The sequence below is a fragment of the Pseudomonas sp. C32 genome (assembly GCF_030417915.1).
GTDB lineage: Bacteria > Pseudomonadota > Gammaproteobacteria > Pseudomonadales > Pseudomonadaceae > Aquipseudomonas.
In genome coordinates, this window is the sequence record NZ_JAUHUK010000024.1 from 1 (window position 1) to 57671 (window position 57671).

General features: G+C 59.8%; 51 protein-coding genes (1 of these 51 running past the window's edge). 24 read left to right on the top strand and 27 right to left on the bottom strand.

What is annotated here, in order from left to right; all coding sequences use genetic code 11:
* Window positions 1–170: 170 nt before the first annotated feature.
* Genes QYH43_RS23120 through QYH43_RS23130 form a run of 3 tightly spaced genes read right to left on the bottom strand, consistent with a single transcriptional unit; the run spans window position 171 to window position 2984 of the window.
* Entirely contained in the window at window positions 171–920 is a 750-nt protein-coding gene (locus QYH43_RS23120) for an enoyl-CoA hydratase-related protein (RefSeq protein WP_095057106.1), read from the bottom strand.
* Window positions 921–949: 29 nt separating this feature from the next.
* On the bottom strand, window positions 950–1885 hold the full coding sequence (locus QYH43_RS23125) for an iron-sulfur-binding ferredoxin reductase (protein WP_095057105.1): 936 nt from the start codon (window positions 1883–1885) through the stop codon (window positions 950–952).
* On the bottom strand, window positions 1878–2984 hold the full coding sequence (locus tag QYH43_RS23130) for a GGDEF domain-containing protein (protein ID WP_095057104.1): 1107 nt from the start codon (window positions 2982–2984) through the stop codon (window positions 1878–1880). Before QYH43_RS23130 ends, QYH43_RS23125 begins: the two co-directional genes overlap by 8 nt.
* Window positions 2985–3391: 407 nt before the next feature.
* Here QYH43_RS23130 and QYH43_RS23135 point away from each other — a divergent pair, with 407 nt between their 5' ends.
* The 5 genes from QYH43_RS23135 to QYH43_RS23155 all read left to right on the top strand — a co-directional run bounded on the left by QYH43_RS23135 (window position 3392) and on the right by QYH43_RS23155 (window position 10611).
* Window positions 3392–4915 (top strand): fumarate hydratase, encoded by a 1524-nt coding sequence (locus QYH43_RS23135; protein ID WP_095057103.1) that lies wholly within the window; start codon window positions 3392–3394, stop codon window positions 4913–4915.
* Window positions 4916–5059: 144 nt separating this feature from the next.
* On the top strand, window positions 5060–6826 hold the full coding sequence (locus QYH43_RS23140; protein ID WP_095057102.1) for an ATP-binding protein: 1767 nt from the start codon (window positions 5060–5062) through the stop codon (window positions 6824–6826).
* A complete protein-coding gene (locus tag QYH43_RS23145; RefSeq protein ID WP_095057101.1) occupies window positions 6820–8145 on the top strand; it encodes a sigma-54 dependent transcriptional regulator in 1326 nt (441 codons plus the stop codon). The genes QYH43_RS23140 and QYH43_RS23145 overlap by 7 nt, the downstream gene beginning before the upstream one ends.
* 286 nt (window positions 8146–8431) lie before the next feature.
* The gene (locus QYH43_RS23150; RefSeq protein WP_095057100.1) at window positions 8432–9751 is read left to right on the top strand and encodes an MFS transporter; all 1320 of its coding nucleotides are present in this window, start codon (window positions 8432–8434) and stop codon (window positions 9749–9751) included.
* Window positions 9752–9981: 230 nt separating this feature from the next.
* A complete protein-coding gene (locus QYH43_RS23155) occupies window positions 9982–10611 on the top strand; it encodes a flavin reductase family protein (RefSeq protein WP_095057099.1) in 630 nt (209 codons plus the stop codon).
* Here the strand turns inward: QYH43_RS23155 and QYH43_RS23160 are convergent, their stop codons facing one another.
* Entirely contained in the window at window positions 10612–10842 is a 231-nt protein-coding gene (locus QYH43_RS23160) for a hypothetical protein (RefSeq protein WP_095057098.1), read from the bottom strand.
* Between the two features lie 39 nt (window positions 10843–10881).
* On the bottom strand, window positions 10882–11235 hold the full coding sequence (locus QYH43_RS23165) for an antibiotic biosynthesis monooxygenase family protein (protein ID WP_095057097.1): 354 nt from the start codon (window positions 11233–11235) through the stop codon (window positions 10882–10884).
* A gap of 418 nt (window positions 11236–11653) precedes the next feature.
* Here QYH43_RS23165 and QYH43_RS23170 point away from each other — a divergent pair, with 418 nt between their 5' ends.
* Complete coding sequence (locus tag QYH43_RS23170) at window positions 11654–12583, top strand: AraC family transcriptional regulator (protein ID WP_301158196.1); 930 nt, start codon at window positions 11654–11656, stop codon at window positions 12581–12583.
* Between the two features lie 329 nt (window positions 12584–12912).
* Here QYH43_RS23170 and QYH43_RS23175 read toward each other — a convergent pair whose 3' ends face one another.
* The 6 genes from QYH43_RS23175 to QYH43_RS23200 form a co-directional block, all read right to left on the bottom strand.
* Window positions 12913–13968 (bottom strand): ABC transporter ATP-binding protein, encoded by a 1056-nt coding sequence (locus QYH43_RS23175; protein ID WP_095057095.1) that lies wholly within the window; start codon window positions 13966–13968, stop codon window positions 12913–12915.
* Between the two features lie 16 nt (window positions 13969–13984).
* On the bottom strand, window positions 13985–14833 hold the full coding sequence (locus QYH43_RS23180) for an ABC transporter permease (RefSeq protein ID WP_095057094.1): 849 nt from the start codon (window positions 14831–14833) through the stop codon (window positions 13985–13987).
* Complete coding sequence (locus QYH43_RS23185; RefSeq protein WP_095057093.1) at window positions 14830–15738, bottom strand: ABC transporter permease; 909 nt, start codon at window positions 15736–15738, stop codon at window positions 14830–14832. The genes QYH43_RS23180 and QYH43_RS23185 overlap by 4 nt, the downstream gene beginning before the upstream one ends.
* A gap of 147 nt (window positions 15739–15885) precedes the next feature.
* Entirely contained in the window at window positions 15886–16989 is a 1104-nt protein-coding gene (locus QYH43_RS23190; protein ID WP_301158197.1) for an extracellular solute-binding protein, read from the bottom strand.
* A 297-nt stretch (window positions 16990–17286) separates the two neighbouring features.
* Window positions 17287–18735: an aldehyde dehydrogenase family protein gene (locus QYH43_RS23195; RefSeq protein WP_301158198.1), complete on the bottom strand. Its 1449-nt coding sequence runs from the start codon at window positions 18733–18735 to the stop codon at window positions 17287–17289.
* Complete coding sequence (locus QYH43_RS23200; protein ID WP_301158199.1) at window positions 18732–20369, bottom strand: 5-guanidino-2-oxopentanoate decarboxylase; 1638 nt, start codon at window positions 20367–20369, stop codon at window positions 18732–18734. Before QYH43_RS23200 ends, QYH43_RS23195 begins: the two co-directional genes overlap by 4 nt.
* 161 nt (window positions 20370–20530) lie before the next feature.
* Here QYH43_RS23200 and QYH43_RS23205 point away from each other — a divergent pair, with 161 nt between their 5' ends.
* The gene (locus QYH43_RS23205; protein WP_095057090.1) at window positions 20531–21412 is read left to right on the top strand and encodes a LysR substrate-binding domain-containing protein; all 882 of its coding nucleotides are present in this window, start codon (window positions 20531–20533) and stop codon (window positions 21410–21412) included.
* 200 nt (window positions 21413–21612) lie between these two features.
* Here QYH43_RS23205 and QYH43_RS23210 read toward each other — a convergent pair whose 3' ends face one another.
* A complete protein-coding gene (locus QYH43_RS23210; protein WP_095057089.1) occupies window positions 21613–22497 on the bottom strand; it encodes an MBL fold metallo-hydrolase in 885 nt (294 codons plus the stop codon).
* A gap of 211 nt (window positions 22498–22708) precedes the next feature.
* Between QYH43_RS23210 and QYH43_RS23215 the strand changes: the two genes are divergently transcribed.
* Together QYH43_RS23215 and QYH43_RS23220 are read left to right on the top strand one after the other, a co-directional pair.
* Complete coding sequence (locus QYH43_RS23215) at window positions 22709–23614, top strand: LysR family transcriptional regulator (RefSeq protein WP_218232050.1); 906 nt, start codon at window positions 22709–22711, stop codon at window positions 23612–23614.
* Between the two features lie 202 nt (window positions 23615–23816).
* Complete coding sequence (locus QYH43_RS23220; protein WP_177408776.1) at window positions 23817–23993, top strand: hypothetical protein; 177 nt, start codon at window positions 23817–23819, stop codon at window positions 23991–23993.
* A gap of 9 nt (window positions 23994–24002) precedes the next feature.
* On the opposite strand, the gene QYH43_RS23225 is transcribed toward QYH43_RS23220, so the two are convergent.
* Window positions 24003–24899, bottom strand: a complete 897-nt coding sequence (locus QYH43_RS23225) for a helix-turn-helix domain-containing protein (RefSeq protein ID WP_095057086.1) — start codon at window positions 24897–24899, stop codon at window positions 24003–24005.
* A gap of 190 nt (window positions 24900–25089) precedes the next feature.
* Here QYH43_RS23225 and pobA point away from each other — a divergent pair, with 190 nt between their 5' ends.
* Entirely contained in the window at window positions 25090–26274 is a 1185-nt protein-coding gene (pobA, locus tag QYH43_RS23230) for a 4-hydroxybenzoate 3-monooxygenase (RefSeq protein ID WP_177408782.1), read from the top strand.
* Between the two features lie 78 nt (window positions 26275–26352).
* A complete protein-coding gene (locus QYH43_RS23235; RefSeq protein ID WP_301158200.1) occupies window positions 26353–27870 on the top strand; it encodes an MDR family MFS transporter in 1518 nt (505 codons plus the stop codon).
* Window positions 27871–27983: 113 nt separating this feature from the next.
* Here QYH43_RS23235 and QYH43_RS23240 read toward each other — a convergent pair whose 3' ends face one another.
* The 4 genes from QYH43_RS23240 to QYH43_RS23255 form a co-directional block, all read right to left on the bottom strand.
* Window positions 27984–28832: a cache domain-containing protein gene (locus tag QYH43_RS23240; RefSeq protein WP_095057083.1), complete on the bottom strand. Its 849-nt coding sequence runs from the start codon at window positions 28830–28832 to the stop codon at window positions 27984–27986.
* A 137-nt stretch (window positions 28833–28969) separates the two neighbouring features.
* Window positions 28970–29848, bottom strand: a complete 879-nt coding sequence (locus tag QYH43_RS23245) for an ATPase (protein WP_301158201.1) — start codon at window positions 29846–29848, stop codon at window positions 28970–28972.
* 117 nt (window positions 29849–29965) lie between these two features.
* A complete protein-coding gene (locus tag QYH43_RS23250; RefSeq protein ID WP_095057081.1) occupies window positions 29966–30958 on the bottom strand; it encodes an NAD(P)-dependent oxidoreductase in 993 nt (330 codons plus the stop codon).
* Between the two features lie 54 nt (window positions 30959–31012).
* The gene (locus QYH43_RS23255; protein ID WP_095057080.1) at window positions 31013–31906 is read right to left on the bottom strand and encodes a LysR family transcriptional regulator ArgP; all 894 of its coding nucleotides are present in this window, start codon (window positions 31904–31906) and stop codon (window positions 31013–31015) included.
* A 95-nt stretch (window positions 31907–32001) separates the two neighbouring features.
* Between QYH43_RS23255 and QYH43_RS23260 the strand changes: the two genes are divergently transcribed.
* From QYH43_RS23260 to QYH43_RS23305, 10 genes are all read left to right on the top strand, one after another.
* Complete coding sequence (locus QYH43_RS23260) at window positions 32002–32403, top strand: ACT domain-containing protein (protein ID WP_301158202.1); 402 nt, start codon at window positions 32002–32004, stop codon at window positions 32401–32403.
* Window positions 32404–32409: 6 nt separating this feature from the next.
* Window positions 32410–33012, top strand: coding sequence for a LysE/ArgO family amino acid transporter (locus QYH43_RS23265; protein ID WP_095057078.1), 603 nt, complete (start codon window positions 32410–32412; stop codon window positions 33010–33012).
* Between the two features lie 176 nt (window positions 33013–33188).
* Complete coding sequence (locus tag QYH43_RS23270) at window positions 33189–33785, top strand: superoxide dismutase (protein ID WP_027619760.1); 597 nt, start codon at window positions 33189–33191, stop codon at window positions 33783–33785.
* Window positions 33786–34116: 331 nt separating this feature from the next.
* Window positions 34117–36168, top strand: coding sequence for a bifunctional diguanylate cyclase/phosphodiesterase (locus QYH43_RS23275; protein ID WP_095057076.1), 2052 nt, complete (start codon window positions 34117–34119; stop codon window positions 36166–36168).
* 242 nt (window positions 36169–36410) lie between these two features.
* Window positions 36411–37751 carry an imelysin family protein gene (locus tag QYH43_RS23280; RefSeq protein ID WP_095057135.1) on the top strand — a complete coding sequence of 447 codons (1341 nt, stop codon included), beginning with the start codon at window positions 36411–36413 and terminating at the stop codon, window positions 37749–37751.
* 237 nt (window positions 37752–37988) lie between these two features.
* On the top strand, window positions 37989–39416 hold the full coding sequence (locus tag QYH43_RS23285; RefSeq protein ID WP_095057075.1) for a di-heme oxidoredictase family protein: 1428 nt from the start codon (window positions 37989–37991) through the stop codon (window positions 39414–39416).
* Between the two features lie 27 nt (window positions 39417–39443).
* Window positions 39444–40508: an imelysin family protein gene (locus QYH43_RS23290; RefSeq protein WP_095057074.1), complete on the top strand. Its 1065-nt coding sequence runs from the start codon at window positions 39444–39446 to the stop codon at window positions 40506–40508.
* Window positions 40509–40522: 14 nt separating this feature from the next.
* On the top strand, window positions 40523–41623 hold the full coding sequence (locus QYH43_RS23295; protein WP_095057073.1) for a DUF1513 domain-containing protein: 1101 nt from the start codon (window positions 40523–40525) through the stop codon (window positions 41621–41623).
* 213 nt (window positions 41624–41836) lie between these two features.
* A complete protein-coding gene (locus tag QYH43_RS23300; protein ID WP_301158203.1) occupies window positions 41837–42985 on the top strand; it encodes an efflux RND transporter periplasmic adaptor subunit in 1149 nt (382 codons plus the stop codon).
* A 13-nt stretch (window positions 42986–42998) separates the two neighbouring features.
* Window positions 42999–46037, top strand: coding sequence for a multidrug efflux RND transporter permease subunit (locus tag QYH43_RS23305; RefSeq protein ID WP_095057071.1), 3039 nt, complete (start codon window positions 42999–43001; stop codon window positions 46035–46037).
* Between the two features lie 173 nt (window positions 46038–46210).
* On the opposite strand, the gene QYH43_RS23310 is transcribed toward QYH43_RS23305, so the two are convergent.
* From QYH43_RS23310 to colR, 5 genes are all read right to left on the bottom strand, one after another.
* Complete coding sequence (locus tag QYH43_RS23310) at window positions 46211–46435, bottom strand: hypothetical protein (protein WP_095057070.1); 225 nt, start codon at window positions 46433–46435, stop codon at window positions 46211–46213.
* Window positions 46436–46437: 2 nt separating this feature from the next.
* Window positions 46438–47151 (bottom strand): lipopolysaccharide kinase InaA family protein, encoded by a 714-nt coding sequence (locus QYH43_RS23315; protein ID WP_095057069.1) that lies wholly within the window; start codon window positions 47149–47151, stop codon window positions 46438–46440.
* A 4-nt stretch (window positions 47152–47155) separates the two neighbouring features.
* Entirely contained in the window at window positions 47156–47824 is a 669-nt protein-coding gene (locus QYH43_RS23320) for a class I SAM-dependent methyltransferase (protein WP_095057068.1), read from the bottom strand.
* A 152-nt stretch (window positions 47825–47976) separates the two neighbouring features.
* A complete protein-coding gene (locus QYH43_RS23325) occupies window positions 47977–49257 on the bottom strand; it encodes a HAMP domain-containing sensor histidine kinase (protein WP_095057067.1) in 1281 nt (426 codons plus the stop codon).
* Window positions 49247–49930 (bottom strand): two-component system response regulator ColR, encoded by a 684-nt coding sequence (gene colR / locus QYH43_RS23330; RefSeq protein ID WP_095057066.1) that lies wholly within the window; start codon window positions 49928–49930, stop codon window positions 49247–49249. Before colR ends, QYH43_RS23325 begins: the two co-directional genes overlap by 11 nt.
* A 218-nt stretch (window positions 49931–50148) precedes the next feature.
* Here colR and QYH43_RS23335 point away from each other — a divergent pair, with 218 nt between their 5' ends.
* A complete protein-coding gene (locus QYH43_RS23335; protein ID WP_301158204.1) occupies window positions 50149–50883 on the top strand; it encodes a phosphatase PAP2 family protein in 735 nt (244 codons plus the stop codon).
* An 86-nt stretch (window positions 50884–50969) separates the two neighbouring features.
* On the opposite strand, the gene groL is transcribed toward QYH43_RS23335, so the two are convergent.
* The 4 genes from groL to QYH43_RS23355 all read right to left on the bottom strand — a co-directional run bounded on the left by groL (window position 50970) and on the right by QYH43_RS23355 (window position 54481).
* On the bottom strand, window positions 50970–52616 hold the full coding sequence (gene groL, locus QYH43_RS23340; protein WP_008053540.1) for a chaperonin GroEL: 1647 nt from the start codon (window positions 52614–52616) through the stop codon (window positions 50970–50972).
* Window positions 52617–52665: 49 nt separating this feature from the next.
* Window positions 52666–52959: a co-chaperone GroES gene (locus tag QYH43_RS23345; RefSeq protein ID WP_095057064.1), complete on the bottom strand. Its 294-nt coding sequence runs from the start codon at window positions 52957–52959 to the stop codon at window positions 52666–52668.
* A 247-nt stretch (window positions 52960–53206) separates the two neighbouring features.
* Complete coding sequence (locus QYH43_RS23350) at window positions 53207–53683, bottom strand: FxsA family protein (protein WP_095057063.1); 477 nt, start codon at window positions 53681–53683, stop codon at window positions 53207–53209.
* 66 nt (window positions 53684–53749) lie between these two features.
* A complete protein-coding gene (locus QYH43_RS23355; RefSeq protein ID WP_095057062.1) occupies window positions 53750–54481 on the bottom strand; it encodes a HugZ family protein in 732 nt (243 codons plus the stop codon).
* 152 nt (window positions 54482–54633) lie between these two features.
* Here QYH43_RS23355 and QYH43_RS23360 point away from each other — a divergent pair, with 152 nt between their 5' ends.
* Window positions 54634–55392: an SDR family oxidoreductase gene (locus QYH43_RS23360; RefSeq protein ID WP_095057134.1), complete on the top strand. Its 759-nt coding sequence runs from the start codon at window positions 54634–54636 to the stop codon at window positions 55390–55392.
* Between the two features lie 117 nt (window positions 55393–55509).
* On the opposite strand, the gene apbC is transcribed toward QYH43_RS23360, so the two are convergent.
* Window positions 55510–56604 (bottom strand): iron-sulfur cluster carrier protein ApbC, encoded by a 1095-nt coding sequence (apbC, locus tag QYH43_RS23365; RefSeq protein WP_095057061.1) that lies wholly within the window; start codon window positions 56602–56604, stop codon window positions 55510–55512.
* Window positions 56605–56854: 250 nt separating this feature from the next.
* On the opposite strand from apbC, the gene metG reads away from it, so the two are divergent.
* Window positions 56855–57671, top strand: the start of a protein-coding gene (gene metG / locus QYH43_RS23370; protein ID WP_301158205.1) for a methionine--tRNA ligase. It continues 1235 nt past the right edge of the window; the window shows 817 of its 2052 coding nt (coding positions 1–817); the start codon lies at window positions 56855–56857; its stop codon lies off the right edge, out of view.

Consider the following 57671-nt stretch of genomic DNA (forward strand, 5'->3'; position numbering starts at 1 on the left):
GCTGAAAAACAAAAGCCCCGCCATGTGAATGGCGGGGCTTTTTGCATTCTGATCCTGAAGGTGAGTCTTCTGATCTGGCCTCATCGCTGGCAAGCCAGCTCCTACAGGGATCGTATGAACACCGCAAATCAACTGTAGGAGCTGGCTTGCCAGCGATGAAGGCTACCAACTCAATGCCGCTTGATAAACCCGGTCAGCGCCGCCAATGCTTCCGGCGATCGCAGCCGCTGGGTAAACAACGCGCCCTCCTCCTCGATCACTCTGCGCAGCAGTTCCCGATCCGGCGCTTTCATCAATTGCTTGCTGATGCGTACCGCTTCCGGTGGCAGCGATTCGAATCGCAAGGCCATCTCCCGCGCCCTGGCCAAGGCTTCTTCGCCACTGCCCAGCGCTTCGGACGCAATGCCCCACGCCGCAGCTTGTTCACCATTAAAGCCTTCTCCCAGCAACAACAGTTCCGCCGCTTTGGCCTGCCCAAGCAGCCGCGGCAGGATCAGGCTGGAACCGAACTCCGGGCATAAACCGAGATTGACGAACGGCATGCGCAAGCGTGCATCGCGGCTGACGTAAACCAGATCGCAGTGCAGCAACATCGTCGTACCAATGCCCACTGCCGCACCGGCCACGGCGGCGATCACCGGTTTGCGGCATTCGAGCAGGTTGAGCATGAAGTGGAACACCGGGCTGTCGAGGTTGCTCGGCGGTTGCTGAATAAAGTCAGCGATGTCGTTGCCGGCAGTGAAGCACTCGGCGGAACCGGTGATCAGCACCGCGTTGATGGCAGGATCGCTGTCGGCCTGTTTCAGCGCTTCGGCCAATTGGCTGTACATGGCGCGGGTCAGGGCGTTTTTCTTGTCGGGGCGATTCAGGCGCAGGGTCAGCAGGCCGCGTTCGCGTTCAACTTGGATGGCATCGGTCATGGCAGGTCTCGCGTCTGAGAAGTCAGCGCTCAACCACGGGGCAGGAAGACATCGGCCAGCAGTTGATTGCGCGGCAATCCCGCCAGGTAAAGGCGCCGGGCAAAGGCGTCGACGCTGTCGGGGCCTCCGCAGAGTAAGGCCAGGGTTTGCCGTGAAACAAGCCGCAGTTGCGCCAAAGCCGCTGGCAACTCGGCCGGCGTCCACAGCTCGACACTCAGGTTCGGGCGGCTGGCCGCCATGGCTTGCAGGGGTTTGGCCAGGTAATGCTCAGCAGCATCATGGGCCAGGTGAATAACGCGGATTGGCCCTTCGTGATTGTGGCGCAGGGCTTCGCGCAAAACACCGAACAACGGCCCCAACCCCGTGCCTGCCGCCATCAGCCACAGCGGCCGAGTGTGCCAGTCAGGGTCATAATGCAAGGCGCCACCGCGCAGCTCGCCGAGGCGGATCGGATCGCCGATTTTGAATTGGCGGGCCGCATCACTGAATTGCCCCGGAAGACGGCAATCGAGATGAAACTCCAGAAAACGTTCGTCTTGCGGCAAGCTCGCCAGCGAGTACGGGCGCGCAACATGACCGGCCCACAACACCAGATGCTGTCCAGCGCTGTAGCGCAACGGCCGTTGCGGGATCACACGCAAGCGCAGCACCGTGGCGCTCAACCAGTCGACGGCTGAAATCTCGGCCGGGCGACCATCAACCACCGGATCAAAGGCATGCACCTGCAAGTCTTCGCTCACCTGGCACTGGCACGCCAGGCGCCAGCCTTGCTCACGCTGCTGCGCACTCAAGGCATCAGGGCGACTGTCGCTCGGCAACCCTTGCACGCACTGCACCAGGCACGCATGGCAACTGCCGGCGCGACAGCTATAAGGTACCGCCACACCGTTCTGATTCAGCGCATCGAGCAGATTGCTGCCCGCCGCCACCGACCATTGGCGATCACCGACCCGTAGCTCAGGCATCGGCATTCTCCCACGCCGCCGCGCAACGATTGCGACCGTCACGCTTGGCGCGATAGAGCGCCTGATCGGCCCGTTGCAAGGCATCGTCGAGGTCATCGCCGAGTTCCAGCAGGGTCATGCCGGCCGACAGGCTGAGATTGCGCACATTCAGGCCCACCATCTCGACATCGGTGAAGGCGATACGCAGCCGTTCGCAACAAGCCGTCAACCGCTCGGCATCACAATCGGGCAGCAGCACCACGAACTCTTCACCGCCGTAGCGGGCCAGCACGTCGCCGTCGCGCAGGCAGGCCGTGGCCACGCTGGCAAAAGCCTGCAACACCTGATCGCCGGCCGCATGGCCGTGTACATCATTGATGCGTTTGAAGTGATCGAGATCGATCAGCGCCAGGCCATGCACGACACCGGCGTCCATGGCGTTCAACTCGCGGGACGCCAGGCGCAGGAAATGTCGACGATTGAACAGACCGGTCAGTTCGTCGGTGGCCACCAGATCCTCGAGCTGACGCATCATGCCGCGCAGGGTGTCCTGGTGCGCCTGCAAGGCAAATCGCCGTTGGCGCATCAGTTGTCGCGAGGCCTGAACATAGCGGGCGTACAGCACCAGCCACAACAGCACGATCAACAACACGCACACCTGCAACACCGCCATGGCCGGATCCTGCAACTGGAAGTGATACCCCTCCCAGAGCGTAATCGCGCAAAAGCTGAAGAACACCAGCAACGCACAACGCACAAACGCGCGCCGCGACAGATGGAACAGACCGAAGAGCAGGATCAGGACATAAAACACCAGGAACGCGCCCCGGGCTTCATCCAGATGGGCGATCAGCCAGGTTTGCCAGCCCAGCCCCAGCAACACTTGTGCTTCGGTGAGGCTCGGATCGCTGAAACGCTGGTTCCATCCGCAATAAAACATCGCGAACAGCGTGGCCTGGCTGATGACCACCAGCGAGCTGCCGACGGCCACAGCGAGCAGTGACTCCTCATAATGACCGGTGAAATACGCCAGCCACAGCAACAGCAATGCCAAGGCATAAGTGCCGGCCGCGAGGGCAAAACGTTTGAGTAACAGTCGCTGGATGGCGTTATGGGTCAATCGTTGACTCACCAAATAAATGGAGGCTGACGGAGCGTCCTACTCTACAGACCAAGTGTCACTTTAGTGTCGTAGCCGTTAAATGACCATTCATTTCAGGGGCGAAAAAATGGCGTCAAAAGCATGACTGACATCCAACCGTTGGAGCTGCCGAAGGCTGCGATCCTTTGACTTTACTTAGGCGCGCAAGATCGCAGCCTGCGCCAACGCCTGCGAGTCTGTGCGATATGCGACCAACGATTGACTGGCGGCGCGTGTGCCGGCCTTTGATGCGCGGTATACTGCCGCGCCTTTTTAGCGTCGCGCCAGCAGCCCCGGCGTGCCTTGAAAGGTGCTTGCAACCGACCGATGCACCCAAGCTGCAAGCACCTTATTGAATGTTCCCGTCTTTTAGAGGAGCGCGACTCATGACCGTGATCAAGCAAGACGACCTGATTCAGAGCGTTGCCGACGCCCTGCAGTTCATTTCCTATTACCACCCCGTGGATTTCATCCAGGCGATGCACGAGGCCTACCTGCGCGAAGAATCGCCAGCGGCCCGCGACTCGATGGCACAGATCCTGATCAACTCGCGCATGTGCGCCACCGGCCACCGTCCTATCTGCCAGGACACCGGCATCGTGACCGTGTTTGTCCGCGTGGGCATGGACGTGCGTTGGGATGGCGCCACCATGAGCCTGGACGACATGATCAACGAGGGCGTACGTCGCGCCTACAACCTGCCGGAAAACGTCCTGCGCGCTTCGATCCTCGCCGACCCGGCGGGCGCTCGCAAGAACACCAAGGACAACACTCCGGCCGTTATCCACTACTCCATCGTTCCGGGTAACACCGTGGAAGTGGACGTGGCAGCCAAGGGCGGCGGTTCCGAGAACAAGTCGAAAATGGCCATGCTCAACCCGTCCGACTCGATCGTCGACTGGGTTCTGAAGACCGTTCCGGAAATGGGCGCCGGCTGGTGCCCACCGGGCATGCTCGGCATCGGCATCGGCGGCACCGCCGAGAAAGCCGCTGTCATGGCTAAAGAAGTGTTGATGGAATCCATCGACATTCACGAGCTGAAGGCCCGCGGCCCACAGAACCGCATTGAAGAAATGCGTCTGGAGCTGTTCGAGAAGGTCAACCAGTTGGGCATCGGCGCCCAGGGCCTCGGTGGCCTGACCACCGTGCTCGACGTGAAGATCATGGACTACCCGACTCACGCGGCTTCGCTGCCGGTGTGCATGATCCCGAACTGCGCCGCCACCCGTCACACGCACTTCGTGCTCGACGGCTCCGGCCCGGTTGCCCAGGAAGCGCCACCGTTGGACGCCTACCCGGAAATCGTCTGGGAAGCAGGCCCGTCGGCCCGCCGTGTCAACCTCGACACCCTGACCCCGGAAGACGTGCAGAGCTGGAAGCCGGGCGAAACCGTCCTGCTCAACGGCAAGATGCTCACCGGTCGCGACGCCGCGCACAAGCGCATGGTCGAGATGCTGAACAAGGGCGAAACCCTGCCGGTCGACCTCAAGGGTCGCTTCATCTACTACGTCGGCCCGGTTGATCCGGTGCGCGAAGAAGTGGTTGGCCCGGCTGGCCCGACCACCGCAACGCGGATGGACAAGTTCACCCGTCAGATCCTCGAGCAGACTGGCTTGCTGGGCATGATCGGCAAATCCGAGCGCGGCCCTACCGCGATCGAAGCGATCAAGGACCACAAAGCCGTCTACCTGATGGCTGTCGGCGGTGCGGCTTACCTGGTGGCGCAAGCGATCAAGAAATCCCGCGTTGTCGCTTTCGCCGAACTGGGCATGGAAGCGATCTACGAGTTCGACGTCAAGGACATGCCTGTGACCGTTGCGGTCGACAGCAATGGCGAGTCGGTCCACATCACCGGTCCTGCCATCTGGCAGAAAAAGATCAGTGAAAGCCTGGCGGTAGAAGTGCAGTAAACGGCACTCAGGTCCGTTGAAAAAACCGGTTTGTCGGCAACGACAGACCGGTTTTTTTTCGCCTCGACAATGGCTCCCTCAGGAGAGAAGAACGCGATTCGCATGCTATGGTGCTCGCCCTTATTTTCGCCTGTTGCCGACCGCATGCTTCTGACTTCCCGCCCCTTGCGCCTGGCGCTCTACACCCTGCTGATCATCGCCGGCGCTGCCCTTGCCGCGACCCTGGCCATGCGTCAGACCGTGCGCCAGTCAATGGTCGAAGACGCATCCCGCGCCAATCAGCAATTGGCGCTGTATGCCAACTCCCTGCACACCCTGATCGAACGTTATCGCGCCCTGCCCGCCGTGTTGGCCCTGGACCCGGAACTGCGTTCGGCCCTCAAGGGAGCGGTGAGTGCCGAGCAGCAAGATGCGCTGAACCGCAAATTGGAGAAGATCAACGGCGCCGCCGAGTCCTCGACCCTGGAGCTGCTCGACCGCACCGGTCTGGCCGTGGCGGCGAGCAACTGGCGACTGCCCAGCAGTTACGTCGGCCACAATTACGGCTTCCGTCCTTATTTCAATCAGACCCGCACCCAGGGCACCGGGCGCTTTTACGCCGTGGGCGTGACCAGCGGGATTCCCGGCTATTTCCTGTCCAGCGCCGTCACGGATGACGAAGAGCGGTTCCTCGGCGCCATGGTGGTGAAACTCGAGTTTCCGGAGCTGGAGCGGGAGTGGAGCCAGGGCAACGACACGCTGTTGGTCAGCGACGCACGCGGGATCATCTTCATCGCCAATCAGCCAGGCTGGCGCTATCGCTTCCTGAAACCGTTGAGCGACAACGATCACGCCGAACTCAAGACCACCCGCCAATACGACAAACAAACCCTGACCCCGTTGGCGTTTGAGTCGCTGCGACGCTTCGACGACAACAGTGATCTGGCGCGGGTCGATGGCCCCGACGGCAAGGCGGACTACCTGTGGGAATCCCTGCCGCTAAGTACCGACGGCTGGACGCTGCACCTGCTGCGTCGCCCGCAGGTCGCCTTCGAAGACCGTCGCAACGCCGCCCTCGCCGCCGCCGGTCTGTGGCTGACGGTGGTGTTCCTGTTGCTGTTTCTCAACCAGCGCTGGCGCCTGGCCAAACTGCGCCAGCGCAGTCGCGAAGAACTCGAACAGCTGGTGGAAGAACGCACCCGCGACCTGCGCACAGCTCAGGAAGGCCTGGTGCAATCGGCCAAACTCGCGGCCCTCGGGCAGATGTCGGCGGCGCTGGCCCACGAAATCAATCAACCGCTGACCGCCCAGCGCATGCAGCTGGCGACCTTGCGCCTGCTGCTCGACCATGGCCGGGTTGATGACGCCTACAAGGCGCTCAAGCCTGTGGATGAAATGCTCACGCGCATGGCGGCCCTCACCGGCCACCTGAAAACTTTCGCCCGCAAAAGCCCCAGCGGATTGCGTGAACGCCTGGACCTGGCCAGCGTGGTGGATCAGTCTCTGCAATTGCTCGATACACGGTTGCGCGACGAACAGGTCAGTACCGTGTTGCACCTGACCCGCCCGGCGTGGGTGCGCGGCGATGCGATTCGTCTGGAACAAGTGCTGATCAACCTGCTGCGTAATGCGCTGGATGCGATGCAGGACAAACCCTGCAAACGCCTGGAAATCCGCCTCGAAGCTGACGAACAACTGTGGCGTCTGAGCGTCATCGACAACGGCGGCGGCATTACCGAAGAGAACCTGCCAAAGGTGTTCGATCCGTTCTTCACCACCAAACCGGTGGGCGATGGCCTGGGTATCGGGCTGGCGGTGTCCTTCGCTATCGTTCACGAATCGGGCGGCCGCCTGAGCGCGGACAACCACGATAACGGCGCGGTATTTACCATGACGCTGCCCATCGATCAGGAGGTTCAAGAACCATGCTGAACTCAGTGATGGTCGTCGACGACGAAAGCAGCATCCGCAGCGCCGTCGAACAGTGGTTGAGCCTGTCGGGTTTCGAGGTGCAACTGTTCAGCCGTGCCGATGAATGCCTGGCGCAGCTGCCGAAGCATTTTGCCGGGGTGATTCTCAGCGACGTGCGCATGCCCGGCATGACCGGCCTGGAACTGCTGGCCGAAGTGCAACGTCGTGACGCCGACTTGCCGGTGATCCTGCTGACCGGCCACGGCGATGTGCCGATGGCCGTCGAGGCCATGCGCGATGGCGCCTACGACTTTCTCGAAAAACCCTTCAGCCCCGAGACTCTGCTCGCCAGCCTGCGGCGCGCCCTCGACAAGCGTCGTCTGATTCTGGAAAACCGCGCACTGCACGAACAAGCCGACAACCGTGCCAAGCTCGACGCCACGCTGCTGGGCGTCTCCCGGGGCTTGCAGACCTTGCGGCGCCAGGTGCTCGACCTCGCGACATTACCGGTCAATGTGCTGATCCGCGGCGAGACCGGCAGCGGCAAGGAACTGGTCGCCCGTTGCCTGCACGACTTCGGGCCGCGGGCCGATAAACCCTTTGTTGCGCTCAACTGTGCGGCGATTCCGGAACAACTGTTCGAAGCCGAACTGTTCGGCCACGAAAGCGGCGCGTTCACCGGCGCGCAGGGCAAGCGCATCGGCAAACTCGAATACGCGGACGGCGGCACGCTGTTCCTCGATGAAATCGAAAGCATGCCGTTGGCCCAACAGGTGAAATTACTGCGGGTATTGCAGGAGCAGAAACTGGAGCGACTGGGTTCCAATCAAAGCATCCGCGTGGATTTGCGCATCATTGCCGCGACCAAACCGGACCTGCTCGACGAAGCGCGGGCCGGGCGTTTTCGCGAAGACCTGGCCTATCGACTGAACGTTGCCGAACTGCGTTTGCCGCCATTGCGCGAGCGCCGCGAAGACATTCCGTTGTTGTTCGAGTCGTTTGCCCAAAGCGCTGCTGAGCGCCTGGGTCGAACCTTTGCACCGTTGAGCGGGCCGCAGCTGAGCCATTTGTTGAGTCACGACTGGCCCGGCAACGTGCGCGAACTGGCGAACGTGGCCGAGCGTCAGGTATTGGGGCTGGGCGAGCCGGAACCGGCCGGCATTGAATCGGGTCAATCATTGGCAGCGCAGCAGGAAGCGTTCGAAGCGCAATGCCTGCGCGCGGCGCTGACCCGACACAAGGGCGACATCAAAGCGGTGCTTGAAGAACTGCAACTGCCGCGTCGGACCTTCAATGAAAAGATGCAGCGGCATGGGTTGAGCCGAGAGATGTTTTTGTAGCGTTTGGACGGGCCTCATCGCTGGCAAGCCAGCTCCTACAATGTGCGCACAGATCCACTGTAGGAGCTGGCTTGCCAGCGAAGAGGCCAGAGCAGGCACTGCAAATTCACGAACCCAATCAGCAGTTTTCCGCTCACCCCCAGCCAAACATAAGCGGATTTCCGCTCACCGAAACGACCTACCCCCTCTAAACCGGCCCTCTCCCCGTTGGCACAGCTCCTGCTATAGCCCTGACAGGCTGCGTTTAATCGCGCTCCACAAAAACAATTAAATGAAGGATCCTTCAATGGATAACTCCAACGCCCTGCCCCTTGGGTCGGCTGCCACGCCGGCTAAAGAAAGAACCACCGCCAGTCGCATCAAATCGATTTTCAGCGGTTCTGTCGGCAACATGGTCGAGTGGTACGACTGGTACGTCTATGCCGCCTTCTCTTTGTACTTCGCCAAGACCTTTTTCCCTAAAGGCGACACCACCGCACAACTGCTGAACACCGCCGCCATCTTCGCCGTGGGCTTCCTGATGCGCCCGATCGGTGGCTGGTTGATGGGCCTGTATGCCGACAAAGTCGGACGCAAGAAAGCGTTGATGGCCTCGGTGTACCTGATGTGCTTCGGCTCGCTGCTGATCGCCCTGAGCCCGAGCTACGAAGTCATCGGCATCGGCGCACCGATCCTGCTGGTGTTCGCGCGCTTGCTGCAAGGCCTGTCGGTCGGTGGCGAATACGGCACCTCGGCCACTTACCTCAGTGAGATGGCAACCAAGGAACGTCGCGGGTTCTACTCCAGCTTCCAGTACGTGACCCTGATTTCCGGTCAGCTCATCGCTTTGGCGGTACTGATTGTCCTGCAGAACTTCCTGACCACCGAGGAGCTGTACGCCTGGGGCTGGCGCATCCCGTTCGCCATTGGCGCGCTGTGTGCCGTGGTCGCGCTGTACCTGCGTCGTGGCATGGAAGAAACCGAGTCTTTCACCAAGAAAGAAAAGGCCAAGGAAAGCGCGATGCGCACCTTGATGCGCCACCCGAAGGAACTGATGACCGTGGTCGGCCTGACCATGGGCGGTACGCTGGCGTTCTACACCTACACCACGTACATGCAGAAATACCTGGTGAACACCGTCGGCATGAGCATCTCCGACTCCACCACCATTTCCGCCGCTACGCTGTTCCTGTTCATGTGCCTGCAACCGATCATCGGCGGGCTGTCGGACAAAATCGGTCGCCGGCCGATCCTGATTGCCTTCGGCATTCTGGGTACGCTGTTCACCGTGCCGATCCTCACCACCCTGCACACCATCACGACCTGGTGGGGCGCGTTCTTCCTGATCATGGCGGCGCTGATCATCGTCAGTGGCTACACCTCGATCAACGCCGTGGTGAAAGCCGAACTGTTCCCGACTGAAATCCGCGCCCTGGGCGTCGGCCTGCCGTACGCACTGACCGTATCGATCTTTGGCGGCACCGCTGAATACATCGCACTGTGGTTCAAGAGCATCGGCATGGAATCCGGTTACTACTGGTATGTCACCGCGTGCATCGCCGTGTCGTTGCTGGTGTACATCACCATGAAAGACACCCGCAAGCATTCGCGGATCGTCACGGACTAAATCAAGCGGCAAAGAAAAGGGGCAGACCTCACCGGGATCTGCCCCTTTTTCATTGAATCAACATCCCCCCTGTAGGAGCCGGCTTGCCGGCGATGGTGTATCAGATCAGTGGTTGTCGACTGACACTCCATCGCGAGCAAGCTCGCTCCTACAGAGGTAGAGTCGACTGGAAATCAGCTGTTCATCCTTGCACTATGAACGCCTCCCGAACAATGCCCCGGAATCCCTTCATGCCCGACGACATCCACTATTACGAACCCGCCAACGGCCACGGCCTGCCCCACGATCCGTTCAACGCCATCGTCGGCCCGCGGCCTATCGGCTGGATTTCTTCACAGGATGCCGAAGGTCGCTTGAACCTGGCGCCTTACAGTTTCTTCAACGCCTTCAACTACATTCCGCCGATCATCGGGTTCTCCAGCGTCGGGCGTAAAGACAGCCTGAACAACATCGAGCAGACCGGCGAGTTTGCCTGGAACCTGGCGACCCGGCCGTTGGCCGAGCAGATGAACCAAAGCTGCGCGATGGTCGGGCCGGAAGTGGATGAGTTCGAACTGTCCGGGCTGACCAAAGTGGCGTCGAACATCATCCAGGTGCCGCGCGTCGCCGAAAGCCCGGTGTCGTTCGAGTGCAAGGTCACGCAGATCATTCAGTTGCAGCGCGCGGACGGGAATGTGGTGCCGAGCTGGCTGATTCTCGGCGAAGTGGTCGCCGTGCATATCGCCAAGTGGCTGTTGAAGGATGGGGTGTACGACACCGCCGCGGCAGAGCCGATTCTGCGCGGCGGTGGGCCCGCGGATTATTTCCAGCTGGGACCTGAAGCCTTGTTCAAGATGCACCGCCCGGGGGCGGTGAAGTAATCACCAGAGCAGGTCAGCGTCTTCTTTGACGTCCTTGAGGCGGGTCAACTCTTTCGCGGCCGCGAGATCGGCGTCATGGGCGGTCTTGAAGGTCTGCTCTTCCAGAACCTTGTGAAAGCGCGGGGCACCGGAACCACCCAGCGCTTTGACGGCGATGGCGGCATGATAACCACCCTCGCCCGGTACTACGGCGGAAACGGCTTCGAAGTGTTCAAAGGCTTTACGTGCCATGTCGCGAATCCTGGCTGATTGAGATGCTGCATTAAACCCTCAACCGGCCAGTTTGTGTACCGCTGCCCCCGACTGACGCAGGGCCTGCGCCGCCGACACGTCCTTGAACGTATGAAAATCCAGGCTGTTGACCACCAGTTCCTGCACCAGCTCGGCAAAAACCTCCATCGCCGGGGTACTGAAGTACGCAGTCATGGCTTGTTGATTGCTCCAGAAACCGGACACCAACCACAACTGCGGGTCGCACTGCGAATGCTGCAAGGCAAAATTCAGGCAACCTGGCGCCGCGCGGGACGGCTCAATCAGGGCACTGAGGCGCACGCCGAGTTCCGCCGAACGCCCGGCGCACGCTCGAACGAAGGCCATATGACTGACTGGGATTTGCGTGGACATGGTTCAACCCTCCCGGGGAGTCGCGTGGCAGCCGGGGGACGGGCTGCGACAGGATCAAAGGTTAAGGGCCGCGATGGGTGAGTCGTTAGTCGATTCCTGCCGGTGCGTTGCACAATCCTGCGAGACTGCATGAGTCGCCTGTAACAACGAGCAAAACCCTGTCACGGTTCTGTCATACGCGTTTTGTGTAGGAGCTGCCGAAGGCTGCGATCTTTTGATGTTGAAAGTAAACATCAACAGATCGCAGCCTTCGGCAGCTCCTACGGGGTTATCGGAGTTGTCGGCGGGTTGGCCGTGTTTGGGGACGAAACCCTCCCCGTGCAGAATCAGGCAAGCATCGGGCAGGATGTGTCTACCGCTGCGGCTTGCACAAACTTATGCTTTGCCCATTCCCCATGCCTTGCCGAGGATGCCTTGCATGTCGTCACTCGATCACTCTGAAACCCCGCTGGACACCGACATGGAGCACCAGCGCGCGGAGCTGGCGGCGATCATTCGCCGCAACACCGCCGAAGATGGCAGCTACGCCACGGCCATCGGTTCGTTGTTCATGTCGCGCCACAGCCAGTCCCACGAGTTCGCCCCGGTGCTGGCGCAACCGGCGCTGTGCATCATGGCCCAGGGCCGCAAGGAAGTTCAGCTGGCCAATGAATACTTCAACTACGACCCGCTGAATTATCTGGTGGTCTCGGTTTCGATGCCGCTGAGTGGTCGGGTGGTGAATGTCTCGGCCGAAGAACCGATCCTCGCCCTGCGTCTGGACATCGATCCGGCGGAAATCACCGCGCTGATCGCCGACGCCGGGCCCATGGGCGTACCCACCCGTCCGACCGGGCGCGGGTTGTATGTCGAAAAACTCGACAGCGCGATGCTCGACGCTGTGCTGCGCCTGGCACGTTTGCTTGAGACCCCGAAAGATATCGCCATGCTCGCGCCGCTGATTCGCCGGGAGATTCTCTATCGGCTGTTGCGCAGTCAACAGGGCCATCGGCTGTACGAAATCGCCATCGCCAACAGCCAGAGCCATCGCATCAGCCAGGCGATCAAATGGCTCAACGGCAATTTTGAACAGCCGCTGCGCATTGATGATCTGGCGAAGGAAGTGAACCTGAGCGTGTCGACACTGCATCACCGTTTCAAGGCGATGACGGCGATGAGACCGTTGCAGTATCAGAAGCAGCTGCGCTTGCAGGAGGCGCGGCGGTTGATGCTGGCCGAGGGGCTTGAGGCTTCGGCGGCGGGGTATCGAGTCGGCTATGAAAGCCCTTCGCAGTTCAGCCGGGAGTACAGCCGATTGTTCGGGGCTCCGCCGTTAAGGGATTTGGCGCGGTTGCGGTTGTCGGTTTGATCAAGAGATTGTGGTGTTGCGGATGACGCTATCGCTGGCAAGCCAGCTCCTACAGTGATCTGCGGCGTTCACAGATCCTGTAGGAGCTGGCCTGCCAGCGATGGGGCCAGAAAAGCCCACAGTGATCTGTGGCGTTCACAGAACCTGTAGGAGCTGGCTTGCCAGCGATGGGGCCAGAAAGGCCCACAGTGATCTGCGGCGTTCACAGAACCTGTGGGAGCTGGCTTGCCAGCGATGGAGCCAGAAAGGCCCACAGTGATCTGTGGCGCTCACAGAACCTGTGGGAGCTGGCTTGCCAGCGATGGGCTGCGCAGCAGCCCCCCGAAAAATCAGGCGCCAAGCACTCGGCAAGCCTCCACCGGCAAGGTCACCGACACCGGATGCCCGATACTTAAACCAAAGCCCTGACACGGCGTGCTCAGCGCGGTAAACGACACCCCGGAACACTCCACCGTCGTCTCGATGGTCGCCCCGATATCCCGCACGAACGTCACCTTGCCCAACAACCGATTCCCCGCCGTCGCCTGTGGCGCCGACAGTTGCAGGTCTTCCGGGCGAATCAGCATCTTCACTTTTTCACCCACCACAATGCTGCTGCAGATCGGCACTTGCAGTGCATCGCCGCCCGGCAAGCTGACCTTCCCATTGCCCAGCACCGTGGCCGGAAAAATGTTGCCTGAGCCGATGAAGTCCGCAACGAATTCGTTCGCCGGATGGCGATAGATTTCGATCGGCGTGCCCACCTGCTGCACTTTGTGCTCCCCCAACACCACAACGATATCGGCCATGGTCATGGCTTCGCGCTGGTCGTGGGTCACCATGATGGTGGTGATGTTGAGGCGTTGTTGCAGCTGACGGATTTCCACCTGCATCGACTCGCGCAGCTTGGCGTCCAGCGCCGACAGCGGTTCGTCGAGCAGGAGGATTTTCGGGCGCGAGGCAATCGCCCGGGCAATCGCCACGCGCTGGCGCTGGCCGCCAGACAGCTTGGCCACCGGACGATTGATCATCGGTTGCAGCTGGATCAGCTCCAGCAACTCCACCACCCGCGCCTGCTGGTCAGCCTTGCTGACCCCGCGCAGTTTCAGCGGGTAGGCGATGTTCTCGCCCACGGTCATGTGCGGGAACAGCGCCAGGGACTGGAACACCATGCCGAAGTTGCGCAGATGCGCCGGGGTGTTGCCGATATCTTCACCGTCCAGGCGGATCTCGCCGCCGGTCAGGGTTTCGAGCCCCGCGATCATCCGTAGCAAAGTGGTTTTACCGCAGCCCGACGGGCCGAGGAAACACACCAGTTTGCCTTCGGGCAAATGCAGGTTTACATCTTTTACCGCGCAGGCCGAGCCGTAATGTTTCTCGACGTTTTCCAGAATCAGACCAGACATAAATCACCTCAAGAAATCAGAACGAAACGCCACCTTCACCCACCAGTTTTTCGAGCGCCCAGATCAGGACGAAGTCGATCAACACGATCAGCACGGCAAACGAAAATACGGTTGGGTCGAGCGAAGACACGGTGCGGCTGTACATCCAGATCGGCACGGTCATCACGTCGATGGTGTAGAGGAAATAGGTCACGGTGAATTCGTTGAACGAGACGATGAACGCCAGCAGCATGCCCGCCAGAATCCCCGACTTCATCAACGGCACCACCACATCGACAATCGCCCGCAGCGGTGAAGCACCGAGCATTTGCGCGGCCTCTTCGACTTCGCTGCCGATGGAGAGCATCGCCGCCGTGCAGTTCTTCACCACGAACGGCAAGGCGAGGATCACGTGGGCAATCACCAGGCGCGAGGTGGTCATGTGGAACGGCAGGCTGTCGAACACCAGCAGCAACGCCAGGCCCAACACCACCATCGGGAACACCAGCGGCAACGACATCAGTTGCAGCGCCACGGCCTTGCCACGGAACTCGCAACGGGTCAGCGCGTAGGCGGCCGGCACCGCGATGATCGTGGCGAAGATCATGGTCAGGCACGACACCATCAGGCTGGTGGTCATGGCCTGGCCGAGGCTCAACACGTCGCTGGAATCCGGTGAGACGAAGGTATTCCAGGCGGCTTTGTACCATTGCAGGCTGTAGCTGCTCGGCGGGAAGTCGAGGTTCGACGCGCCGCTGAACGACATGACGATCATGGTCAAAATCGGCAGCACCGCCAGCAGCAGGATGAAGCCGGAAAGGATGCCGGCAAACTTGCCGGTATCACCCGGCAACAGCGAGTGGCGCTTCTTGGTCAGGGTACTCATTGCGAAGCCTCCAGCATGCGCCGACGACGGCCGGTGATGTATTCGGACAGGGTCATGATCGCGAGCGTGGTGACGATCAGCACCACACCGGCGGCGGATGCGGCGGGCCAGTTCATCAGCGGGGCGATCTGGTCATGCACCATCACCGCCAGCATCGGCACACGCCGGCCACCGAGCAGCAAGGGCACCACGAAACTGCTGGCGTTGTAGGCGAACACCAGCGTCGCGCCAGTGATGATCCCCGGCATGCTCATCGGCAGCACCACCTGGCGAAACACCTGCAAGCGACTGGCACCGAGGGTGGCGGCAGCTTCTTCGTAACTGCGAGCGACGCCGCGCATGGCGCTAGCAATCGGCAACACGGCCAACGGGAAAGCGGTCTGCACCAGGCCCATCAATACGCCGTTCTGGTTGTACAGCAGCATGATCGGACGCTTGATCAGACCCAGGCCCATCAGTGCCTGGTTGAGCATGCCGCCCGGCCCGAGAATCACCAGCCAGCCGTAGCTTTGCAGCAGCAGGTTGACCAGCAACGGCAGTAACACCGCCGCCAGGAAGATCCGCCGTACGAACGGCGACGTCAGACGCGACATGGTGTAGGCCACCGGGATCGCCAGAATCACGGCGATCACCGCGCTGATCAGCGCCAGGCGCAGGGTCAGCATCAGGGATTTGAGGTAATAGGGTTCCAGCAACTGGGCGTAACTGGCCAGGCTGAACCCGGACCATTCTGCGCCCTTGGTGCCCACGCTCATGCGCAGGACCAGCAGGCTGGCGGCGATCAGCACGCCGAGAAACAGCATCGACGGCGTGAGGAAAAGCCAGGCGCGCGCGGTCGGTGAAACACCCCGACGCGGGCGCGACTCAGCGACGCTGACCGAATGAGTCAAAGGTTGGTGTTCCATAGCAAAGGTCTCGTCAATGGAAGATCAGGCGCATGGCGAGTGCTGCGCACTCGATCGCTGGCAAGCCAGCTCCTACAGGTCAGGCGCTGTTCTTGTAGGAGCGGGCTTGCTGGCGATGAGGCTCGAAGAGCCTCCCTGTCATTCAGATCAGGAAGAAAAGATTTCCGTGTAACGACGAATCCATTGGTCATGCACGCTGGCCAGGAAGGCGTTGTCGTGCATGATCGCCTTCTCGGCAATCTGCTCCGGCGTAAGGATGTACGGGCTCTTGCGTGCTTCGGCGGAGATGATCGCCTTGGCGTTGACCGGGCCGTTGTAGATGTCTTCCGCCATCTTGCCCTGCACCACCGGGTCCAGAGAGTGGTTGATGAAGGCGTAGGCCATATCGGTATCGCCCGGACGATTCTTCGGCATCACCGACAGCATCAGGTCGGTGTAGAAACCTTCCTTCATGCCAAAGGTGGCACCCAGGCCGTAGGCCGGGTCGCGGATCTGTTTCGGGAAGAACGCCGGCGCGTACAGGCCGCCCATGTCCAGGGAACCGGTGCGGAACAGTTCGGCGATCTGGTTCGGGTTTTCGCCCAGGGTCACCACGCGGTCTTTCAGCTCGGCGAGTTTCTTGAAGCCCGGCTCGATGTTGTGCTCGTCACCACCGGCCAGTTTGGCGGCGATGATGATCAGGTCCATGGCCTCGGTCCAGTTCGGCGGCGGCAGGAAGATGTTCGGCGCCGCGTCGGCGTCCCACAGGGAGGCGTAACTGGTCGGGGCTTCTTTCTGGGTGCGGGTGCTGTAGACCAGGCTGTTGCACCACAGCAGGTAACCAATGCCGTGACCGTTGGCGCCGGTGCGGTATTTCTCCGGCACATCGACGAGGTTGGGAATGCGGTTGAGGTCGGGTTTTTCCAGCAGGTTGGCGGCGGCCAGACCTTCGGCGCCGACGCCCGCCAGGGTGATGATGTCGTACTGCGGACGATCACCGCCGGCCTTGAGTTTGGCGACCATTTCCGAGGTACTGCCGGTGCGATCGGCGATGACCTTGCAGCCGTACTTGTCTTCGAAGGTCGCGGCGATGTTGCGCAGTGCGGCCAGGCCGGTGTCATCGGACCAGGTCAGCAATCGCAAGGTCTTGCCGGCAAAGCGTGTATCGCTGGCATTGGCCTTGATGAACGGCATGCTCATGGCGGCCGCTGCAACCGAGGCTACGCCCACGGTCTTGATGAATTGACGTCTGTTCAGATCATGCTCGCCCATTTACGGACTCCCTTTGTTTTTGTAGGTATAAGGCAGGTCGAAACTGTTGCATCCGCGCGACTGGATCAGCCTTGGCCCCTCTGTTTTCGGGGGTTTGGTAGAACCAGTGAGTTCATCCTGAGGTCGTGTAAAACACCTGACTATCGATAAAAACTCATTGAAGCCATGACGTCGGCGCATGCCTCATGTAGGAGCGAGCTTGCTCGCGATGGGTGCAAAGGCGCCACGTACATTCAGGCACCCCACGTCATCGTTGACGTCCATCGCGATCAGGCTCGCTCCTACAGGAAAGAGCCTTCAGATGGCCCGAATCACATGTTTGATTTCCTGGAAAGCCTGCAAGCCCCACGGCCCCAATTCGCGGCCGATACTGCTCTGCTTGTAGCCGCCCCAAGCGGTCTGCGGAAAGATCACCTGCGGCGCATTGATCCACACCAGCCCCGCCTGCAAGGCGTTGGCGACGCGGTCAGCAGTCTGTGCATTGCGCGATACGACACTGGCGACCAGACCGAACTGGCTGTCGTTGGCCAGGGCAATCGCCTCGGCTTCGGAGGCGAAACGGCGTACGCAAATCACCGGACCAAAAATCTCTTCACACCACAGCGCACTATCGAGGGGCACTTCGGTGAACACCGTCGGCTGCAAAAAATATCCGCGCGGCAGATCTGCCGGACGATTACCGCCGCAAATCAACTTGGCGCCAGCGCTCAAACCACGATCGATGTGGCCGAGCACACGCTGGTACTGCGCCTGATTGACCAGTGCGCCCATTTCCACGTCCGGGTCGAACGGGTCGGCCACGCGGATCGCTTCGGCACGGGTCTTCACTCGGTTCAGGAATTCATCGGCCAGTTCTTCAGCGACCAGCACGCGGCTGGTGGCGGAACACATCTGCCCGGCGTTGAAGAAACCACCACCGCAGGCCACTTCCACCGCCAGGTCGAGATCGGCATCGGCGAGCACCAGCAGCGAAGATTTGCCGCCCAGTTCCAGGCTCACGCCTTTGACGGTTTCTGCCGCCCGTTGCATGACCTGCACGCCGACCGCGTTGCTGCCGGTGAAGGAGATTTTCGCGATGCGCGAGTCAGCCGACAACGGAGCGCCAACGGCCAGGCCGGTGCCGCACACCAGGTTGAACACGCCCGCTGGCAACCCGGCATCCGCAATGATCGCGGCCAGTTCCAGCTCCGGCAGCGGCGTGACTTCCGAAGGCTTGAGTACCACGCAGCAACCGGCGGCCAAGGCTGGCGCGAGTTTCCACGCCGTGGTGACCATCGGGAAATTCCACGGCACGATCAGGCCCACCACACCGCAGGGTTCGCGACGCAAACGCGCGCTGAAGTCGTCGGTCGGCAATTCGACATTGCTGTCTTGTTTGGCGTCCAGTCCCTCGGCCAGACCGGCGTAATACTCGAACGTGGCGATCACGTCATCGACATCAATCGCGGCTTCGAACTGTGGCTTGCCGTTGTTGCTCGACTGCAAGTGCATCAGCTTTTCGCGATGGGCCTGCACGCCATTGGCGATCTTGCGCAGGATCGCGCCGCGCTCGGCGCCGGTGGTTTTCGACCAGTCGGTAAAAGCCAGGGTGGCCGCGCTCACGGCTTGATCAACAGCGCGTTCATCGCCGCCATTGACGGTGGTCAACAGCGCTTCGGTCGCCGGGTTGATCACGCGCAAGTGTTCGTTGCCCGCCGACCATTGACCGTTGATGTACAGGCCATCCAGGTTGGTTGGAAAAGTCATTTCGACACCGCCTGCATCCATTCGGTCTGATCGACTTCAATCAGGGTCGGGCCCTGACGATCACTCGCCGTACGCAGCGCACCGCGCAGTTGTTCGACGCCACTGACCGCTTCGGCGGCGCAACCCAGGGCCTTGGCCACACCGATGAAATCCGGGGTGTAGATGTCGACGCCCACCGGTTCGATGGCGCGGTTGACCATGTATTTCTTGATCTCTTCGTAACCCTGGTTGTTCCACAACAGCACGATCACCGGGGTGCGCGCTTCAACGGCGCTGGCCAGTTCCGGCAGGGTGAATTGCAGGCCGCCGTCGCCGATCAGGCACACCACTGGCGGACGAGTGCCGCTTTCAACGCTGCCACCGAGCCAGGCGCCAATCGCTGCCGGCAAGGCGTAACCGAGGGTGCCGTAACCGGTGGACGAGTTGAACCAGCGACGCGGACGCTCAGGGTTGAAGGTCAGGTTGCCGGTGTACACCGGTTGGGTTGAATCGCCGACGAACACGGCGTCCGGCAGTTCGTGCAACACGGTTTCGAGGAAACGGGTCTGGGCCAGGGTCGGCCCATCCCAGGTCGCGGCCAGGTCTTCACGCAGGCGTGCGGCGCGAACCTGACCCCAATCATTGCGACGCTCGGCCAAGGATTTGTGCGACAGCGCACTGAGCAAGGCTTGGGCAGCGTTGCGCGAGTCGGACACCAGCGCCACGTGCGGCGGGTAGTTGCGCACGGTCTGGTCCGGGTCGATGTCGATGCGCAGCAGCTTGCCAGGAATCTCGAAACCACCGGCGAAGGTCACGTCGTAGTCGGTCTCGGCCAGTTCGGTGCCGATGGCCAGAACCACGTCGGCCTCGGCGACCAATGCGCGAGTGGCGACCAGGCTCTGGGTCGAACCGATCAGCAACGGGTGAGCGGATTCGAGCATGCCTTTGGCATTGATGGTCAACGCGACCGGCGCGTCGAGCAACTCGGCCAGTTCGGTCAGCTCGGCAGCGGCATCAATGGCACCGCCACCGGCGAGAATCAGCGGACGCTTGGCGCCGGCCAACAATTCCGTCATGCGCGAAACGGCGGACGGCGAAGCACCGGCGCGGTCGATGTTGACCGGCAGGCTGTTGAGCAGTTCGTCGGCGTCTTCAACCAAGACGTCCAACGGAATTTCGATGTGCACCGGACGCGGACGACCGGCCTGGAACAGCGCAAAGGCACGGGCCAATACGCCCGGCAATTCCGACGCCGACATCAGGGTGTGGGAGAACGCCGCGACACCGGCACACAGCGCGCCCTGGTTCGGCAGCTCGTGCAGTTTGCCGCGACCGCCACCCAACTGGCTGCGCGATTGCACGCTGGAGATCACCAGCATCGGAATCGAGTCGGCATAAGCCTGACCCATCGCGGTGGTGATGTTGGTCATGCCAGGGCCGGTGATGATGAAGCACACACCCGGTTTGCCGCTGGTGCGGGCATAGCCGTCGGCCATGAAGCCGGCGCCCTGTTCATGGCGCGGCGTGACGTGGTTGATGCTCGAACGGGCCAGCCCGCGATACAGCTCCACGGTGTGCACCCCGGGAATGCCGAACACCTGCTCGACCCCGTAGCCTTCGAGTAACTTGACCAATACTTCGCCGCACGTCGCCATGTGAATTGCCCTTCTTGTTCGATTTGAGACGCCGGGCCTGCGCAGTGTTTATGATGGATTCGCAGGTCCAGGGATGGCCTCATTGGAACGGGCGACACATAGCCGCAACAATGGATAAAAAGTCATACTAGCCATGTCCTCACGTCATACCTTGGATCCCAATGAAACGACTGCCTCCCCTGCCGGCGCTGCACACTTTTCTGATTACCGCGCAGTGCTGCAACTTCACCCGGGCCGCCGAGCAACTGCACATCACCCAAGGCGCAGTGAGCCGACAGATCGCCGGGCTGGAAGATCATCTGGGTTATGAGCTGTTCATCCGCCAGGCCCGGGGTCTGGGTCTCACGGCCGAGGGACGGGAATGGCTGCCACGGGTGCAACAGATTTTCGGCTTGATCGACGAGGCCGTTGAACAGATCGGTGAGAAGCGCGAAACCTTGCAACTCAAGGCGCCGACCTGCGTCATGCGCTGGTTGCTGCCACGCCTGCTGCAATGGCAAAAGGAACGCCCGGACGTGCCGGTGGAACTGACCACCACGGTCAAGCACGGCGTGGATTTTCATCGCGAACAATTCGATGCGGCAGTGATGTACGGACCGCCGCCGGACAGTGCGTTGATGGCGCAAAAACTGTTCGATGAGCAACTGACACCGGTGTGTTCCAGACCCATGCTCGAAGGGCCGATGACGCTGCAAACACCGGCCGATCTGCAACAACATTTGCTGCTGCACCCGACCCGGGATGAGCGGGACTGGAAGGCGTGGTTGAAAGCGGCGGATGTGCACTTGACCAATGTCGGCAAGGGCCAGCATTTCGAAACACTGGACCTGGCGATGTCGATGGCGTCCCAGGGAACGGGGGTGGCGATTGGCGACTGGTCGCTGATCGGCGATGACCTGAACGCCGGGCGGCTGGTCATGCCCTTTGAATTGAAGGTAAAAACCGGGCTGGCGTATTACCTGGTATTCCCCGAAAAACCCACGCCTTCGCCGAAGTTGCGTGAGTTGATGGGGTGGTTGGTGGAGCAGGCTCAGTCACGCTGAGCCGCCCTTGTAGGAGCCGGCTTGCTGGCGAATATGGCGAGGGGGCTTGTCGGATCGCCGCACCGTCCCGCGCGGCTGAGCAGCAGTCGTAAGACCTGAAAACGCGGTGTACTTGACACATTGCAGGGGAGCGCTTCGCACTCCAGCGGGAGCAAGCTCCCTCGCCACAAAAAGCACCATCAACGCCTCACCGCATCAGCTCACTCACCCCACTTCATCTCGCCCTTGGCGACTTTGGCGCTCAGTTCCAGGGAGCTGTCTTCGCCCAGGGTCGGGAAGCGCTTTTTCATGGCGGCGATCAGTGCGGCAGCGTCCTTGGCCTTGGCGGTTTCTTCGTCGAAAGCCTTGATGTAATCAGCGGTGAACTGCACGGCGGCCAGCGAACGGGCGCTCTCGCCGAGGTAGTGGCCCGGCACAATGGTTTTCGGTTTCAGGGTTTCAATGGCATGCAGCGTAGCCAACCAATCAGTATGGGACTGCGCAGTTTGGGTATCGGCCATCCACACGTGGATGTTTTCTGCCACGACCACGCCACCGACCACTGCCTTGATCGATGGAATCCACACAAAGCTGCGATCTGGCTGTTTGCCTTTCAGGCCCACCACCTGCAACTTCTGCCCTTCGAGGATCAGGCTGTCGCCCTTGAGTACGTCCGGCACGATGGTTTTGGCCGGTACGTCCGCGCCCATCTTCGGCCCCCAGAAGGCCAGTTTGCCGTCGACGGTTTTCTTGATGTGGTCCACGGTGGGCTGCGATGCAAGCACCTTGGCCTTGGGGAATGCAGCGGTCAGGGTGTCGAGGCCGAAGTAGTAATCCGGGTCGCCGTGGCTGATGTAGATGGTGGTCAGTTGCTTGCCGCTGGCGCGGATCTTTTCGACCACGTGTTCGGCCTGGGATTTGCCGAACTGCGCGTCTACCAGGATCGCGTCTTTTTCGCCGCTGACGAGTACGGACGTCACCGGGAAAATCGCTTTTTCTCCAGGGTTGTAGACATCCAGCGTCAGCGTCGATGCACTGGCGTGGGCGGCAAAGCCGAGAGCGGCGCTGGCCAGTAAAATACGCTTAAACGTGGTGAAAACGATCATCTGTTGCTCCTTGGTTGAAATACGCCTTTGTAGGAGCCGGCTTGCTGGCGATGGTCTTTAACGAAAACCCATGCTGACCTGGAAAGCGCGGCGCCTGGGACAGCATCGCCAGCAAGCCGGCTCCTACAGAAGATGGAGGGAGCTTAGTTGCCTGACTCAGTACAAAAAATGCGATCCTTGGACATAGTTTGTTTCTGAAATCGGGCAAATCATGGATCGTCTACAAGCAATGCGTGTGTTCGTCACGGTGGTCGACCTCGGCAGTCAGTCGGCTGCCGCCGATCATCTGGAGCTGTCGAGGCCAGTGGTTTCGCGGTATCTGGCAGAACTGGAAGACTGGGTCGGCGCACGCCTGATGCACCGCACCACGCGCAAGCTGAGCCTGACCGCCGCCGGTAGCGAAATGCTGCCGCGTTGTCGGCAGATGCTCGACTTGTCCACCGACATGCAGGCCGCCGTCAGCGTCCCGGACGATGCCCCACGTGGATTGTTGCGGATCAGCGTCAGCACTTCGTTCGGCCAGGCACAACTGGCCGATGCCATGGCCGCTTACGTCAAGCGTTACCCCGGCGTCAGCATCGACATGCAGATGCTCGACCGCACGGTGAACCTGGTGGATGAGCGCATCGACCTGGCGATCCGCACCAGCAATGACCTGGACCCGAACCTGATCGCCCGCCGCCTGACAGTCTGTCGCTCAGTGATCTGCGCTTCTCCGGCTTATCTGCGCGAGCACCCGGCACCGCAGCGGGTAGAAGACCTGAGCCAGCACAACTGCCTCACCCATTCCTATTTCGGCAAAAGCCTGTGGCATTTCGAGCAGGACGGCGAGCAGGTTTCGGTACCGGTGCACGGCAACATCAGCGCCAATGAAGCCAGCACGTTGCTGCGCGCTGCGATGGCCGGTGCCGGGGTGGCGATGTTGCCGACGTATCAGGCGGGGGTGCACATCCACAGCGGTGAACTGGTGCGACTGTTATCCACAGCCGAACCTCGAGAGATGAGCGTGTACGCCGTGTATGCCTCACGCAAACACATGCCGACGGCGCTGCGCAGTCTGCTGGATTTTCTGGTGATCAGATTTCCGGAAGAACCGCAATGGGACGCGTATTTGTAAACACCGACCTTGTAGGAGCTGGCTTGCCAGCGATAGCGGCGTATCAAACAACATCAACGGTGACTGACACGCCCTCTTCGCTGGCAAGCCAGCTCCCACAAGGGGCATCAGCGCTCTGAATGCCGCGCCATGGCTGGTAACTCACCCGCGTTGACCTATGCTCAAAGTAATACCGAAAGGTATTCGTTCAGAGGTTAATGCCGTGAACATCAGAACAAGAAGATACCTCGCGATTTTCGTCACCTGCGCCGTCACCCTCGGGCTGTATGGCGCTGCTGCCTGGCGTGTCGAGCAGTTGCGTAATCTGCCCCGTGAGGCCGCGAGCTGCAATTACGAGCACTGCATTCCTCACAACGCGACCCTCAACGCCCTCCGATAACGAAGGGGATCAGGTCTCGTTGCCCTGATCGGCCTTCAAGCGGTCGCGGAACGCCTTTGGCGAGATCCCCACTCGACGTCGGAACAGGCGTGTGAAGTTGGTCGGATCAGAAAACCCCAACACATCGGACATTTCGTAAATGGTCATGCTGGTGTAGGTCAGCAAACGCTTGGCCTCCAGCAATTGCCGCTCGTGCATGATCTGCAATGCCGGTTGCCCCGCCAGTTCACGGCACGTGCCATTGAGGTGGGAGACGGAAATCCCCAGCCGATGCGCCAGGTCCTCGACCTTGACGTGCTGGCGATAAGTCTCTTCCACCAGCTGAATAAACCCGTTGAGGTATTCCCGTGCCCGCTGCGGTCGCGCCATGGCAGTGCGTCGCTGGATCACCTGACGGCTGACCCACACCATGATCACGCTGACCAGCGAATGCATGAGCATTTCCCGCGCCGGTTGGTGGCTGGTGTATTCGTTCTGCAACGCACTGAACAGGCTATTAAGGTACTCGGCATCTTTGCCGGCCGGGTAACTTTCAGACTGGGCCAGGGCATTCACCGAATGCCCCAGTTGCACCTGCAAATGGGCGATCAGTGGCGCCGCCAACGTGACCACGAAACCTTCCACATCCTCGGAAAAACGAAAGCCGTGCACCGAAAGCGGCGGCAGGATCTGGATCGCCGGTTCGCTCAGTTGCGTGCGTTGGCCTTCGATTTCAAGTTCTGCCTGGCCTTTGAAGACGAAAAGCAGCTGACACAGATCGGCATGGCGATGGGGTTTGATTTCCCAATGATGTTCGCGGCTGCGTTTGGAAATGGTTTCACAGTGCAGCAAGTCCGGGGTGGGCCAATCCAGGCTTTCACCGTAGAGCTTGAACACCGGAATCGAAGGCAGGTCAGGCTTGTTCATCACTTCAATCCAGGCCTCGGGGTTGATCTGGGGCGATAATCGCACCGATTGGCAGAATGTACAGCTATCGGCTCAGTTTTCACCTTCAATTGACAGACTCGCAAGTGAAAAATGCAAACACTCGATCCATAAAAATAATTCACCGGCCTTGGTCGCGTGGAGCTTGCGAGTCATAAGAACAATGAAAACACTGAAAACCCAAGTTGCCATTATCGGTGCTGGCCCCTCCGGCTTGCTTCTCGGCCAATTGCTCCACAACGCCGGCATCGACACCATCGTTCTCGAACGTCAAACCCCCGATTACGTGCTCGGCCGAATCCGCGCCGGTGTGCTCGAACAAGGCATGGTAGAGCTGCTGCGCCAGGCGGGTGTAAGTCAGCGCATGGACGCCGAAGGCCTGGTCCACGGCGGTTTTGAACTGGCCCTCGACGGGCGCCAGGTGCACATTGATCTGCAAGCGTTGACCGGCGGCAAGACCGTGATGATCTACGGCCAGACCGAGGTCACCCGCGACCTGATGGATGCTCGTCGGGAGGTGGGCGCGCAGACGATTTACCAGGCCAGCAACGTCGTTCCCCACGGCATGAAAACCGATGAGGCGTTTGTCACTTTTGAGAAGGATGGCGAAACCTATCGGGTCGATTGCGACTACATCGCCGGTTGCGACGGCTTCCACGGCGTGGCTCGGCAATCGATTCCCGCCGAATGCCTGAAGGTGTTCGAACGCGTCTACCCGTTTGGCTGGCTGGGGATTCTGGCCGACACGCCGCCGGTCCACGAAGAATTGGTCTACGCCCGCCACGAGCGCGGTTTTGCCCTGTGCAGCATGCGCTCGTCGACGCGCACCCGTTACTACGTGCAAGTGCCCGCAGACGAAAATGTCGAGGATTGGTCCGATCAACGCTTCTGGGACGAACTCAAAAGCCGCCTGCCGGTCGAGCTTGCGCAAAAACTGGTGACCGGCCCGTCCATCGAAAAAAGCATCGCGCCGCTGCGCAGTTTCGTCGTCGAACCCATGCAGTACGGGCGGATGTTCCTGGTCGGTGACGCCGCGCACATTGTCCCGCCCACCGGGGCCAAGGGTCTGAACCTGGCGGCCAGCGACGTCAGCACGCTGTTCAACATCCTGGTCAAGGTTTACCGCGAAGATCGCCTCGATTTGCTGGAGAAGTACTCGGAAATCTGCCTGCGTCGCGTGTGGAAGGCCGAACGGTTTTCCTGGTGGATGACGTCGATGCTGCACCGTTTCGACGACCACGATGCGTTCAGCCAACGCATTGCCGAATCGGAGCTGGAATACTTTGTCGGTTCTGAAGCGGGTCGCAAAACCATTGCAGAAAATTACGTCGGCCTTCCGTACGAGGCTATCGAATAGCCTGCTATCGACTTACACTGGCGAGCATCCCCGCTCGCCTTGCGGCTTGCGGGTCAATCTCTGCCCGCAGGTTTTCCCGTGACCAATCTCCACCAGCCTGAAACGCCCAAACCGGCCATCCGCAGCGTGCTGATCGCGCTGATGCTGGCGATCTTTCTGGGCGCCCTGGACCAGACCATCGTCGCCGTGTCGATGCCGGCCATTTCTGCGCAATTCAAAGACGTCAGCCTGTTGGCCTGGGTGATTTCCGGCTACATGGTAGCGATGACGGTGGCCGTGCCGATCTACGGCAAATTGGGTGACCTGTACGGCCGGCGCAAGTTGATGCTGTTCGGCATGGGCCTGTTCACCCTGGCGTCGGTGTTCTGCGGCATGGCCCAGAGCATGGAGCAATTGGTGCTGGCGCGGATTCTTCAGGGTATCGGCGCTGGCGGGATGATTTCCGTGAGTCAGGCAATCATCGGCGACATCGTGCCGCCCCGGGAACGTGGCCGCTATCAGGGCTACTTCAGTAGCATGTATGCGGTGGCGAGTGTGGCCGGCCCGGTGCTCGGCGGCTACATGACCGAGTACCTGTCGTGGCGCTGGGTGTTCCTGATCAACCTGCCGCTGGGCCTCGGCGCGTGGTGGGTGGCCAGTCGCACACTGGTCGGCCTGCCGGTCCCGCAACGCAAACCGATCATCGATTACCTCGGCACCCTGCTGATGATCATCGGCCTGACCGCGTTGCTACTCGGCATCACTCAAGTCGGCCAGGGCCATTCGTGGCGCAGCGCCGAAGTGCTGGCGCTGCTGACGAGTGCAGTGCTGGTACTGGGGCTGTTCGTGGTCCACGAACGTCGGACGCGAGAGCCATTGTTGCCCATGCATCTGTTCGCCAACCGCAATGCGATCCTGTGCTGGTGCACGATTTTCTTCACCAGTTTCCAGGCGATTTCGTTGATAGTGTTGATGCCGTTGCGCTTTCAGAGCGTGACCGGTGCCGGTGCCGACAGCGCAGCCCTGCACTTGCTGCCGCTGGCCATGGGCTTGCCGATCGGTGCCTATTTCGCCGGGCGCCGCACGTCTGTGACGGGGCGCTACAAACCCATGATCCTCACCGGCGCTGTGCTGATGCCGATCTCGATTCTGGGCATGGCTTTCAGTCCGCCCCAGGCGTTTGTGCTGAGCAGCCTGTTCATGTTGCTCTGCGGGATTGCCTCGGGCATGCAGTTCCCGACTTCATTGGTGGGCACACAGAATTCGGTGGAACAGCGTGATATCGGTGTGGCCACCAGCACCACCAACCTGTTCCGTTCGCTGGGCGGCGCGGTGGGTGTGGCGTTGATGTCGGCGCTGTTGCTGGCGTTGTTGCAGGATTCGAGCTTCGCCCATCTCGCTGGCTCGACACTGATTGCCGAAGGGCATTCAGGGAATGTGTTGCTGGATGGTTTGAACGCTGCACCGGGGGATGCGCAAGACGCCCTGCGCGCGGAACTGCTGCTGACGTTCCGGCACTTGCTGATCGTCAGCGCGGTCGTGTCGCTGTTGGGGTTGGCGGCGGCAATTGCGATGCCGAACCTGTTGTTACGTGGGCGCGAGGACAAGGCGCGCTAGACAGACCGCGTTGCGGCGTTCGCTGGCAAGCCAGCTCCTACGAAGTGCGAGGGACGCCTGATTCCCTGTAGGAGCTGGCTTGCCAGCGAAGGCGGTCTGACAGGCACCACGATTCAAGGGCTGTAATACCCGACCGCCACCAGGAAGTGCCCGACCTTCTTCAGGTACGCATGCTTGTTCTCGACCTTGCCGGTCACCGGGTTTTTCCAGCGGTACTCGTAATCGCCGTAATCCTGTTTAGCCATCAGCGCCAGAATCGGCTCGCCGACCGGTTTGCCTTCCGGATCTTCAACCTTGTTGAAATCGGTGTTGATCAGCCGCAAGTTGGTGCCATGGGCCACATACCGCTGGGTGTCCAGGTCGACAACAAACACATAGAGGTCGTCCTGCAAATACCCGCCCTTGAGGGAATTGATCGCCGTCAGCGTGCCCTTTTCGTCCTTGGCCAGATCGGTTGCCGCTTTGTTCAACAAAGCCATGGCTTGCTCGGCTGACGCCCGTGGCAGGTAGTAACCGACCGCGAGAATCCGTTGACCGACGCGCTGGTAGTACACGTGTTTGCGCTCGACCTTGCCGTCGCCCCAGTTCTGCCAGCGATACTCCGCCTGCTGAATGCCATTGCCCTCCGGTACTTTCAAGGCATCCTTGAAGGTTTTCTGCAAATCCGGCCCAAGGGTTTCCGACACATCCCGGCCAATCAACGCGGCGGACGGCCCGCCGCTGGCGAGCATGACGCCCTTGGTGTCGAGCACGAAGACATACCGGTCCTTGTCGACGAACTCGCCTTGACGGCTGAAGGCCGCAAAGGCCTTGTCGCCATTCTCGTGATAGTACGCCAAGGCCTTTTCCAGCAAGGCGATGGCAGCCTTGCTGTCTTCCTTCTCGGTACCGGCGGCCTGCGCCTGGCCCAGGCACAGCACAAGCATGCCGCAGAGCCAGGTCAACTTTTGCAGAAACCCCATTGCGTGTCCCTCGTTCCTGTTGGTGTTTCAAGAGCGTAGACGGCAATGGGGGATGTATGGATATTCAGGAAACATGAGGATGGTTTTTGTGCCGAGGGAGCAAGCTCGCTCGGCACAAAAACTCACTGAACAGACGATTACTGTTGCCGGGCGCGCAATTGCTGTTGCAGGTTCTGGATCTGCGCCTGAAGGGTATTGATGTTGCGGGTGACCTGGCCGCGGAACGCATCGAACTCGGCGGTGCTGGACCCGCCTTGTGGCGCTGCCGGGCGATTGTCCTGCTGGCTTTTGAGTATCAGGATGTCCTGCTCCAGTCGCTCGATGGCGGCGCTTGGGTTGCCTTGTTTCTTCAGTGCGACGATATCGGCGCCCAGGCTTTTCAATTGCGCATCGAATTTTTCGGCATCCGCCGGAGCATTTTTCAGCGTGGTCAATTCACTGCCGAGTGCTTTGACCTGCGCCTGCAATTGCGTGTTGGCAGTCTGTTGCTCGGTGTTCTGGGCTGCCATTTGTGCCAGGCGCTTATCCAGTTCGGCGGTTTGTGCCGTCATCTGCGCCAGACGCTTGTCGAGGTCCGATGCCTGGCCGGCAACGCCCTGCTGTTGCGTGGTCTGCTCCAGCAGCCTGCTTTCCAGTTGCTTGATTTGCATCTTCAGGGCTTCGCTGTCGGTGGTGACGTTTGTCTGGCTGGCGACCACCTTGCCGGAAATGTCCTGCAAACGACCCGCCGCTTCCTCACTGATTCGCGCGAAGCTTTCCTGGGTCGCCACCAATTGCTGCTCCATCAGCGAAATCTGCTGAAAACTCCACCAGGCAAGGCCCGCGAACGCAAAGAACAACGCGCCGACCAATGCCCACAGCGGCCCGGTGCTCGCGGCCTTGACCTTGACCACCGGCGCCGTACGCGAATGCACGACCTTGCGAGTGGTCGGTGGAAAATCATCGTCATCGAGGACGTCTGCACGCAGGCTCGGTACGTCGTCGAAGTCGTCGTTGGCATCGTTACGCATGGACATTGAATCAACCTTTGTAAAACAGATGATGGCTTTGTGCCGTGCAGTATAACCCTCACGACCGCAACCATTGACCCTGAACCCCGATCCTCGGTTCAACAGGCGACCGGCAGCTGTTCGTCAGCGAATGTCCTGGGCCTTCCACCAGCCGCAGAATTCATCCAATGCCGTCCACAGACTGACCTTCGGATCGTAATCCAGATAATGCCGGGCGCGGCTGATGTCCAGGGTGAAGTTTTTGTTCATGACCTGCATGCCCAAGCGCGACAGCGTCGGCTCGGGACGCCCCGGCCACAGCTTGCACGCGCCCTCGTTGAGTGCGGCAACCGAGTAAGCCAGGCCGAAGGAACGGTGACGCGTGACCTGTGGGACGTCCATCTGGCGCATGACGTAGTTGACCACGTCCCACAAGGGGATCGGCGTGCCGTTGCTGATGTTGTAGGCCTTGCCCAGGGCAGAGCCGGTGGCCAGCAAACTGCTGAGCAACGCTTCGTTTAGGTTGTGCACGCTGGTGAAATCGACCTTGTTCAGGCCGTTGCCGATGATCGCCAGGCGGCCCTTGCGCTGCATCTTCAGCAGGCGCGGGAATATGCTCATATCGCCGGCGCCGGTGACGAAACGCGGACGCAAGGCCAGGGTTTCGAGGCCGAACTCCTGGGCACCGAAGACCTTTTGCTCAGCCAGATACTTGGTCGCGGCATAGTGGTGTTTGAAGCGCTTGGGCACCTGTTCTTCGGTCAGGCCCACGTGGTCGCGGCCATCAAAGTAGATCGACGGTGACGACAAGTGCACCAACCGCCGAACCCGCTGCTTCAGACACGCTTCGACCACGTTTTCGGTGACCTGGACGTTACCTTGATGAAAGTCCTGATAACGCCCCCACAAACCGACGGCGCCAGCGCAGTGCACCACGGCCTCGACGTCAGAACACAGTTCGCGCGCCAGTTCCGGGTCGCTCAAGTCACCCGGGATGAACTCGGCGCCGCGGCGCACCAGATGCTCCACACTCTCGGCCCGGCGACCGTTGACCCGCACGTCCAGGCCCTGCTCCAGGGCGAAACGCGCAAAGCGCCCGCCGATGAAGCCGCTTGCGCCGGTAACCAGAATTTTCATGTAGTGCTCCGAATATTTCGTTTTGCGTATTGCGTGAGGTCTTGACGCTGCCCGTCAGTCCAACGGCACCAGCCATTGCTTCGACGCGCGCACCAATTGATCCGTGAGTAAACCCAGCAGTTGACCGCCGTTGCGCCAATGATGCCAGTACAGCGGCACATCGATCGGCTTATCTGGCAAAAGCTCCAGCAAAACACCGCGTTCCAGTTGTTCGCGCACCTGTAATTCCGGAACCAGTCCCCAGCCGAGCCCGGCTTCAGTCAGGCGAATGAATCCTTCAGACGACGGGCACAAGTGGTGTTCGAAGCCGCCATCGACGCCAAGCGAAGCGAGATATCGATGCTGCAGGAAATCGTCCGGGCCAAACACCAGCGCCGGGGTTCGGGCCAACTGATCGGCGCGTACGCCGTCAGGAAAGTGCCGGGCAATGAACGCCGGACTGGCCAATGCGCGATAGCGCATGGCCCCCAACAGCACGCTGCGCGCCCCGGCAACCGGGCGTTCACTGGCACAAAGGCAGGCTGCCACTTCACCGGCACGCATGCGCTTGAGGCCGACGGTCTGGTCCTCGACCACCAGATCCATCAATACCTTCTCCTGCGCGCAGAAATCCCCCACGGCCTGCGCCCACCAAGTCGCCAGGCTGTCGGCGTTCAAGGCGATCCGCAGGCGTTCCGGCAAGCCCTCTTCATCGAGCGCCGGCACCAAGCTTTGCAAATCCCGTTCAAGCAACCGCACCTGCTGCACATGATTGAGCAGTCGGCGCCCGATTTCAGTCGGGGTGGGCGGCGTGGCGCGTATCAGCACCGGCTGGCCGACCCGTGCCTCCAGCAATTTGATGCGCTGGGAAATCGCCGACTGCGACAACCCCAGCACTTGGGCTGCCCGTTCAAAACCGGCCTGTTCTACCACCGCTGCCAGCGCGGAAAGCAATTTATAGTCGAACATCAGTTTTCCTAATGAGCGATCAGCATGATTGGTTTTTCTTATACAGCTTTCGCACGGAGAATGCCCGACAAGAACTCTTGAACAAGGATCCCCCCATGGCTGGCGAAACTTCATTGGCAACGCTGCTGCGCAGCATGAGCCCGCAACTCAACGCCGGCGAGTATGTGTTCTGCACCCTGCGTGACGGGACATTGCCTGCGGGTCTGGACATCATCGGCAGTTTTCGCGAACAGGAAGGCATGACCGTCATTCTGGAACGCTCCCACGCCGAAAAGGCCGGATTCAGCTTCGACTACATCGCGGCCTGGATCACCCTCAACGTGCACTCGGCCCTCGAAGCCGTTGGACTGACTGCCGCGTTCGCCACGGCATTGGGCAAGGCCGGTATCAGCTGCAACGTGATTGCCGGCTACTTCCACGACCATTTGTTTGTCGGCCAGGCCGACGCCGAGCGCGCCGTGCAAGTGCTGCGGGACCTGGCGGCCAACGGGGAGTAAAACGCAATGTGGCAAAGTTATGTGAACGGCCTGTTGGTGGCCTTCGGCCTGATCATGGCGATCGGGACCCAAAATGCGTTTGTGCTGGCGCAAAGTTTGCGGCGTGAGCATCACCTGCCGGTCGCAGCACTGTGCGTAGCCTGTGACGCCCTGCTCGTGGCCGCCGGCGTGTTCGGGCTGGCGACGGTGCTGGCGCAGAATCCGACGTTGCTGGCGATTGCCCGCTGGGGCGGTGCGGCATTCCTGATCTGGTACGGCAGCCAGGCGCTGCGTCGGGCCTTTTCCAGTCAGAGCCTGCAACAGGGTGAAAATCAGACCGTGCGTTCATTGCGCGCCGTCATGCTCAGCGCCCTGGCGGTGACGTTGCTCAATCCACATGTCTATCTGGACACCGTTCTGCTGATCGGCTCCCTCGGTGCCCAGCAAACAGAACCCGGTGCCTACGTGGTGGGCGCCGCCAGTGCATCGCTGCTGTGGTTTTTCACCCTGGCACTCGGCGCGGCATGGCTGGCCCCTTGGCTCGCCCGCCCGAGCACCTGGCGAATTCTCGACCTGTTGGTCGCGGTGATGATGTTCGCGGTAGCGTTCCAGCTGATCAGCGCCGGATAAGTTATTCCAAAAGGCTCTGGAACCTCTATTCCACACAGTTGTTGCGTGGTTATGCCGCAACCCCGGTGCTATGATCCGACACCTGCGCCGCAAAGAGTACAAACTCCCCGGCGCTTGTCTGGCCGCCCGTGATCGGCCTTGCGCTCACCGCACCTGACCTGATTAGGAGATTCACCATGGCTTTCGAATTGCCGCCACTGCCTTACGCACACGATGCTCTGCAGCCGCACATTTCCAAGGAAACTCTGGAATTTCACCACGACAAGCACCACAACACCTACGTCGTGAACCTGAACAACCTGGTGCCAGGCACCGAGTTCGAAGGCAAGACCCTGGAAGAAATCGTCAAGACTTCCTCGGGTGGCATCTTCAACAACGCCGCTCAGGTCTGGAACCACACTTTCTACTGGAACTGCCTGGCGCCAAACGCTGGCGGTCAACCAACCGGCGCGCTGGCTGAAGCCATCAACGCGGCTTTCGGTTCGTTCGACAAGTTCAAGGAAGAGTTCAGCAAAACCTCCATCGGCACCTTCGGTTCCGGCTGGGGCTGGCTGGTGAAAAAGGCTGACGGTTCCCTGGCCCTGGCCAGCACCATCGGCGCCGGCAACCCGCTGACCAACGGCGACACCCCGCTGCTGACCTGCGACGTCTGGGAACACGCTTACTACATCGACTACCGCAACGTTCGTCCGAAGTATGTCGAGGCGTTCTGGAACCTGGTCAACTGGAAGTTCGTGGCTGAGCAGTTCGAAGGCAAAACCTTCACCGCTTAAGCTCGACGCCAGTCAAAAAACCCGGCTTTCATGCCGGGTTTTTTTTCGCCTGATACCACGGACATTTTCCGACATTGAAACAGGCGTTATCGCCCTTGCCCCCACGCCACAGGGGGCTAACATCAAACACATGGAAAATATCTGCACCTCCCCCTCAAGTTGAAGGACTCGACAACCGACACAGTGCGATAGGCTAATGGTTTCAGATGCTGCATATCGGCCAAGCTGCAGGCAAAATTTCCCATGGATGATTGTCCCTTTGACTGGCATCACGGGATTGCCAATACTCATGGCAACTTGATGCTACCCGCACGGAACAAGGAATAACCCTTTGAAGCTGGAACTCAAGAACAGCTTGTCGGTGAAGTTGCTCCGGGTCGTGCTCCTGTCGGCATTGATCGTCGGCGTGGTCTTGAGCTGCGCGCAGATTGTTTTCGATGCCTATAACACACGCCAGGCCGTCGCCGGCGACGCCGACCGCATCCTCGACATGTTTCGCGATCCCTCGACCCAGGCCGTTTACAGCCTGGACAGGGAAATGGGCATGCAGGTTATCGAAGGTCTGTTTCAGGACGATGCCGTGCGCCAGGCCTCCATCGGCCATCCCAATGAAGCCATGCTCGCGCAAAAGTCCCGCGAGTTGCAGCAGTCCAATACTCGTTGGCTGACCGACCTGATCCTGGGCAAGGAGCGCACGTTCACCACCCAACTGGTAGGACGCGGTCCGTACAGCGAGTACTACGGTGACCTGAGCATTACCCTCGATACCGCCACCTATGGCCAGGGGTTCATTGTCAGCTCGGTGATCATCTTCATTTCCGGCGTATTGCGCGCCCTGGCGATGGGGTTAGTGCTGTATCTGGTCTACCACTGGCTGCTGACCAAACCACTGTCGCGGATCATCGAGCACCTGACGGAAATCAACCCGGACCGCCCCAGCGAACACAAAATCCCGCAACTCAAGGGACATGAGAAAAACGAACTGGGGATCTGGATCAACACCGCCAACCAGTTGCTCGAATCCATCGAGCGCAACACCCACCTGCGCCATGAAGCAGAAAACAGCCTGTTGCGCATGGCCCAGTATGACTTCCTCACCGGCCTGCCGAACCGTCAGCAATTGCAAACGCAACTGGACAGGATCCTCATTGACGCTGGCAAACTGCAACGGCGGGTCGCTGTGTTGTGTGTCGGGCTCGATGACTTCAAAGGCATCAACGAACAATTCAGCTACCAGACCGGTGACCAGTTGCTGCTGGCCCTGGCCGATCGGCTGCGTGGTCATAGCGGGCGTCTAGGCGCCCTCGCCCGCCTCGGTGGCGACCAGTTCGCCCTGGTGCAGGCCGATATCGAGCAGCCCTACGAGGCTGCCGAACTGGCGCAAAGCATTCTCGATGACCTGGAAGCGGCGTTTGCCCTCGATCATCAGGAGATCCGCCTGCGCGCCACCATCGGCATCACCCTGTTCCCGGAGGACGGCGACAGCACCGAGAAGCTGTTGCAGAAAGCCGAGCAGACCATGACCCTGGCCAAGACCCGCTCGCGCAACCGTTATCAGTTCTATATCGCCAGCGTCGACACCGAAATGCGGCGACGCCGCGAACTGGAAAAAGACCTGCGTGATGCGCTGACCCGCAACCAGTTCTACCTCGTCTATCAACCACAAATCAGTTATCGCGATCACCGGGTGGTCGGTGTCGAAGCGTTGATTCGCTGGCAGCACCCCGACCACGGGCTGGTGCCACCCGACCAATTCATCCCGCTGGCCGAACAGAACGGCACCATCATTGCCATTGGGGAATGGGTGCTGGATCAGGCCTGCAAGCAATTGCGCGAGTGGCACGACCTGGGCTTCAGCGACCTGCGCATGGCGGTCAATTTGTCTACCGTACAGTTGCACCACGCCGAGCTGCCACGGGTGGTCAACAACCTGATGCAGATGTACCGCCTGCCGCCACGCAGCCTCGAGCTCGAAGTCACCGAAACCGGCCTGATGGAAGACATCAGCACCGCAGCCCAGCATTTGCTCAGCCTGCGTCGCTCCGGCGCGCTGATTGCCATCGACGACTTCGGTACGGGCTACTCGTCCTTGAGCTATCTGAAAAGCCTGCCGCTGGACAAGATCAAGATCGACAAGGGCTTCGTTCAGGATCTGCTCGATGACGACGACGATGCAACCATCGTTCGGGCCATCATCCAGTTGGGCAAGAGCCTGGGCATGCAGGTGATTGCCGAAGGCGTGGAAACCGCTGAGCAAGAGGCCTACATCATCTCGGAAGGTTGCCATGAAGGTCAGGGTTACTTTTACAGCAAGCCCCTGCCATCAAGGGAACTGAGCGCTTACTTGAAGCAGGCCCAGCGCACCAACGCCGCTATCTTGTAACCCCCTGTAGGAGCGAGCTTGCTCGCGATGGTCGTGAATGATGATGCGTTTAGCCTGAAAAAACGCGCTGTCCCCACGTTCATCGCGAGCAAGCTCGCTCCTACAGAGTGAGCTTGCAGCCCCATGAATAAGAAATATTTCCACCTGCAACCCTTTACACATAATGCGAAAGATTTGCATTATGTCGCAGTTTTGCGCTTAGACAGCGCCATACCACCCCTTATCGAAGCAGGATGTTCGCCATGATTCGTATGCCTCTGGCTACCGCCAGTCTGTTGGCCATCGCTATTTCCCTCGCCGGTTGCGGTGAAGGCAAAGACAAAGCTGCCGCTCCTGCACCAGCTGCCAGCACTGCTGCTGCTCCAGCCGCTGCACCTGCCGCTGCCGGCAAAGTCGACGAAGCCGCCGGCAAAGCCGTTGTCGCCCATTACGCCGACATCGTCTTCGCCGTTTACAGCGATGCCGAATCCACTGCGAAGACCCTGCAAACAGCCGTCGACGCATTCCTCGCCAAGCCGAACGCCGACACGCTGAAAGCCGCCAAGGCTGCCTGGATCGCAGCACGCGTTCCGTACCTGCAGAGTGAAGTGTTCCGCTTCGGCAACACCATCATCGACGACTGGGAAGGTCAGCTGAACGCCTGGCCATTGGACGAAGGCCTGATCGACTACGTCGACAAGTCCTATGAACACGCGCTGGGCAACCCTGGCGCTACCGCCAACATCATCGCCAACACGCAAATCCAGGTCGGCGAAGACAAGGTTGACGTAAAAGACATCACCCCGGAAAAACTCGCCAGCCTGAACGAGCTGGGTGGTTCCGAGGCCAACGTTGCCACCGGCTACCACGCCATTGAATTCCTGCTCTGGGGCCAGGACCTGAACGGTACCGGCCCAGGCGCCGGCAACCGTCCAGCTTCCGACTACCTGGAAGGCAAAGGCGCCACCGGTGGTCACAACGATCGTCGTCGCGCTTACCTGAAGTCTGTCACTCAGCTGCTGGTCAGCGACCTGGAAGAAATGGTCGGTAACTGGAAGCCAAACGTGGCTGACAACTACCGCGCCACTCTGCAAGCCGAACCGGTGGAAACCGGTCTGCGCAAAATGCTGTTCGGCATGGGCAGCCTGTCCCTGGGCGAACTGGCAGGCGAGCGCATGAAGGTTTCCCTGGAAGCCAACTCCCCTGAAGACGAACACGATTGCTTCAGCGACAACACCCACAACTCGCAGTTCTACGATGCCAAAGGCATCCGGAACGTCTACCTGGGTGAATACACTCGCGTCGATGGCACCAAAATGACCGGCGCCAGCCTGTCGTCCCTGGTGGCCAAAGCCGACCCGGCTGCCGACACGGCGCTGAAAGCCGACCTCGCAGCGACCGAAGCGAAGATGCAAGTGATCGTCGACCACGCCAACAAGGGTGAGCACTACGACCAACTGATCGCCGCCGGTAACACCGCCGGCAACCAGATCGTTCGCGACGCCATCGCTTCCCTGGTCAAGCAGACCGGCTCGATCGAAGCTGCCGCAGGCAAACTGGGCATCAGCGACCTGAACCCGGACAACGCTGATCACGAATTCTGATCAACGCTGACTGAATAAAAAGGCGACCTTCGGGTCGCCTTTTTTGTTCGCCGGAACACCACTAATCCTGTAGGAGCTGTCGAGTGAAACGAGGCTGCGATCTTCTCAACGGCAAGACCAACAGATCTCAACCTGCGCCACCGCCTACAAATCCAAGCAAACGATAATTCCTCTTATTCAAATTCCCCTGCCCTGTTAGACTTTGCGCCCTTGTTTTGCTCGTCTGCAGGATGTCTGATGCCCTCGCTGCTGCTTCGCTTGTCCGCACTGTTTCTGGCCTTGGGCCTGAGTGCCTGCGATGACGCCCCGAAATTCACCCAGGCCGAACCCGGCGAAGCCCGCTCCGGTGGCAGCGCGACCGTGCGCAAGACCGATCAAAATTCGTTTTCCCTGCCCTCCGCCAACCTCCCGCCGTCACGGCGCGTGGATTTCAGCGTCGGCAACAGCTTTTTCCGTAACCCGTGGGTGATCGCTCCGTCGACCACCACTGCACGCGATGGCCTCGGCCCGCTGTTCAACACCAACGCCTGCCAGGGTTGCCACATCAAGGATGGCCGGGGTCATCCACCCGAGCCCGGCGCACAGAACGCGGTATCGATGCTGGTGCGCCTGTCGATCCCCGATGCACCGGCCTACGCCAAGGTCATCGAACAAATCGGCGTCGTGCCCGAGCCCGTCTACGGCGGTCAGTTCCAGGACATGGCCGTACCCGGCGTGGAACCGGAAGGCAAAGTGCGGGTTGACTACACGCCCGTACCGATTCGCTTCAAGGACGGCACCGAGGTCGAATTGCGCAAACCGAGCCTGAACATCACCCGGTTAAACTACGGACCGATGCACCCGGACACCCGATTCTCCGCCCGCGTAGCCCCACCGATGATTGGCCTCGGCCTCCTTGAAGCAATCCCCGACGAGGCGATCCTGGCCAACGCGCAGGCTCAGGCCAAGGCGAACAACGGCATCGCCGGGCGCCCGAACCGGGTCTGGGACGATGCACAGCAAAAAACCGTTCTCGGACGATTCGGCTGGAAAGCCGGGCAACCCAATCTCAATCAACAAAATGTTCACGCGTTTTCGGGTGATATGGGCCTCACGACCAGCCTGAAACCCGTTGATGACTGCACCGACACGCAAATCGCCTGCAAACAGGCACCCAATGGCAACGGCCCGGATGGCGAGCCGGAAGTCAGTGACAACATCCTGCGCCTGGTGCTGTTCTACAGCCGTAACCTCGCCGTACCCGCCCGCCGTGATGTCAGTGCACCGCAAGTGTTGGCCGGCAAGAGCCTGTTCTATCAGGCCGGTTGCCAGTCCTGCCACACACCGAAATACACCACCGCAACCAACGCTGCCGAACCTGAACTGGCCAATCAAGTGATTCGTCCGTACAGCGATCTGCTGCTGCATGACATGGGCGACGGCCTGGCCGACAACCGTACCGAATTCCAGGCCAGTGGCCGCGACTGGCGCACCCCGCCGTTGTGGGGCATTGGCCTGACTCAGGCGGTCAGCGGTCACACGCAGTTCCTGCACGACGGCCGCGCCCGTAATCTGCTCGAGGCCGTGCTCTGGCATGGCGGTGAGGCGGCAGCGGCGCAGCAACAGGTTTTGTCTTTCAATGCCGAGCAGCGCGCTGCGTTGCTGGCGTTTTTGAATTCCCTTTAACACGCATTCCTTCAGCGGGAGCCCGACATGTTCCGTCCCAAACTGCTATTCACCAGCCTTGCCGCCCTTGCGCTGGGCGCCTGTTCGCCCCAGGACCCGCAAGCGGTCACGTCGGCAGCCATCGCCAAATCGGTGATCCTGCCGACCTACACCCGCTGGGTTGAAGCCGACCGCCAACTGGCCGTCAGCGCCCTCGCCTATTGCGAAGGCAAGGAAACCCTGGACACCGCCCGCGCCGACTTCCTGCACGCACAAAAGGCCTGGGCCGAATTGCAACCGCTGTTGATCGGGCCACTGGCTGAAGGCAACCGTGCATGGCAAGTACAGTTCTGGCCGGACAAGAAAAACCTCGTCGGCCGTCAGGTCGAACAACTGGTCACCGCGCAACCGCAGATCGATGCGGCTGCACTGGCCAAATCCAGTGTCGTGGTGCAGGGTCTGTCGGCCTACGAATACATCCTGTTCGACAGCAAGCCTGATGTGGCCAACGCTGAGCAGAAAGCCAAATACTGCCCGCTGCTGATCGCGATTGGCGAACGTCAAAAGCAATTGGCTGAAGAAATCCTGAAAGGCTGGAACAACACCGACGGCATGCTCGCGCAGATGAGCAAGTTCCCGAACCAGCGCTACGCCGACTCCCACGAAGCCATCGCTGATCTGCTGCGCGTACAAGTGACCGCCCTCGACACCCTGAAGAAAAAGCTCGGCACCCCAATGGGTCGTCAGACCAAGGGCGTCCCGCAGCCGTTCCAGGCCGATGCCTGGCGCAGTCAATCGTCCCTCGCGGGCCTCGAAGCCAGCCTTGCGGCCGCCAAAACCGTCTGGGAAGGTGTGGACAACAAAGGCCTGCGTGGTCTGTTGCCGAGCGAGCAGAAGCCATTGGCCGACAAAATCGACGCTGCCTACGCCGCCGCACTGAAACTGTTCGCCAGCAACAAGCGCTCGCTGACCGACTTGCTCAATGACGAGGCCGGTCGCCAGCAGCTCAACGAGCTCTACGACAGCCTCAACGTTGTCCATCGTCTGCACGAAGGCGAACTGGCCAAGGCGCTGGGCATCCAACTGGGCTTCAACGCCAACGACGGTGACTGATGAGGGCGACTGCCATGCTGCGACGCCAGGCTCTGACATTAGGTAGTTTGCTGCTGGGTGCGATGACGCTGGGCGGCTGGAAGCTGTTCCGGCAAAAGGACCAAAGCCCGCTGCTGCTTTCAGCGCGGGACGATACCGACGGCAAGCATTACGCCGTGGGTTATCGGCTGGACGGCACCCAGGTGTTTGCCACCCGGGTCGGCCAGCGTTGCCACGACATCATCAACCACCCGACGCTGCCGATTGCGCTGTTTGTCGCCCGTCGCCCTGGCACCGAGAGCTACCTGGTCGACCTGCGCGACGGTGCGCTGCTGCAAACCGTAACGTCGCAACCGAACCGGCACTTCTACGGTCACGCGGTGATTCACCAGAGCGGCGACTGGCTGTACGCCACCGAAAACGACACCACCGATCCGGGTCGCGGTCTGCTCGGGGTGTACAAATTCGAAGGCGAACGGCTGGTGCACAGCGGCGAGATTTCTACCCATGGCATCGGCCCGCATCAGGTGTCGTGGATGCCCGACGGCGAAACCCTGGTGGTGGCCAACGGCGGGATTCGTACCGAGGCCGAAAGCCGGGTCGAGATGAATCTCAACGCCATGGAACCGAGCCTGGTCCTGATGCAACGCGACGGCACCCTGCTGAGCAAGGAAACCCTCGCCCAGCAGATGAACAGCGTGCGTCACCTGGGGATTGCCAGTGACGGCACCATCGTCGCCGGGCAGCAATTCATGGGCGCGGCCCACGAATCGTCGGAGCTGCTGGCGATCAAGCGCCCCGGCCAGCCGTTCGTGGCGTTCCCGGTGCCTGAGCACCAGTTGCAGGCCATGGGGCATTACACCGCCAGCGTCGCGGTGCACAGTGACTTGCGCCTGGTGGCGTTGACCGCGCCACGGGGCAATCGCTTTTTTATCTGGGACCTGGACAGCGGCGAAGTGCGCCTGGATGCGCCGCTTCCCGATTGCGCCGGGGTCGGCGCAGTGGCCGATGGCTTTGTCGTGACCTCGGGTCAGGGACGTTGCCGCTACTACGATTGCCGTCAGGAAAACCTCGTCGCCAAACCCCTGGAACTGCCGGCAGGGCTCTGGGACAACCATCTTCACCTGATGACCTGAACCTGCTGCAACGCCTTACCTAAATACGCTCAGTAGGAGCTGGCTTGCCAGCGATGGCTATCTTGAGAACTGCACCGCGCTCAAGGGCTTCTTCGCCAGCAAGCCGGCTCCTACAGATCGAGGAAAACCGGAAAAACATCGATTGGATTCCCCCTCCCAGTCGCGGTAATGTGCCCCACTGTCTCACCTGATTTTCTCCAAGGAACTGGAAATATGCTGCGTCGCCGCATGCTGATCATGTTGGGTGTTGTTCTGCTGATTGTGCTGGTGCTGGCCGCTTACAAAGCCTTCTCGATCTACACGATGATCCAGGGCTTCTCCGCACCGAAACCGCCTATCAGTGTCGCCGTGGCCACGGCTATCGAACGTCCGTGGCAAGCCCGGCTGCCCACGGTTGGTACCCTGAAGGCGCTGCAAGGTGTTGACCTGAGTCTGGAAACCGATGGCACCGTCATTGATGTGCAATTCGAGTCAGGACAGAAAGTAAAGGCCGGTCAACCCATCATCCGGCTCGACAGCGCCGTGGAAAGCGCCCTGCTGGAAACCGCCCTGGCCGATCTTGGACTGGCCCAGGTGGATTACAATCGCGGCAGTCAACTGGTGGGCAGCGAGGCCATTTCCAAGGGCGAGTTCGACCGGCTCTCCGCGGTCTATAAAAAGAGCAAGGCTTCGGTCAATCAACTCAAGGCCGCACTGGGCAAAAAGAGCATCCTCGCGCCCTTCAGCGGCACCATCGGCATCCGTCAGGTGGACGTCGGCGACTACGTGGCCAGTGGCACCATGATTGCCACGCTGCAAGATCTCAGCAGCCTGTATGTCGACTTTTTCATTCCCGAGCAGTCAGTGCCGAGGATTGCCGTGGGGCAAGCGGTGCAGATCATTGTCGCGTCCTATCCGACGCAGGTGTTCCCCGGCACCATCAGCGCAATCAACCCGAAAGTCGAGAACAGCACCCGTAACGTGCAAGTGCGCGCGAAACTGGCCAACCCTGATGGCAAGTTGTTGCCGGGGATGTTCGCCAGCCTCCAGGTGTTGCTGCCCGCCCCGCAGCTTCGCATCGTTGTCCCGGAAAGCGCCATCACCTACACGCTCTATGGCAACTCGGTGTATGTCGTCACCCAGAAGAAGGCCGAAGACGGCAGCCTTGAAAAAGACGACAAAGGCCAGCCGGTACTGATCGCCGAACGGCGATTTGTCGAAACCGGCGAGCGCCGTGATGGCCAGGTGATGATCACCAAAGGCGTGCAGAACGGCGAAAAAGTGGTGACGGCCGGCCAGATCAAACTGGACAACGGTGCGCACATTGCCATCAGCGATGACAAGACTCTAGGCGAGAAGAACAGCCCGCCACGCGCGGACTGATCAAGGAATCCCCATGGCCTTTACCGACCCGTTCATCCGCCGCCCGGTTCTCGCTACCGTGGTCAGCCTGTTGATTGTGCTGCTGGGCTTTCAAGCCTGGAGCAAGCTGCCGCTGCGTCAGTACCCGCAGATGGAAAACGCCCTGATCACGGTGACCACCGCTTACCCCGGGGCCAACGCCGAGACCATTCAGGGCTACATCACCCAGCCGATGCAACAGAGCCTGGCGAGCGCCGAAGGCATCGACTACATGACCTCGGTCAGCCGACAGAACTTTTCGGTGATATCGATCTATGCCCGCATCGGCGCCAACAGCGACCGACTGTTCACCGAACTGTTGGCCAAGGCCAATGAGGTGAAGAATCAGCTGCCACAGGACGCCGAAGACCCGGTGCTGAGCAAAGAAGCGGCAGACGCTTCGGCGCTGATGTACATCAGCTTCTTCAGCAAGGAACTGAGCAACCCGCAGATCACCGATTACCTGTCACGGGTGATCCAGCCGAAGCTGGCGACCCTGCCCGGCATGGCCGAAGCCGAGATCCTCGGCAACCAGGTGTTTGCCATGCGGCTGTGGCTGGATCCGGTAAAACTGGCCGGATTCGGCCTGAGTGCCAGCGACGTGACCAACGCCGTACGCCAATACAACTTCCTCTCCGCCGCCGGTGAAGTGAAAGGCCAGTATGTGGTCACCAGCATCAACGCCAATACCGAGCTCAAGTCCGCCGAAGCTTTCGGGGCGATTGCGCTCAAGGTCGATGGCGACAGCCGTGTGCTGCTGCGCGATGTAGCACGAGTGGAGATGGGCGCAGAAAACTACGACACCATCAGCTCCTTTGGTGGCACTCCCTCGGTGTACATCGGCATCAAGGCCACACCTGGCGCCAACCCGCTGGAAGTGATCAAGGAAGTACGCAAGATCATGCCGGACCTTGAGGCGCAGTTACCGCCGAACCTCAAGGGTGAAATCGCCTACGACGCCACTCTGTTCATCCAGGCCTCGATCGACGAAGTGGTGAAAACCCTGTTCGAAGCGGTACTGATCGTGATCGTGGTGGTGTTCCTGTTCCTCGGAGCCCTGCGTTCGGTGGTGATTCCGGTGGTCACCATCCCCTTGTCGATGATCGGCGTGATGTTCTTCATGCAGATGATGGGCTACTCGATCAACCTGCTGACCTTGCTGGCGATGGTGTTGGCCATTGGTCTTGTGGTGGACGATGCCATCGTGGTCGTGGAAAACATCCACCGCCACATCGAAGAAGGCAAGACACCGCTGGATGCAGCCATTGAGGGTGCCCGGGAAATCGCCATGCCGGTGGTTTCGATGACCATCACCCTGGCGGCGGTGTATGCCCCCATCGGCTTCCTGACCGGTCTCACCGGTGCATTGTTCAAGGAGTTCGCCCTGACCCTGGCCGGAGCGGTGGTGATCTCCGGCATCGTCGCACTGACACTGTCACCGATGATGTGCGCCCTGCTGCTGCGCCACGATGAAAACCCCAGCGGGCTGGCTCATCGCCTCGATGTGATTTTCGAAAGTCTCAAGCGCCGCTACCAAAGCATGCTGCATGGCACCCTGAACACCCGACCAGTGGTGTTGGTGTTCGCAGTCATCGTGTTGTGCCTGATCCCCGTACTGCTCAAGTTCACCAAGTCGGAACTGGCACCGGACGAAGACCAGGGCATCATTTTCATGCTGGCCAATGCGCCACAACCCACCAACCTCGACTACCTGAACACCTACACCGACGACTTCATCAACATCTTCAAATCGTTTCCCGAGTACTACTCATCGTTTCAGATCAATGGTTTCAACGGTGTGCAGTCGGGGATTGGCGGCTTCCTGCTCAAACCGTGGAACGACCGCAGCCGCACGCAGATGGCGATCCTGCCGGAGGTCCAGGCCAAACTCGAAAGCATTCCTGGCCTGCAAGTATTCGGTTTCAACCTGCCCTCGCTGCCGGGCACCGGCGAAGGGTTGCCCTTCCAGTTCGTCATCAACTCCGCCAACGACTACGAGTTATTGCTGCAAGTGGTCGACCGGGTGAAGAAACGGGCGATGGAGTCCGGCAAGTTCGCGTTCGTCGACGTCGACCTCGCGTTCGACAAACCTGAAGTAGTAGTAGACATCGACCGCGCCAAGGCTGCGCAGATGGGTGTATCGATGCAGGACCTGGGGGGAACGCTGGCCACGCTGCTCGGTGAAGCCGAAATCAACCGATTCACCATTGAAGGTCGTAGCTACAAAGTCATCGCCCAGGTCGAACGACCCTTTCGCGATAACCCTGAATGGTTGAACAACTATTACGTCAAGAACACAAAAGGCGAGTTGCTGGCCTTGTCCACCCTGATCACCGTCACCGACCGCGCACGTCCACGACAGCTGAATCAGTTCCAGCAACTCAACTCGGCCATCCTGTCCGGGGTGCCGCTGGTGAGCATGGGGGAAGCCATCGACACCGTGCGCCAGATCGCCAGTGAAGAAGCGCCCGCCGGCTTCGCCTTCGACTACGCCGGTGCATCGAGGCAGTACGTTCAGGAGGGTAGCGCCTTGTGGGTCACGTTTGGCCTGGCATTGGCGATCATCTTCCTCGTGTTGGCGGCCCAGTTCGAAAGCTTCCGCGACCCATTGGTCATCCTGGTGACCGTGCCGCTGTCAATTTGCGGCGCATTGATTCCGCTGTTCCTGGGCTGGTCGAGCATGAACATCTACACGCAGGTCGGTCTGGTCACGTTGATCGGACTGATCAGCAAGCACGGGATTCTGATTGTTGAGTTCGCCAACCAGTTGCGCAAGGACAAGGGGCTGACTGCCCGAGAAGCAGTAGAGGAAGCCGCAGCCATTCGTCTGCGTCCGGTGTTGATGACCACTGCCGCGATGGTATTCGGCATGGTGCCGTTGATCATCGCCACGGGCGCGGGTGCGGTCAGTCGGTTCGACATTGGCACGGTGATCGCCACTGGCATGTCGATTGGCACGCTCTTCACTTTGTTTGTATTGCCGTGCGTGTACACGTTACTGGCCAAGCCCGATAAACCTGAGACGAACACATAGCCTCGTGGGAGCAAGCTTGTTCGCGATAGTGGTGTATCAAGTCAATGTTTTTATTGAATGTGATGCCGTCATCGCGAGCAAACTCGCTCCTACAGGGGATGTGCAGGACGAAAAACTGCGCCAACAAAAAAGGCCTCGCATTAGCGAGGCCTTTTACTTGGGCTTCAATCTGGTCAACTTTCCGGCCTCATTCCTTGAGAAAGTCCGAACATGAACAGCAACAAATCATGATCGGGCCGGGTGGCCACAGATGCCTTGGCAATCCGTGGCATACGATGCTCATCTGCATGGGCTGAGCTGAGAATCTGGGTGCGTGGTTGCTCCCAGGCTGCCAGCGCAATCGACGCAACTGCCAAGGCTCCTACCAAAAACAAACCTCGTGCAATTTCGAGTTTCATTGCTATAAACCTTTGATAGCGCTGCCAAACGCCGTCTCATAAAAATAGACGAGTTTTTCCCAGTCCGTCGCACTGAACGACGAGTGGCGACGCAGTTGCTTCATGTCATGGGCAGCAGCGCGATAGGCGGTCAAGCGCTGTCGGCACTTCTCCAGATCGATCAGGGCAACCTCGACGTTGGCCGAATCGCCCTCACCGGTCACACGAACGAATACGTGCTTGATGTAAATGCAGCTGTGTTGCCAACGGCCCTTGTGCATGCGCGCCAGATTCTCGGCCAAGTCCTTCAGCACTCGATCATGCACCGCTTCACCGTGACGCTCGCGACCACCGCCAGCGTACCAGTGCTGGACTTCCTCGAAGCCGTCCAGCGACTTGGTCACCAACAGCGCGCGCCATTTATGGACCGGATCGCGCTGTGCGCCGCAAAAGACGATGTGTGGAACGCGAACACCCAGTGCGCTCACACCAGTGAGTGCATCACGCTCACGCAACACCGTGGGCCGACCAAACGGATACAGCCAGCTACGATGGACGTGCCCGGTCTGACGCTTGACGTAGAGCAACTGACCGTCTTGGTCTGTGACTCGCTGAACACCACTCTCCCCACCGCGACGGACGTTGGGTTCTTCCACCCATTCACCGCGCTGATTCCAAAAGTAATCGAAGCGATCCAGGGAGGGGACTTCCGTTTCTGCTGCACACTGCACTGCCATCGTGTTACCTCTTGCGCAATACGTAAACTCGCCACATGGCATAGAGCGGTATGAAGTCCAGTTGTTCCTGGATCCGGAAGCCCGCCTGCTCAAATTCCTTTTCTACGGTAGCGGCTGGTAACACAAAACGGTTTTGGTAACCTGCCTGAGCACGGGATTTCTCGGCGCGCTTGCGTTTCCATGCTTTGAAATTGCCATCGACCCACAACGAAAGGATCACGCTATCCCGGGAAACACGCTCGAACTCGCGCAAAATGGTCAGTCGATGCTCGGCTTCACCGATGTGGTGGAGCAAACGCATGCAAAAGATGCTGTCGACGGCGTTATCCGGCAAGCCGATGTCAAACGCAGAAGTGTGCAAGGGTTGTACCCGTTTCACGACATCGGCAGGTTGAGACTGGGTGGCGATCTTCAACATGGACTCTGAATTGTCGGCGCCGATGATCACACGGTTGGGCTTTTCCGCCAGCATGGGCCAGAACCGTCCCGCACCGCAGGGTAAATCGAGGACAAGGCCCGGCTCGCCGACCAAAGACAAAGCTTTGCGACCCATTTGAACGTCACGCCAGTGAGACAAGCGACGACCGAGTCCATCCTTATGCTTGAGCAAATAGCGTTGCGCGTGCTGATCGTCGTACTTCTCCGAAAAATCGAGTTTGATCGGGCCATCCATTATCACAGTCTCCTGAAATTCTGATGACAACCACAGTAGGTAGAGGCGTGTCAGCGTCAGGTCATGCGTTTGTGAAAAAAATGTTAGGAAAACCTCAATTCATTACAAGGTTTTTCAGAGAAAAATCAATTCATGGCCTGAACCCATTGAGATTAGGCCTCAATTCGAATCAATTCCACTTCAAAACGACAGCCATGGGGTTCCATATTTGCCAGGCTGACGCTCCAGCCCTGGTTTTCACAGATCCGCTGCACGAGCGACAGACCAAGCCCCAAACCTTCCCCGCGCTTCTCGCTTCCGCGCACAAAAGGCTCGAACATCGCTTCACGTTTTTCCTCAGGAATGCCAACACCGCTGTCTTCCACCAAAAACCCGGTGGCGGTCAGGGTCAGTTGGATGAATCCGCTCTCTGTGTAATGCAATGCATTACGTAGCAGGTTGCCCATCACCGCTTGCAACAGCGTCGCGTTGTAACAAATCGGCGGCGGGTCTGCGGATTCAAAAAGCAGCTTCAACCCCTTGGCTTCGATCGGCTCACGCCATAGACCGAGCAGGCCGTCCGCCACTTCGCTCAGTGTCTGCTGAGGCGACATACTGGCATCTTCACGCTGAGCGCGAGCCAGCATCAGAAAGGTTTGCACCAGCTCGCGCATCTCTTCGCACGCCCGAGCGATCCGCTCGACTTGAGCACGGCCGCGTAGATCGAGACCGGGATTTTCCAGCAACAATTCGCAGGAACTGGCCAGAACCATCAACGGGGTGCGCAGTTCATGGCTGACATCACTGGTAAACAGGCGCTCGCGAGACAATGCCTGGCGCAGACGCCCGAGGGTCGCGTCAAATGCCACGGCCAATTCGCCGACTTCGTCGGCGGCGTAATCCGGTGCCAGTGGAGGCGCCAGACCTAACAGCTGATCGCGATGGCGCACTTGACGAGCCAGACGCACCACCGGCGCCATCACTTTGCGCGCCAAAACCCAGCCGAGAAACACGGCCAGCGCCAGGCTCAACACGAAACCTACCAACACAATCGCAAACAGCACCCGCTCGCGCTCTTCGAAGTCGCTTTGATCCTGCAACAGCACGTAATGCCGACCATCGACAATTTCGACCATCGCGTGGTACGACAGATGGTCGCGAAAAACTTCATGAAAGCCCGGGACCAGATGCCGCAAATCCTTTGGCAGGTCAAAGTCACCCGGCCCGCCGCTGAAATAGAACAGTTGATCCGGCTCGGGACGATGGCTCCAGTCCGAGACGCTGTCCATCAGCAACAACCGCTGCAAATCGCCGCCCAGGCCGGCCGAAATCAGTTTTTCTTCAACCAGGTGCACCGTCGCGATGATGCCCATGGCAAAGGCGCCTGCTACCAGAGCGCTCATCAGTGCAAAAGCAATGATGATCCGCTGGGAAAGGCTCTGTCTAAACTCCATCACGGCCCTCGGCCAAGCGGTAACCCACACCGTGTACGGTTTGCAGCAGCGGTTTGGCGAACGGCTTGTCGATCACCTGGCGCAGTTGATGGACGTGGCTGCGCAAGCTGTCGCTGTCCGGGCAGTCATCGCCCCACAACGCTTCTTCGAGAATTTCACGGCGCAGCACGTGGGGGCTTTTCTGCATCAGCACGGCCAGCAACTTCAGGCCCACGGGGTTGAGTTTCAGTAGACGCCCTTCGCGGGTGACCTCCAATGTGTCGAGGTCGTAGCTCAAATCGCCGACCTGCAAGGTGCGACGCCCGCCCCCTTGGGCTCGGCGCATGACCGCTTCGACCCGCGCCGCCAGTTCAGACAGGGCGAAGGGTTTGATCAGGTAATCGTCTGCACCGGACTTGAAGCCTTGCAGACGGTCGTTCAGTTGATCGCGAGCCGTGAGCATGATCACCGGCGTGTCACGACGGGCATCCTCTCGCAGGCGTTTGCACAAGGTGTAACCGTCGATGCCGGGCAACATGATGTCGAGCACGATCAAGTCGTAGTGCTCGGTAGCCGCCAGATGCAAGCCCGACAGTCCGTCCTGCGCGCAATCCACGGTGTAGCCTTTGAGCCCCAGATAATCGGCCAGGTTGGCGAGGATATCGCGGTTGTCTTCAACCAATAGAATTCGCATGGGCATCTCTCCGTACACAGTAACGGCCGTCTTGGCCCGCGCAGCTTAAGGCCAAGTTCGGCTCACGGCTAGGACTGAGTGAAGCTCAAAAATGTGGAAACTGACCGGCTACGGCCTTAACAAGTTTTTCACTGTCGATTCACACGCTGGCGACAGAATCGGGCACAAACTCCGCGCGGCTGCGCATTTCAGAACATTTCACTGACCAAGGAACTCGCATGGTTTCGACCCTTGCACGCCCCGCCTCTCGCCCGCTCAATTTCTGGGTGTGCCTTGGGGTCCCCGTCATTGCGGCGATCATTTTGGTATTGCTTGAATTGACCAACCTGGACTTGGACCTGGCCAAGCTGTTCTACGACCCGGTCGCCGGGCAATTCATCGGGCGCCACAGTTATTTCCTGGAAGACATCCTGCACGACCGCGCTAAACAAGTGGTCATCGCCTTCTCGGTGTTTGCCATCCTCGGTTTCATCGGCTCGTTTTTCATCGCAAGGCTCAAGCCGTTCAAACGGGAACTGGGTTGTCTGGTGCTGTCTCTGGGGCTTGCGACCTCTTTTGTCACACCGATAAAAGCGGTGACCGCGGTGCAATGTCCGTGGAGCCTTGAACAATTCGGTGGTCATGAGACCTATAGCGAACTGCTGAGCCCGCGCCCTGCTACCGAAAACCCCGGACGCTGCTGGCCGGGCGGCCATGCGGCGACCGGATTCACATTGTTTGCCCTGTTTTTCGTCTTGCGTGACCGCCGCCCACGTTTGGCTCGCTCAGCATTTGTGTTCGCCTTTGCCCTGGGCAGCGTGTTCTCCATCGGCCGGATGATGCAGGGGGCGCACTTTTTCTCGCACAACGTGTGGACGGCGATTTTCTGCTGGCTGATTTGTCTGGGATCGTATTACTGGATTCTGTACCGGCCTTCGAGCAGTTTGGTGCACGCAGAACCTGTCAGCGCTTGATAGAAGTTCTTTTGACTTTGCGATGGGCAATAAAAAACCCCGCCTGCTTTCGCAGGCGGGGTTTTTAGTACAGGGGTAAGGCTGGCTTACATCATGCCGCCCATGCCGCCCATACCGCCCATGTCTGGCATACCGCCGCCAGCACCGCCGTCTTTCTTCGGTGCATCAGCAACTGCAGCTTCGGTGGTCAGGATCAGACCGCCAATCGACGATGCAGCTTGCAGCGCGGAACGGGTGACCTTGGTTGGGTCCAGGATGCCCATTTCGATCATGTCGCCGTATTCGCCAGTCGCAGCGTTGTAACCGAAGTTACCTTTGCCGTTCTTGACTTCGTTGACCACAACGCTTGGCTCGTCACCGCTGTTGGCAGCGATCTGACGCAGCGGTGCTTCAACGGCACGGCGCAGAACAGCGATACCTACGTCCTGATCAGCGTTGTCGCCTTTCAGATCGTTCAAGGTTTGCAGAGCGCGGATCAACGCAACGCCACCGCCAGGTACCACGCCTTCTTCAACGGCTGCACGGGTAGCGTGCAGGGCGTCTTCAACGCGGGCTTTCTTCTCTTTCATTTCTACTTCGGAACCAGCGCCAACCTTGATCACTGCAACGCCGCCGGACAACTTGGCCAGACGCTCTTGCAGTTTTTCACGGTCGTAGTCCGAGGAAGTTTCGGCAACCTGGGCACGGATCTGAGCAATGCGCGACTCGATGTCGCCTGCTACGCCAGCACCGTCAACGATGATGGTGTTTTCCTTGGAGATGGTCACGCGCTTGGCGCTACCCAGGTTTTCCAGGGTGGCTGCTTCCAGGCTCAGGCCGATCTCTTCGGAGATAACGGTACCGCCGGTCAGAACAGCGATGTCCTGCAGCATGGCCTTGCGGCGGTCGCCGAAGCCTGGAGCCTTGACGGCTGCGACTTTAACGATGCCACGCATGTTGTTCACGACCAGAGTCGCCAGGGCTTCGCCTTCAACGTCTTCGGAAACGATCAGCAGTGGACGGCCGGCTTTGGCAACGGCTTCCAGCACTGGCAGCATTTCGCGGATGTTCGAGATCTTTTTGTCGACCAGCAGAACCAGCGGGTTGTCCAGCTCGGCAACCATGGTTTCCGGCTTGTTGACGAAGTACGGGGACAGGTAGCCACGGTCGAACTGCATGCCTTCTACAACCGACAGTTCGTTTTCCAGGCCAGTGCCTTCTTCAACGGTGATCACGCCTTCTTTACCGACTTTTTCCATGGCTTCGGCAATGATGTCGCCGATGGAGTTGTCGGAGTTGGCGGAGATGGTACCCACCTGAGCGATTGCCTTGGTGTCAGCGCATGGCTTGGACAGGTTTTTCAGCTCTTTGACGATGGCGATGGTCGCCTTGTCGATGCCGCGCTTCAGATCCATCGGGTTCATGCCGGCAGCGACGGCTTTCAGGCCTTCGTTGACGATCGACTGAGCCAGAACGGTAGCGGTGGTAGTACCGTCGCCGGCGTCATCGTTGGCACGGGAGGCAACGTCTTTGACCAGCTGCGCGCCCATGTTTTCGAAACGGTCTTCGAGTTCGATTTCTTTGGCGACGGAAACGCCGTCCTTGGTGATGGTCGGAGCGCCGAAGCTCTTCTCGATGATCACGTTACGGCCTTTCGGGCCCAGGGTCGCTTTTACCGCGTCAGCCAGGACGTTGACGCCTTTGAGCATTTTCTTGCGGGCGGAATCGCCAAACAGAACTTCTTTAGCAGCCATGATCGATATTCCTTAAATACTTTGTAGTAGCGGGAAAATGAGCGGGTAATCAGCCTTCGATAACAGCGAGAATTTCGTTCTCGCTCATTACCAGCAGGTCTTCGCCGTCGACTTTCACAGTGTTGCTGCCGGAGTAAGGACCGAACACAACCTTGTCGCCCACTTTCACGGACAGTGCACGCACTTCACCGCTTTCCAGTGCTTTGCCTGGGCCTACAGCGAGGATTTCGCCGCTGTTGGCTTTTTCAGCAGCCGAACCTGGCAGGACGATACCGCCAGCGGTTTTCTTTTCTTCTTCGCTGCGACGGATAACGACGCGGTCATGCAGAGGACGAAGCTTCATTGTCGATCTCTCCCAATTGTGGTTTTCATCGGCCGGTGTAGTCCCGGCGGGTTAAACAAAGTCCGGCGGTGCCGGTTGCGGTTCGTCAAGCGAACCGCGGAAGTCTGTCTGGCGTGTTCGCCAGAAACCTTGCGGTGACCGTTACATAAGGGCGCATAAGCTTATTACAAGGGCGAGGATCGAAAATTTTTCTGTTCGTTGCCCCGCAAACGAACACGGCACCCGAAGGTGCCGTGTGTCGAATGTGTTACTTGGTGTCGCGGTGTTCGAACTCGCCTTCGATCACGTTGGGCTCACGCCCCAGCGGCTCGCGCGGCGCAGGTCCGCCCCGGGCTTGAAGGTCATCGGCAAACGCACGTTGGCGAATGGCCTGCTCCTCGGCACGCTGGCGCATTTTGTTGGCCAGCAGGCGACGGCTGACCGGCAGCAACATGATCAAGCCGATCACGTCGCTGATGAAACCCGGCAAGATCAACAGGCCACCGGCCAACGCCAGCATCAGGCCTTCGAGCATGGTCTGGGCTGGCAGTTCGCCGCGGCTCAGGCTTTCACGGGCACGCAGTGCCGTGGCCAGCCCCGCGATGCGCAGCACGAACACACCGAACATCGAGCCGAGAATGACCAGCAGCAGAGCCGGGAAAAACCCGATAGACCCTGCCACTTTGACGAATACGAACAGCTCCAACACCGGGAACAGCAGAAAGAGCAACAAAAAAGGGCGCATCAAATGTTTCCTCAACGCAAGAATGCCTTGCCAGTTCACCTTAGATGACGTCGCCGTTTCGTGAATTCAAGCGTCGGCCACTTCATTTTTTGGCCAATGTTCAGCATGAGCCAGAGAAACCAAGGCTTCCCGGACTTGTGTCGGCGTATTACAAGGCGCTTGAAACGGCAACCAGTACAAGCTTTGACCGATGCGCAGGTGCATGCCTTCGGTATCGATACCGACCATTTGCGCCGCAGCGGTTTTCGGCAAACCGGCCAGATCGACGTAATGGGCAATGGCCTTGGCGTGATCGGCATTCATGTGCTCGACCATGCTCACTTCGGCTTTGCCGGCGAACGGGTTGGCCAGGGTCAGGTCGTTGACCCAGTGAATCGCGCCGAAACCGCCGATGTAGCGGTGGCGTACAGGTTTGAGCACCCAGAAATCAAAATCATGTGCCGTGTGGTAGCTCTGGGATTCCGGGAAGTAGCGGTAGTAACGTTCGGCCGCCGCGGCGATAGCGTCCTCGCCTTCCAGCTGCTGCGCCTCGGCGAGGTAAGTCAGGCGACCAACGGCTTGTACATCTTCAGCGCCGCGCTCGCCGACAAACAGCGAACATTTGGGATCTTTTTGCAGGTTATGAGTGTGCTGAGCGATGCGGCTGATAAGGATCAGGGGCCGACCCTGCTCGTCCAGGCAGTATGGAACGACGGAGCCGAACGGAAAGCCGGGCATTGATTTGGAGTGCGTGGAGAGCACTCCACGGTATTCCTTGAGAAGCAATTCTCGTGCATGCTTAGCCGCTTCTACGCTCAATTTATGACTCCTTAATTAGAATCCGTCAAAAAAAACGGACGGCGACTGGTGAAAGTTCCAGCCCGCCAATAGGGGCAGTTCTCATGTGCCAAGGTAGGCGTGATGGAGAAGATGCCTATGAAAACACCCAGACCATTTACCGGGGCATGCGAATGCAACTCACTGACAAAGTAATCATTATCACTGGCGGTTGCCAGGGTTTAGGCCGTTCCATGGCCGAGTATTTCGCAAGTAAAGGCGCGAAACTGGCGCTGGTGGACTTGAACCAGGAAAAACTCGACGACGCCGTCGCGGCCTGCAAGGCCAAGGGTGCCGAAGCCCGCGCTTATCTGTGCAACGTTGCCAATGAAGAGCAAGTGACCCACATGGTCGCCCAGGTCGCCGAAGACTTTGGCGCGATCCATGGCCTGATCAACAACGCCGGGATCCTGCGCGACGGCCTGCTGCTCAAGGTCAAGGACGGCGAAATGACCAAGATGACCCTGGCCCAGTGGCAGGCGGTGATCGATGTCAACCTGACCGGCGTGTTCCTGTGCACCCGTGAAGTCGCGGCAAAAATGATCGAGCTGGATAACAGCGGCGCGATCATTAATATCTCGTCGATTTCCCGCGCAGGCAATGTGGGCCAGACCAACTACTCCGCCGCCAAGGCCGGTGTCGCTGCCGCGACCGTGACCTGGGCCAAGGAACTGGCGCGCTACGGCATTCGCGTGGCCGGCATTGCACCGGGCTTCATCGAAACCGAAATGACCTTGGGCATGAAGCCTGAAGCACTGGACAAGATGACCGCCGGGATACCGCTCAAGCGCATGGGCAAGCCTGAAGAAATCGCCCATTCGGCGGCGTACATCTTCGAGAACGACTACTACACCGGTCGGATTCTGGAGATGGATGGCGGTTTGCGGATCTAAAGCGAGATCAAAAGATCGCAGCCTCCCTTCGCTCGACAGCTCCTACAGGTGTAAGCCAATCCAATGTAGGAGCTGTCGAGCGAAGCGAGGCTGCGATCTGTTTATAGGCGCCGCAAATCAATCGTCGCTGATGCTGATATTCGGCATCGCCGGCGTCAACGCTTCCTGCAACACGATCCGCGCACCGACATGGCGGGCCAGTTCCTGGTAAACCATGGCGATCGGGCAATCTGGCTCGGCGATCACAGTTGGCTTGCCACCATCGGCCTGCTCGCGGATTTCCATCGCCAACGGCAACGAAGCAAGCAGTTCGACACCATACTGGGTCGCCAGCTTCTCACCACCACCCTCACCGAACAGATGCTCGGCATGTCCACAATTCGAGCAGATGTGCACGGCCATGTTTTCCACCACGCCCAGCACCGGAATGTTGACCTTGCGGAACATTTCCACACCCTTGCGCGCGTCCAGCAATGCCAGGTCCTGTGGCGTGGTGACGATGACCGCACCGGCCACCGGCACTTTCTGCGCCAGGGTCAGCTGGATATCACCGGTGCCAGGTGGCATGTCGATGACCAGGTAATCGAGGTCGCCCCAGGCAGTTTGCGTGACCAGTTGCAACAGGGCGCCGGAAACCATCGGCCCGCGCCAGACCATCGGCGTGTTGTCGTCGGTCAGGAACGCCATGGACATCACCTCGACGCCGTGGGCCTTGAGCGGTACGAACCACTTCTGATCCTTGACTTCAGGTCGCGTGCGCTCAGGGATACCAAACATGATGCCCTGGCTCGGACCGTAGATATCTGCGTCGAGAATGCCGACCTTGGCGCCTTCACGGGCCAAGGCCAATGCCAGGTTGGCGGCGGTGGTGGATTTCCCCACGCCGCCCTTGCCGGAGGCGACGGCCACCACGTTTTTAACGTTCGCCAGGCCCGGAATCTGCGCCTGAGCCTTGTGTGCGGCGATCACGCTGGTGATGTCCACGCGAGCGGTCGTTACACCGTCGAGCCCCTCGATGGCCATTTGCAGCATCTGCGCCCAGCCACTCTTGAACAGACCGGCGGCATAACCCAATTCGAGCTGAACGCTGACGCGGTCGCCCTGGATATCGATGTTGCGCACGCACCCGGCGCTGACAGGGTCCTGATTCAGGTAAGGGTCGGTGTATTGGCGAAGGACGGCTTCCACCGCTGCGCGATTGACGGCGCTCATGGGCAACTCCGAGAACAGGACTTGGAAAAGATGACGGGTATCGTACCTGTTCTAGGCGTTCGACGGGATGCTCAAAAGATCGCGCTTTTGTAGGAGCCTGGCTTGCCGGCGATGGCACACCCAAGACCGCTATCGCCGGCAAGCCGGGCTCCTACAGGTCGATCATCCAATGAAACAGGCTCACAGGGTGAAAAATATGCGCCGGCGCTTTATAGTGGCCGACCTCCGTTTCATCAAGTAGCCGAGCCCCATGTCCGAGCCACGCAAGATCCTCGTCACCAGCGCCCTGCCCTATGCCAATGGTTCGATTCACCTTGGCCATATGCTGGAATACATCCAGACCGATATGTGGGTGCGCTTCCAGAAGCACCGCGGCAACCAATGCATCTACGTCTGCGCCGACGACGCCCACGGTTCGGCCATCATGCTGCGTGCGGAAAAGGAAGGCATCACCCCGGAACAACTGATCGCCAACGTCCAGGCTGAACACAGCGCCGACTTTGCCGAGTTCCTGGTGGACTTCGACAACTTCCACTCCACTCACGCCGAAGAAAACCGTGAGCTGTCGAGCCAGATCTACCTGAAGCTGCGCGACGCCGGGCACATCGCCACGCGCTCGATCACGCAGTATTTCGACCCGGAAAAGAAAATGTTCCTGGCCGACCGCTTCATCAAGGGCACCTGCCCGAAATGCGGCACCGAAGACCAGTACGGCGACAACTGCGAAAAATGCGGCGCGACTTACGCACCGACCGACCTGAAGGATCCGAAATCGGCAATCTCCGGCGCCACCCCGGTGCTCAAGGATTCCCAGCACTTCTTCTTCAAGCTGCCAGACTTCCAGCAAATGCTGCAAACCTGGACCCGCAGCGGCACCCTGCAAGACGCCGTCGCCAACAAGATCGCCGAATGGCTGGATGCCGGCCTGCAACAGTGGGACATCTCCCGCGACGCACCGTACTTCGGCTTTGAAATCCCTGACGAGCCGGGCAAGTATTTCTACGTGTGGCTGGATGCACCGATCGGCTACATGGCGAGCTTCAAGAACCTGTGCGACCGCACGCCGG

Bases quoted from the DNA above. Each gene is read 5' to 3' on its own strand.
- QYH43_RS23350 (WP_095057063.1), bottom strand. From the start codon at position 53,683: ATGCGCCCTTTTTTGTTGCTCTTTCTGCTGTTCCCGGTGTTGGAGCTG.
- QYH43_RS23320 (WP_095057068.1), bottom strand. From the start codon at position 47,824: ATGGATGGCCCGATCAAACTCGATTTTTCGGAGAAGTACGACGATCAG.
- QYH43_RS23165 (WP_095057097.1), bottom strand. From the start codon at position 11,235: ATGTCCACGCAAATCCCAGTCAGTCATATGGCCTTCGTTCGAGCGTGC.
- QYH43_RS23125 (WP_095057105.1), bottom strand. From the start codon at position 1,885: ATGCCTGAGCTACGGGTCGGTGATCGCCAATGGTCGGTGGCGGCGGGC.
- QYH43_RS23270 (WP_027619760.1), top strand. From the start codon at position 33,189: ATGGCTTTCGAATTGCCGCCACTGCCTTACGCACACGATGCTCTGCAG.
- QYH43_RS23120 (WP_095057106.1), bottom strand. From the start codon at position 920: ATGACCGATGCCATCCAAGTTGAACGCGAACGCGGCCTGCTGACCCTG.
- QYH43_RS23135 (WP_095057103.1), top strand. From the start codon at position 3,392: ATGACCGTGATCAAGCAAGACGACCTGATTCAGAGCGTTGCCGACGCC.
- QYH43_RS23290 (WP_095057074.1), top strand. From the start codon at position 39,444: ATGTTCCGTCCCAAACTGCTATTCACCAGCCTTGCCGCCCTTGCGCTG.
- QYH43_RS23305 (WP_095057071.1), top strand. From the start codon at position 42,999: ATGGCCTTTACCGACCCGTTCATCCGCCGCCCGGTTCTCGCTACCGTG.
- QYH43_RS23335 (WP_301158204.1), top strand. From the start codon at position 50,149: ATGGTTTCGACCCTTGCACGCCCCGCCTCTCGCCCGCTCAATTTCTGG.
- QYH43_RS23160 (WP_095057098.1), bottom strand. From the start codon at position 10,842: ATGGCACGTAAAGCCTTTGAACACTTCGAAGCCGTTTCCGCCGTAGTA.
- QYH43_RS23245 (WP_301158201.1), bottom strand. From the start codon at position 29,848: ATGTCCATGCGTAACGATGCCAACGACGACTTCGACGACGTACCGAGC.
- QYH43_RS23175 (WP_095057095.1), bottom strand. From the start codon at position 13,968: ATGTCTGGTCTGATTCTGGAAAACGTCGAGAAACATTACGGCTCGGCC.
- QYH43_RS23360 (WP_095057134.1), top strand. From the start codon at position 54,634: ATGCAACTCACTGACAAAGTAATCATTATCACTGGCGGTTGCCAGGGT.
- QYH43_RS23180 (WP_095057094.1), bottom strand. From the start codon at position 14,833: ATGAGTACCCTGACCAAGAAGCGCCACTCGCTGTTGCCGGGTGATACC.
- QYH43_RS23195 (WP_301158198.1), bottom strand. From the start codon at position 18,735: ATGACTTTTCCAACCAACCTGGATGGCCTGTACATCAACGGTCAATGG.
- QYH43_RS23260 (WP_301158202.1), top strand. From the start codon at position 32,002: ATGGCTGGCGAAACTTCATTGGCAACGCTGCTGCGCAGCATGAGCCCG.
- QYH43_RS23325 (WP_095057067.1), bottom strand. From the start codon at position 49,257: ATGGAGTTTAGACAGAGCCTTTCCCAGCGGATCATCATTGCTTTTGCA.
- QYH43_RS23240 (WP_095057083.1), bottom strand. From the start codon at position 28,832: ATGGGGTTTCTGCAAAAGTTGACCTGGCTCTGCGGCATGCTTGTGCTG.
- QYH43_RS23155 (WP_095057099.1), top strand. From the start codon at position 9,982: ATGCCCGACGACATCCACTATTACGAACCCGCCAACGGCCACGGCCTG.
- colR (WP_095057066.1), bottom strand. From the start codon at position 49,930: ATGCGAATTCTATTGGTTGAAGACAACCGCGATATCCTCGCCAACCTG.
- QYH43_RS23255 (WP_095057080.1), bottom strand. From the start codon at position 31,906: ATGTTCGACTATAAATTGCTTTCCGCGCTGGCAGCGGTGGTAGAACAG.
- QYH43_RS23185 (WP_095057093.1), bottom strand. From the start codon at position 15,738: ATGGAACACCAACCTTTGACTCATTCGGTCAGCGTCGCTGAGTCGCGC.
- QYH43_RS23315 (WP_095057069.1), bottom strand. From the start codon at position 47,151: ATGGCAGTGCAGTGTGCAGCAGAAACGGAAGTCCCCTCCCTGGATCGC.
- apbC (WP_095057061.1), bottom strand. From the start codon at position 56,604: ATGAGCGCCGTCAATCGCGCAGCGGTGGAAGCCGTCCTTCGCCAATAC.
- QYH43_RS23200 (WP_301158199.1), bottom strand. From the start codon at position 20,369: ATGGCGACGTGCGGCGAAGTATTGGTCAAGTTACTCGAAGGCTACGGG.
- QYH43_RS23215 (WP_218232050.1), top strand. From the start codon at position 22,709: ATGGATCGTCTACAAGCAATGCGTGTGTTCGTCACGGTGGTCGACCTC.
- QYH43_RS23170 (WP_301158196.1), top strand. From the start codon at position 11,654: ATGTCGTCACTCGATCACTCTGAAACCCCGCTGGACACCGACATGGAG.
- QYH43_RS23145 (WP_095057101.1), top strand. From the start codon at position 6,820: ATGCTGAACTCAGTGATGGTCGTCGACGACGAAAGCAGCATCCGCAGC.
- QYH43_RS23210 (WP_095057089.1), bottom strand. From the start codon at position 22,497: ATGATCGTTTTCACCACGTTTAAGCGTATTTTACTGGCCAGCGCCGCT.
- QYH43_RS23225 (WP_095057086.1), bottom strand. From the start codon at position 24,899: ATGAACAAGCCTGACCTGCCTTCGATTCCGGTGTTCAAGCTCTACGGT.
- QYH43_RS23205 (WP_095057090.1), top strand. From the start codon at position 20,531: ATGAAACGACTGCCTCCCCTGCCGGCGCTGCACACTTTTCTGATTACC.
- QYH43_RS23190 (WP_301158197.1), bottom strand. From the start codon at position 16,989: ATGGGCGAGCATGATCTGAACAGACGTCAATTCATCAAGACCGTGGGC.
- QYH43_RS23265 (WP_095057078.1), top strand. From the start codon at position 32,410: ATGTGGCAAAGTTATGTGAACGGCCTGTTGGTGGCCTTCGGCCTGATC.
- QYH43_RS23310 (WP_095057070.1), bottom strand. From the start codon at position 46,435: ATGAAACTCGAAATTGCACGAGGTTTGTTTTTGGTAGGAGCCTTGGCA.
- QYH43_RS23150 (WP_095057100.1), top strand. From the start codon at position 8,432: ATGGATAACTCCAACGCCCTGCCCCTTGGGTCGGCTGCCACGCCGGCT.
- QYH43_RS23345 (WP_095057064.1), bottom strand. From the start codon at position 52,959: ATGAAGCTTCGTCCTCTGCATGACCGCGTCGTTATCCGTCGCAGCGAA.
- QYH43_RS23140 (WP_095057102.1), top strand. From the start codon at position 5,060: ATGCTTCTGACTTCCCGCCCCTTGCGCCTGGCGCTCTACACCCTGCTG.
- groL (WP_008053540.1), bottom strand. From the start codon at position 52,616: ATGGCTGCTAAAGAAGTTCTGTTTGGCGATTCCGCCCGCAAGAAAATG.
- QYH43_RS23280 (WP_095057135.1), top strand. From the start codon at position 36,411: ATGATTCGTATGCCTCTGGCTACCGCCAGTCTGTTGGCCATCGCTATT.
- QYH43_RS23250 (WP_095057081.1), bottom strand. From the start codon at position 30,958: ATGAAAATTCTGGTTACCGGCGCAAGCGGCTTCATCGGCGGGCGCTTT.
- QYH43_RS23295 (WP_095057073.1), top strand. From the start codon at position 40,523: ATGCTGCGACGCCAGGCTCTGACATTAGGTAGTTTGCTGCTGGGTGCG.
- QYH43_RS23300 (WP_301158203.1), top strand. From the start codon at position 41,837: ATGCTGCGTCGCCGCATGCTGATCATGTTGGGTGTTGTTCTGCTGATT.
- QYH43_RS23285 (WP_095057075.1), top strand. From the start codon at position 37,989: ATGCCCTCGCTGCTGCTTCGCTTGTCCGCACTGTTTCTGGCCTTGGGC.